The sequence below is a fragment of the Fusibacter tunisiensis genome (genome assembly GCF_016908355.1).
Taxonomy (GTDB): domain Bacteria; phylum Bacillota; class Clostridia; order Peptostreptococcales; family Acidaminobacteraceae; genus Fusibacter_D; species Fusibacter_D tunisiensis.
Genome location: NZ_JAFBDT010000018.1, coordinates 1 through 46808 on the forward strand (window position 1 = coordinate 1; position 46808 = coordinate 46808).

Below are 46808 nucleotides of genomic sequence, written 5' to 3' on the forward strand. Positions count from 1 at the left end.
AAAATTAATTTTTTTGAAGCCTTGCAATTACTAGTACACAGTGTGGTGTCATTTTTTGAAATGGCCTTTGAAATTTGACACCAATTCAGAAGTATGTTTATACTATTTATCGTAGGAGCCCTTATTGAGGGACTCCTTTTGTATTTTTAGGCTATGAGAAAATAACTTTGAGACTCTCTAAACAAAAACTGGGACAAAAATGGATATATTGAAAGAGGAGTACACAAATGAATAAAATTGAAGTAAGGGAATTGACTAAGATTTTTGGTAAGCATCCCAAACAGGGGATTAAGCTTCTTAAAGATGGACATTCCAAAGACGAAATATTGAAAAAAACGAAGATGACCGTTGGTGTCAATCGCGTATCCTTTGATGTAAAAGAAGGAGAAGTGTTTGTAATCATGGGCTTGTCTGGTAGTGGTAAATCGACTCTGGTTCGGTTGATTAATCGATTAATTGAGCCCAGCTATGGCAGTATTTTAATTGATGGGGAAGACTTGTCAAAAATGGATATGAAAGCATTGCTCGATACCAGAAGGAAAAAACTGAGTATGGTTTTCCAAAATTTCGGTTTGTTTCCGCACAAGACAATTATTGAAAATACAGGTTTTGGACTAGAAGTGCAAGGCGTTGAAAAGACTAAAGTAAAAGATCAGTCTTTGAAAGCTTTGGAAATGGTTGGCCTAAAAGGCTATGAAGACCAGTATCCAAAACAGCTTTCTGGTGGCATGCAACAGAGAGTTGGTCTCGCACGGGCACTTGCAAATGATCCAGATATCCTTTTAATGGATGAAGCCTTCTCGGCGCTTGATCCACTTATACGTAAAGACATGCAGGATGAACTTTTGGATTTGCAACAGAAAATGAAAAAGACAATTCTTTTTATTACCCATGATTTGGATGAAGCATTGAAAATTGGGGATCGAATTGCCTTAATGAAAGATGGCGTTATTGTTCAAATTGGAACACCCGAAGAAATCATGATTAATCCTTCTAACGCGTATGTAGAGAAGTTTGTAGAAGATGTTGACCGTTCAAAAGTCTTTACGGCAGCACATGTGATGTTAAGACCAGAAACCATACAAATTGAAAAACACGGTCCAAGGGTTGCCCTTCAAAAGATGAAACAAGCGGGTATTTCAAGTGTTTATGTTACAAAAAACACGCATGAACTCTATGGGATTGTCACTGCAGAGGCCGCAGCTCAAGCGGTTGAAAATGGAATCGGGAAATTGGAAGAGATTATTGAAAAGGAAGTGCCTAGAGTTACACTTGATACAACGTTACATGATTTATTCCCAGTGATTTATGACAGCCCAATACCCATAGCTGTAACTGAAGGCGATGTTTTAAAGGGAATAATTGTTAGGGGCGCTGTGCTGGCTGCTTTAGCAGGAAATGAGGTGAACTTAAATGAATAATATACCACAATTACCATTGGTAGAATGGGTCGATGCGGCAGTAAGTTATTTAAGAAGCAATGCACGTTGGGTTTTTGATCCTATTAGTGATTTTCTAGATGCCTTTGTAAATACAATCAGTGATGTGTTGATGTTTTTTCCACCACTTGTATTTATTGTTTTAATGGTGCTTTTAACGGTATTTCTAACGAAAAAAGTATGGGGATTGCCCGTGTTTGTTTTGTTGGGACTTGGCTTTATATGGAATTTGGATTTTTGGGATGGCACGATGCTGACACTTTCTTTGATCTTATCCTCTAGTTTGATTGCTATTGTGATTGGCATTCCAGTTGGCATATGGATGGCCAAAAATAAAACAGTTGAGAGCTTCGTTAAACCAATATTAGATTTTATGCAAACCATGCCGGCATTTGTTTATCTTATTCCTGCAGTGTCATTCTTTGGAATCGGTATGGTTCCTGGTATTATTGCATCTGTTATTTTTGCAATGCCGCCAGTTGTAAGATTGACCAACCTCGGGATACGTGAAGTCTCTAATGAACTAATTGAAGCATCGGATGCTTTTGGTGCAACAGGTTGGCAGAAACTTTTCAAAGTTCAATTGCCTCTTGCAAAAAACACAATTATGCAAGGGATCAACCAGACCATTATGCTTGCGCTGTCAATGGTTGTTATTGCATCCATGATTGGTGCAGAAGGGCTGGGAACTGAAGTCTATAGAGCAATAGGAAGGAATCAAGCGGGCCAAGGTTTTGCTTCAGGAATTGCAATTGTAATCCTTGCTATTATACTCGACCGACTGATTCAAGTCATGAATAAACAGAAGTATTCTGTTTAGAATAAATTACACTATTTTAAGGAGGCAACAAGTTATGTTTAAGAAAAATCATATGAAGTTTGCATTTGTTGTTATAACGGCTTTTGCATTGGTATTAGCAGGATGTAGCACGACAAGCGATGACAATGGGACTCAATCTGTAGGAGAACAGCTTGATTACACAATTACAGGAATCGATGCTGGGGCAGGTGTTGTCCGTTCAGCAGAACAAGCTGTAGAAGATTATGGCCTTAATTATACTGTTCAAACAAGTTCAGGCGCTGCAATGACACAAGCGCTTTCAGATGCAATTGCCAATGAAGAAGCAATTGTCGTAACAGGCTGGAATCCACACTGGAAGTTCGCAGCATTTGACCTTAAATATCTTGATGACCCTAAGGGCTCATTCGGTGAATCTGAAAACATCAATTCAATTGCCAGATTGGGACTAAGTGAAGATATGCCGGAAGCGTATCAAATATTGGATAACTTCTATTGGGAAGGTTCTGATATGGAAAACGTAATGGTTAAAATCAATGATGGAGAATCCCCTAAAGATGTTGCAAGACAATGGGTTGATGAAAACACAGATAAGGTTTCAGTATGGACTGACGGTGTAGATCCTGTTGATGGTGTTGAAATTAACTTGGCTTATGTTGCATGGGACTCTGAAATTGCATCTACAAATGTGATTGGAACAGTTCTTTCAGACATGGGTTACAACGTTACACTGACACAGGTTGAAAATGGCCCTATGTGGGAAGCTGTTGCTTCTGGACAAACAGATGCAATTGTAGCCGCTTGGTTACCGGGAACACATGGAGACCACTACGCGAAATATGAAGGTGAATTTGATGATCTTGGCGCTAATCTTGAAGGTGCTAGAATAGGGCTAGTAGTTCCAGCCTATATGGAGATTGACTCGATAGAAGATTTAATCGACTAGGGACGGAGGAAAAATGGACCCCTGACCTGTCCCTAGATGACATCAATTAAGGACCAGCAAGGTTGGCGTAACGAAATGCCAACTTTGCTGGTCTTTTTAGAGTGTTAGAAATGTTAAAAGTCGTTTAAAGGGGGTAAACTATTACTGGAGGTGGCTTATGAAGGTTAAAAAATGTTTAATAGGGACGCTTTTAGGGTTAATAATTTTAGCGGTTACTGGCTGTTCAACGCGTGACACAAATGAAATTGAGACTTTTGAAGAAGAGACAAGTGTCGGTATGGCAACATCTGCTTCAGAAGAAACGCAACCGGATGAAATCGTAATAATTAAAGATCCACACCTTGAAGAGATGATTCGCGACCAAATTGGGAAGCCAGAGGGGGAGCTTACGACGCTTGATATGGAAATGGTATACTCTCTGAATATTGACTATCGGGAATATCCGGTATATGAAATTGATGGCTTGGAATATGCAATTTATTTGGGCGATTTTTCCTATCGATATGGTGCTCTAAAATCACTTAGTCCAATAGCTGAGTTGGAAAATCTTACATACTTAAATATCAGCTACTCAACAATCGAGGAAATCCCCAAAACTTTTAAAACCATTTTATTAAGTCGACTTAGTTTTATAGAAACCAATGTTAATGCTTTAGATTTCTTGTCTGAATTAACCAACATTACAAATGCTCATTTAACTCGATCGGGTATTACGTCAATTGGGTTTTTGGAGAATTGGGACAAGGTTGAAGAACTCAATCTCAGTGAAAATGAGATAGAGGATATAAGCCCGCTGGAGGAGAAAAAATCGCTTACAAGACTTACACTTCATAAAAATAAAGTGGAAGACATAAGCGTGTTAGAGACTCTGGAGGCACTTGAGATTTTGAACATATCTTATAATGAGGTTGCAAATATTTCGCCAATAATGCAGCTTGAATTTTTACAAGAATTTACAGCTTATGAAGATTTGGATCAGAAGATTATTGACCGGGGGCTTTTACAAGCTTTGGAAGATAAAGGCGTGCGGGTTCAATACCACGAGTAATGAACGTCCATAAAGTAAGCGGTGCTTGTCAGATTGACGAACACCGCTTTTGAGTTTTACTGAACTTCCTGCCATTCAAAGACGTAATAGGTTTCTGCACTAATACTTCCATTAGACGCGCTGACACGTATTGCCATCCGGCTCTTTGGTGTACTGGATGCGCCCATGGTGGCACTTACAGTTTCATCAAAAGATTCCCAGTTGTTTCCCGGACCTGTTGTAAAACTTGAGACACCTTCCCTATTTGAAAGATATTCAGCGCTGCCAACTTGCTCGCCCTTTTCATTAATTGAAAAGAGTTGGGCTAAGATGAGCCAAGAATCGTTTAAAGGATGCTTATCTGCCCGAGCTGTATTTTTGACAGATAATTTCATTGAAATTGTCTCCCCGGGATCAAAAGTAGACCTATTGGGGGGTGACCATGATGCTTCACCGGTTGCTGAATTTCCCGGGAAAAGGTGATAAGCAACAGTCTTACTTTGATCCGGACCAACATATGTGTTTTGAAAAACAGCACTGGTTTGAGAAGCAGATATAGTGACCTGCCAATTTTCATTTTTATTGATTTCGTCTAGTTTTGCCTCTGCACTTTCGCCTGGATTTAAAACGGGCATTTCGCCATCAAAATGGTCTAAGATTATATTTCTTGCGGCAAATAAGCTGCGAAGACGTGTTTCTATAGGCATATCAATGTCAAAACCAAAAGCATTTCTCAAATTCATTTCTGTTTGGCTTACAATTCTGGCACTAAGTTCTTTGTCGTTGTCCAATGTGGCTCTGGAGATTCCATTGACTTTACAGTATCTGTCTTTAGCTTCTTGTTGCAATCGAATCAAGTAGCCACGCAACTGAGTAGTAGACATGGTAGCCCAGTCATCATCCGTCAAGGTTGAGTCACTGCCAGCAGAGCTGATATAGTTTTTATACGCTTCATCGAGCTCATAATCTTTCCAGCTTCCTATGCTTGCGTTAATCAGTTCAATCGTTGCTTGATAGGCTTTTCCTGCTGGAAAATAGCCAATAAAGGCATTTGAGAGTTCCTTGGCTGCATCTGTATAATTGCCATCTTTCATTTGTAAGGCGCCTTTTACAAGCCCTGAAGCCACTGCGGCCCCTTTGCCGGTGATATTTTCCATTAAAGAGGCTTCGGTTTGTAAATGTTTAATGAGTGCATTGGCAGCCATTTCACCGCATTTTACCGAGAAATCTGTAATTTCGCCACGCTCTGTGGCAACTAATAGAGCGCCAAAATCATACTCTTTTGCGACGGACCGTAAGAGTTTCCCTTTGGCAGATTGATCTGTAATCCCCATTTGGGTAAAAGCGTCATTGAATGTATCCATGACTGTGTCTGAAAAGGCATTTTCCTGTTCTTCAGTTTCCCAGGTTTGTGTTGCCATTGTAGTAGGCTGCAACAAAGTCATCCAGCGTATCAGTTGAGATGCGTGTATCATCAGGCAATTTCAAACCCATTGTAACAGGCTGACTTAAATATTCAACTGGGGACGGAGGCAAAACGGAAATTTTTTTTTATTGGAGTTGACAAGGTCTTGAAAAGGATGTACACTGTTATAGACCCCCGGGGTAGGGGGTGTGAAAACTTTTGAGAATCTAAACTTGAGGTGATTGAATTGGAGAAAATACTTATTATTGGAGGCGTTGCTGCCGGTGCTACGGCTGCCGCTAAAGCCAGACGACTGTCGGCAGATGCAGAAATTACAATACTCGAAGCGGGGGCAGATATATCATTTGCAAATTGTGGCCTGCCTTATTACATTGGTGGTGACATAAAAAGCAGATCAAAATTGATATTACAAAGTCCTGAAAGTTTTAAAGAACAATATCAAACAACAGTGCACATTCATACAGCAGCAACTCAAATAGATAGAGCGCAAAAGAAAGTATATGCTGAAGATACAAGAACAGGTGAAAAAAAGGTATTTGAATACACCAAGCTTATATTGGCACAAGGTGGAAAACCAATAGCACCTCCTTTGCCAGGCGCAGATTTGGATCATGTATTCCAGTTATGGACACTTGAAGATATGGACCGAATTACGGCATTTATTGAAGATAAAAAGCCTAAAACTGCAGTTGTCGTAGGTGGTGGTTTTATTGGACTTGAAATGACAGAGGCACTTGCGAAGCGTGGGCTTAAAGTATCAGTTGTTGAAATGATGCCACATGTAATGGGGATTATGGAAGCTGAAATTGCAGGCTTTATTCAAGAAGAACTTGTTTCTTATGGCGTTTCACTTTATACAGATAAGGCACTTGCTGAGATTGAGTCAAAACAAGTTAAATTAAAGGATGGGACCCGCGTTGAGGCGGATATGGTACTTATGTCAATTGGTGTAAGACCAACCCTAAAACTCGCACAGGAATCTGGTCTTGAACTTGGTAATGCTGGTGGACTTCTTGTGGATGAAACCCTTAAAACAAGTGATGAGTCGATTTATGCTGCAGGGGATATGATTGAACTTGAGCATAGAATTTTAGGCAAGAAAGTCCGCATTCCACTTGCTGGTCCAGCCAACAGACAGGGCCGAATTGCTGCTGAAAATGCACTTGGGAAAACCCATGCTTACAAGGGGTCAATTGGAACGTCTATTGTTAGAGTTTTTGAAGCGGTTGCAGGAACTACAGGCATTTCCTTGAAAGCTGCCCGAGCAGAAGGCATAAATGCAGATGCAATTGTGGTGCATAAAGAACACCATACATCTTATTACCCAGGCGCTGAAATGGTCAGTGTAATGGTTGTTTATGATAAAGATACAGGGACCATTTTAGGGGGTCAAACAGCAGGCTATGAAGGTGCAGACAGACGGTTGGATGTATTGGCAACAGCGGTTGCATCAAAACTTACTGTATCCGATTTGTCAGATATTGATTTTGCATACTCGCCACCACTTGGCAATGCTAATGATGCCATTAACATGGCCGCCTATACAGCTGAAAATAGAATAACAGGTTTTTCGCCTGCTTTAACTGCAAGCGAGTTAGACTATTATTTAGTAGACAAAAAGCCACTTTGGATTGATGTAAGAGATGTCTTTTCCTTTGAAAGGGCACATGTTGAAGGTGCAATTAATATACCGCTTGAAATTTTATTTACGGAGATGAACCAACTTCCTAAAGATAAGCTTATTTTAGTATACGATCAAACTGGAAAGAAAGGCCATCAAGCATTAAGGCTCTTAAAAGGTGCAGGCTTTGATCAAGTTATCAATGTGAGTGGTGGATTTATTAGTCTTTCCAATTATGTTAGAGCAATGACACCAAAAGGATTTGGCCTAGATTTACCTGCTCCAGAAGTAAAAACACTTGGTCAAACAGAAACTGAAAATTCAGAACCTGTTGTACAAGAAGAAGTAACGCCTGAGCCTCCAGCAGGACCACTTGTAATTGATGTCCGAACAGGCGAAGAATACGCTTATGGGGCAGTTCCGGGCGCTATAAATATATCTTTGGATGCCTTGGAATATGAGATTGAATCCCTGAATGACAAGGACAGAAAAATAATTCTATACTGTGCCACAGGTGCACGAAGTGCCTATGGTGTACAACTTTTGCAAGCCTATGGGTTTACGAATGTTGAAAATGGCGGCGGCCTTTCTAGAATGATGGCACGTGTTAGAAGCGGAAAATTATAATAAATATAGAGAGAAAGAGTTTTTGAATCACCTGAAGTCCCTTATATAAAGGGACTTTTTTTTCTGAATTATTTGTAAAATGTAAACAATCTATTACGAAATCATTAAAAAGTTTTGACGTTTCTGTTGAAAAATTTTTTTATATTGCTTATAATAAAGTTAGTTTTGTTCGAACAATTTTAGCAGGACAATTCAATTAGGAGGAGTAAAGAATGAAGAAGAATTTTACAACTAGGTATCTCGTTCTCATGTTGATTTTAGCAATGCTTTTGACATTAACAGCATGTGGCGACGATACAGCGGGAAATGACACGCCGGAAGCAACAACAGAAGCTGCTGGTGAACAAGAACAAGAAGTTTCATCGGCTACATTTGAAGGTGTAGATGCAGCAACAATCGATGAGTTGGCTGAATTTGATCCTCTTGCAGGCGTAACAGCAAAAGGTGATAATGGCGATGATTTAACAGCAGATATTGAAGTGTCTGGTGAAGTTAACACAATGCAAGCTGGCGATTATACGTTGACTTATTCAGTTAAGGGTCTTGACTCAAGCGCTGAAAGAGTGATCACAGTAGCGCCGATTGAAGCAACACCTGCAAATGGTGTGTTCAATTATAAATTTGCAGATTCAGATGTGCGTCATACATTTATGGCTGCTGCTGAAAACTATTTGCTTCACAATCAATATGCTGGTGTTCCTATGTTCTCCAATGCAGGATTTAATCTTTACTCAAGCAGAATGCAGCTTATGAGCGATACTTATTTACCAGTTATGGCATTTGGTACAGAGTATTCATCACTTTCTGCAGATGACAGCAATGTTATTATGGAAGATGGTAACCCAGGTAATGAAGGGGAATACACTTACAGAATCGCTATTTCTGGAAACCCAACACAATGGAATCACTGGTTATATGATGACAGTGTAACATCAGATGTTATGGTTCACTATATTGGTGCACTTTACACATATGAATTCAATGCGGACAAAACAGGTTATGTTTTGACACCATCTATGGCTGCTGAAGATCCAATTCCAGTGGACAGTGAAATTTTACCAAGTGGTAAAGAAGTTTCAAAAGTATGGCAAATTAAAATCAAAGATGGTCTTGAGTGGAAATTCAACAGCAATACAGACACATCTATGATTACAAAAACAAATATTGACGCAGTAGATTTCTATGAAACTTATAAGATTGCATTGACTGAAAAATGGTTTAGAGCAATCAGTGGTGGTGGCGACTTTGTTGGTGGCCCACAAAAAGTTATCAATGCTCAAGAATACACAGACGGTACTGTGGCTTGGGAAGAAGTTGGTATTAAATTAATTGACGATTACACACTCGAGTTCCACTTCGTTGAAAGTCAATCACAATGGAATGTTAAATATGGTTTTGGTAGTTTCGTAATGTCTCCAATCAACCTTGAGCTTTATGAAGCACTTGGTGATCAATACGGAATAGACGAAAAGTCAATTGGATACACTGGTCCTTACTACGTAGATTACTATGAAAGTGATAAAATCATTAGATTTAAGAAAAATGAATTGCATCATGACGCTGATAAGTATTTCTATACTGGTAGAACAATGACCATCATAGCAGATGCTGAAATGAGATTCCAAGAGTTCGTAGCTGGCAAATTGGATGCAGGTGGCCTTCCAACAGCTCACTACGAAGATTATAAGAGTCACCCAGGTTTAAAACGTGTTCCAGGAACAACAACATTTAGATTAATGATTAATGGTTTAGGTACAAAAGACGATCAATTGGTTCAATTCCCAGAAAGCAAGTGGGAGCCAGAACCAATCTTAGCAAATCAAGATTTCAAAATGGCAATGTTCCATGCTATTGACAGACAAAAACTTGCAGAAGAGGTTCTTAAAACATCTGAAAAACAAATGTATCTTTTCTCAGATGCATATGTTGTAGAAGCAGAACTTGGTATTCCTTATAGAAGTACACCACAAGGAATGTCTGTAGGTGCTGATTTATCACCATCTACTTATGGCTATAACTTTGACGCAGCAAAAGCTTATTATGAAAAAGCAATTACAGAATTGGTAGAAGCAGGCACATATAAAGATGGCGATACAATCGAAGTAGAATTCTACTTCTTCTCAGGTAGTGATGCTCAAGAATTGATGGCATCTTATCTTAAGGACGCTTTCGAGTCTGCATTTGTAACAGATAAATATGATATTACATTTACACTGAACACATCTCCAAAAGAATTCCCAGGTATCTATTATGACCACATGATGATTGGTGAATTTGATACTTCTGTTGGTGGTATTTCTGGATCGACTCTAGATGCCGCTTCATTCCTTGACACTTATTGTTCAGATAACCGTGGATTCTTTACACTTAACTGGGGTATCGATACTTCAGTAGCTGAGATTCCAGTTATTTATCAAAACAACGATGGCGACTTTGTAAAAGAACTTTGGTCATTTGATGCCATTACACAAGCCTTAAATGGTGAAGTGGAAGTTGCTGACGGTGCGGAAGTCGTATCTGAAGAGTAAGCTATTTTAGGTTCTAAAATTTTGGGAAGGGCAGTGAACTTCTGCTCTTCTCATTTTTATGAAAATGATTTTGACAATTTGATCCTTAATTACTCAAAAGAGAGGCTAGTGGAACATGATAAGATATGTCATCACGAGAATTATTTGGATTTTTATTATAATGTTCACCATATTATCGTTGAACTTTACATTGCTTAAACTGGCACCAGATTATGCGCCAACAACAGAGGAAGAGCGAACGATTTATTATGAAAAACAAGTTCGAGATGGGTATATGTCGTTTAGGCTGATTACAGATGAAGCAGAAATGGAAGATATTCGGACTAAAAATGCCCAAGGCACACGACTTAAAAATGCGTATTATGAAGATAAAGGGGATATGATTCGTGCTTATGAGCCAATTGCCATCAGCAAGCAGTACTTTTCATGGTTGAAGAACCTTCTGAAATGGGACTGGGGCTTGTCTACACGTATAGAAGTCGGTAAGCCGGCATTTACTGTGTTGAGTTCACGTATGGAAACAACACTTGTATTAAACTTAATTGCACTTGTATTTTACATTCCAATAGGGTTGGCACTTGGCATTATTGCGGCCCTAAATAAGGACAAACCTATTGACAACTTTATATCTATTGCGGTTATGGTTATGATATCCGTACCGTCCTTTGTGGTCATGATTTTATTGGTAATGATTTTTGGCTATCGATTGGAATGGGTTCCGACCATTTTCCCAGCCAAAGACGCAGAAACACTTATAAGATTACGCGGCCTAATTTTACCAGTATTGGCCCTATCGTTTGGAGCAATAGCCTCATTGTCTAGGTTAACGCGAGCCGAACTGACTGAGGTTATGACATCTGAGTTCTTATTGCTTGCGCGCACAAAGGGATTGACGCGTCGACAAGCTGTTATTAGACATGCTATGCGAAATTCCATGGTACCACTTGTGCCAAGTATTATCTTTTCATTTGTAGGTTTGCTTTCGGGTTCTGTTATCATTGAAATGATTTATTCCATTCCTGGAACGGGTCAAGTATACCTTAGAGCACTCACTCGAAATGCTTATGACTATAACGTCTTGCTCAGTGCCACTGCATTTTATACAGTGCTGACTTTGTTTGCTATTTTACTAGTGGACCTGACATACGGCATTATTGATCCAAGAATCAGAATGGGAGGTAGATAGGCATGCAGAAGAATGATGACTTAAAACAAAAAAATATCTCCGCAGACCAATTTGAATTTGTTCAAAAAGATGAAAAACTATACGATCAAGAATTAGAAGGCCGCCCGATAGGGTATTTTGAAGACGTTTGGATTCGGTTTAGAAAAAATAGAACGAACTTGACAGCGTCAATTATATTATTGATTTTAATCGTTTCATCCATTATTATGCCGTTTATTTCTGGCAAGGAATACAATAGGATTGACGAAAAAATTGCATTTTTACCACCCCGTGTGCCAGTGCTTGAGAAATTTGGAATTTTTGACGGGATTGTATCTCATGAAGAAATGCCGGTTGATCTAAACACCTATGATGAAGCAACAGGACTTTATTATCCAATGGGCTATAATCAAAAGGCAATTATTGAAGGGACATTAACAAATTCTACAATACCAAGCAACGAAAAATCACCATCAGTTTTGAATGGCCAAGCCTTGATGGTATTGGATTACGATTCAAATACGATGACCATTCAATCTACAGAGTTTTTTACCCTTTCAAAAGCCAATAATGGTATTTTAGAGCTTGATGTTTATGAAATGGACACCGCTTCAAACGGAAAACTTGAAGTAATGCTTCAGACAGACTTCGGTGGCGAGTACAAAGTGTTGGCAACAATTGAAGAACCTGGGAAGCATGCCATTAATGTATTTGACTTAAACCCAGACTTGTATGCGGATGTGGTTTCAACACTTAGGTTGAGATATACAGCTGATGCAGGACGATCTTCAGTTGCCATTTCAAGCATTTCAGTTTTAGAAAGTGGCAGTGAAACGCCAGTCTTTGAAAATCAAGGTTTTAGTCTTTCGGAGTATAAAATTGTTGATGGCAAAGGCTCATACCAGCGCCAAAATGCTGAAATGATTGTTGCAACTTTTGAATACAACAAGTATCTTGCAGCTTTTGACTTAACGCGAGAAATTGCCTTTTCTTCTGCTGAATACGATCAATTAATTGAAGAAGCCGGTGGGAATGTGAAAAAAATCCCAAATCCGGATAATCCAGAAGGTTGGTTTTTTGAAGAAGGATTTCCAATTCGAGAAGTAATTCGTAAAAACGATACCGTTAAGGTAGATGGAAAAGAATATTCTTCTTATGAAGTCATGTTAGATTACAAAACATATCTTGGATATGAAAATCTTCCATACTTTCTTTTTGGGACCACATCAGCAGGCCGTGATTTGTTTTCACTTGTTTGGGTTGGACTTAGAACTTCCTTGTTAATTGGTCTAATTGTAACGGCCATTAACGTTTCTGTTGGTGTTGTCTATGGTGCGATTTCAGGTTTCTATGGCGGCGTTGTAGACATTTTGATGGAGCGATTCTCAGAGATTATGGGCCGTATACCATGGCTTGTAGTGCTTTCCATTATGGTTGTTTTATTTGACCCAGGCATTAAGACATTGATACTGACTTTAATTATTAATGGTTGGATTGGAACTGCCGGTGTAACCCGTATGCAGTTTTATAGGTATAAAGGCAGGGAATATGTACTTGCTTCAAAAACCATGGGTGCCAAGGATGGACGTTTGATTTTTAGACATATCCTGCCCAATGGTATTGGTACAATTATCACTGCAAGTATTCTTTCGATTCCAGGTGTCATTTTTACTGAATCTGCCCTATCTTTTCTTGGATATGGTATTGGACACGGACAGTCGTTTAACTTCTTTGGATTGACTTTTTCAGGTGTATCAATAGGGGTCTTATTATCAGATGGGCGTAACTTCCTTCTGAACTATCCGCATTTGGTTATCTTCCCAGCCCTTATTGTATCAATCCTTATGATTACATTTAATATGTTTGGTAATGCATTGCGGGATGCATTTAACCCATCATTGAGAGGGGTTGAATAAAATGAATAAAAAATTGACAGTAGAAAACTTAAGCATTTCATTTAGAACCGTTTCCGGCAACGTACAGGCAGTTAGAGACATAAGCTTTGATCTTTACGAAGGTGAAACGCTTGCAATCGTAGGTGAATCCGGGTCTGGAAAATCTGTAATGAACCGAACCATAATGGGAATTTTGGCTGGAAATGGTATTGTTGACTCTGGCAAAATTGTCTATGAAGGGGAGGACCTTCTTAAAATCACAGAAGAGCAATACCATGAAATTAGAGGCAGTAAAATCGGCATGATTTATCAAGACCCATTGTCGAGTTTGAATCCAATCATGCGTATTGGTAAACAAATTACGGAAGGGTTATTGCTCAATGGACACCATTTAAAAAATAAAATTGCAAAATTATACAATAAAGAACGCATTGCTTATTATGAAATTGAAAGAGATATCCGGATCTTAAAAGAAAAGAAAGCTAAAGATCCTGAGTCTAAGCAAAAATTGAAAGACCTTAAAAAGCGGCTTCCTGAAGCTAAAAAGATCATGGTGGCTGCCAAGAAAAAAGCAACAAAAATTGTAATGGCTGAATATGAAAAGCAAAAAGCAGCCCATAAAATTGAGATGGATGCCCTTAAAAAGAATCCACATAATCTGGACAAAGAGGCTCTTAAGGCTGAAATTGAAGCTAAAAAGGAGGCCTTTAGACGGGTAAAACGCGTTACAAAGATGGAGGCTAAAGAAAAGGCCCTTAAAGTAATGGAAGAGGTTGGTATACCGGATCCTGAAAGAAGATTTAAGCAATATCCGTTTCAGTTTTCCGGTGGTATGAGACAGAGAATTGTAATTGCAATTGTGCTCACCTCCAATCCAGATATTTTGATTTGTGATGAGCCAACCACAGCACTAGACGTTACCATTCAGTCTCAGATTCTTGAATTGATTAAGAAAATTAAAGAAGAGCGTAGTTTGACTGTAATCTTCATTACACATGACTTAGGTGTTGTGGCGAATATTGCAGATCGAATTGCAGTTATGTATGCTGGTAAAATTCAGGAGATTGGCACAAATGATGAAATTTTCTATAATCCACAGCATCCATATACTTGGGCGCTCCTCGGATCAATGCCGGACCTTTCATCACATGAGGCACTGATTAATATTCCTGGAACACCTCCTGATATGCGATTTCCACCTAAAGGAGATGCGTTTGCACTTCGCAGTCAGTACGCTATGAAAATTGACATGGAAGAACAGCCGCCACTCTTTAAAATTTCTGATACCCACTATGCTGCCGCTTGGCATTTGCATAAGGATGCACCACCAATTGAAAAACCGGTGGAACTTCAGGAGCGGATTGAGCGTATGAAGGTGTTGACAGAAGAATTAATAAGAAATGAGGTGGCGCTTGACTATGAATAATCCGACACTTAACGAGGCAGCTTCAGCTGAACCGATTCTACGTGTAAAGAACGTAAAAACCCACTTCAAATCTGGTGTTGGGGCCAATAAATTGGTGGTCAAGGCCGTGGATGGTGTAAGCTTTGATGTGTTTAGAGGTGAAATATTTGGACTTGTTGGCGAGTCTGGGTGTGGAAAAACCACACTAGGTCGAACCATTATTCGCTTATATGAACCAACGGATGGGTCTGTTGAATTTTTAGGCCAAGAGGTTTCTGCTGGCTATGAGTCAGACCATGAAGCCATTCGAGAGGCCAAAAAAATCCTCAAAACAGAAAGCGATCCTGAAAAGAAACGTCAGGCCTCAGAGCTGATTAGAAAATCCAGAAAAGAGATTGCAAGAAAAAAGCAGTTAAATAAGAAGCGAAATACTGAAGTCATGAATAAAATGCAAATGATTTTTCAAGACCCAATTGCATCACTAGATCCACGGATGACTGTAAAGGAAATCATTGCAGAAGGCCTTCGGATTGCAGGCGTCAAAAAAGAAGAGGAAATCATTCGTAAAGTTAATGATGTTCTTGAGACCGTTGGGCTTGTGCCTGAACACTCAAACCGGTATCCACATGAATTTAGTGGTGGCCAAAGACAGAGAATTGGTATTGCAAGAGCTTTGATCATTAATCCGGAGTTTCTCATAGCCGATGAACCGATTAGTGCACTTGATGTTTCAATACAGGCACAGGTTATCAATCTGCTTAACGAGTTAAGGCACAAACTGGGCATTTCAATACTCTTTGTAGCCCATGATTTATCGGTTATCAAGTACATCAGTGATCGAGTTGGCGTTATGTATTTTGGAAATATGGTTGAACTCGCACCTGCGGACAAGTTGTTTGCAAACCCACTTCACCCGTATACACGTTCACTCCTTTCCGCAGTACCTCTCCCTGATCCAAACTATGAAAGACGTAGAAAAAGGGTAAGGTACAAGCCAGATACAACTGTGGATTATGTTGCAGACCCTCAAAAGTTCCAGGAAATTGAGCCGGGCCACTTTGTGCTTGCCAATGAAGCGGAAATGAAAAAATACAGAAAGATATTGGGACAGAATGTATAGAAAAGGCACGCTGACAGCAATAGGCATATCAATCTTAATGATGATTTTTCTCCTATTTGTAATCTATGACTTTGAAATGAATTTGCTTTATGTTTCAAACGTTGTATTCCTAGTGGGATTCGGAGTCTTCATACCTGGGTTGATTATAATCACAGGGGCAGACGGACTGTTTAACAGTTCGGCCTACTTGTTTAAAAAAATTTTCACGAAGCCATCAAAAGCTGGCAAGGAATTAAGTTCTTATAATGACTTTTTATTGCATAGGAAGGCACAAAATAGGCAATTTGATCTGAAGTCAGTGGGTTTTTTTATGATAATCATGGGGATTGTATATATAATTATATCCCTTATACTGGGTAGTCTTTAAGAAAAAAATTAAAATCCTTTGGTTTGACCCACCCAAGGTTTAGGGGTCCCTGCTCGAAATTCATCGATGCTGGGACCTTTTAATTTTTTGAGTCGCCATATCCCGTACACATAGCTAATCATTAAAACGGCAACGGTTAAGGGGGTTCCTAGAAGGGTGTTTATGATAAACAGGCCTGTGAGGTCTTCTCTGATCAGCAATACATATTGTAAAGAACCACGTAGAGTGAAAAGGAGGAACCAAATAAAAGTAACTTCACTATAGGCTGGTTGGATGTCATTTCTAAAATACCAGTTAAATTCCCACCCTCTTGAAAGGTGACTTAACCAGGCAGCCATTGGTTTTTTCACAATTAAACTCACAAGTGCGGTTATAGAAAGACCTATACTGGTTAAGAGTTTTGGCAAGTAAAAATTTGAAGCATTTTTAGAGAGCAGAGCAAGACTGGCAGCAAAAATAACGCCTAAGAGACCTAAAAAGGCGTATTTTAAAGTTGTTTTATTTTTAAACCTGTAGATGCCAATTAGGGTTGCTGTCAGTATGGCCCCAGCAAATCCAATTTGTATGGAAAAAAAACCATTCAAAATCACATAAATAAAAGGGGGGATAAGCGCATCAATTGTCTTTCCTTTTGATAGTGTTCGGAGTTCATCCCAAACATCTTTTTGATTCATATGTGCCTCCTAGGCTAAGACTTTTTTATTTACAGTAAAGCATAGCAGACTATTATGGTCTTAGTAATTTTTGAAGAGCCTTTATCGCCGCATCAACGTCCTTAATTGTATTAAAATGTGAAAAGCTGAAACGAACTGTTCCTTGCGGAAAAGTACCTAACGTTTCATGGGCAGAAGGGGCGCAATGCATGCCGCATCGAGTTGCAATACCATATTCTTTATACAGCCTGTATGAGATTTCTGCGTTGTCGTGTTTTGGTAAATCTATGGAAACAACCCCTGTTCGGTTTACGAGATCCTGCTTTCCGATAATTTTCACGGTAGGCAGAGTACTTAAGCCTTCCAAAAATCGGCCCGTTAATGCCAATTCATGAGACCGTATAGACTCTATAGAAGTTTCTTCTATATATTTCAAAGCCGCGTTGAGGCCGAAAATACCGGGCAGATTAGGGGTTCCTGCTTCAAACTTATCAGGCATGTATTCAGGCTGAATCTCTTGGTCGGATAAACTTCCTGTACCGCCCTCAATAAAAGTTCTCATCTGACTTGCCAAAGCTTTATCTATAAGAAAACCACCGATTCCTTGTGGTCCCAGTAGACTTTTATGACCTGTAAAAGCAATTGCATGTGCATTTAAGGCTTGAAAATCAACAGAGGTAAATCCAGCTGTTTGAGCAGCATCCACAATAAATATGAGCTTGTTTTCTTTGCAAAATTCACCGACTTGTTTCAAATCTTGTATGGAGCCACAAACATTTGAAGCGTGAGTCATAATCACGGCTTTTGTTTCAGGTTTTAGATGGGTTTTTAAAGACTCAAAATCCAATGTGCCTTCATTGGAACATGATGCCTTTGAGAAACTTATATTGGAGGCGGCAAGGGCATTTAAGGGACGCATCACAGCATTATGTTCCATAGAAGAGACAATAACATGGTCTCCTTGAGTTAAGAGGCCCTTAATTAAAACATTTAAGCTCTCTGTGATATTTTTTGTGAAGATCACATGATTTGGATGTGGAAAATTGAAAAGGGTTGAAAGGCGTTCTCTTGTATCGAAAACAATGTGTTCAGCCGAGAACGCTTTTTCAGATAGGCCTCTCCCAACGCTGGCGCCATTATTGAGTAAGTAATCGCTTATCGCATCCACAACGCCCGGTGCTTTAGGAAAGGCAGTTGCGGCATGATCCAGATAAATAGACTTCATAAAAACCTCCTTTTTTTAGTAACTTTCATTTATATAGTATGTTGTAATAGGTTTTGTTTCAATGCCTATAAATTTATCTTATGGAATGTCGATAGTCATAAGCAGATTTGATTTAATTTCTAGGACCACACTTGTTATAATTGTAACGAATTATATATTAATGACACAAGTGGAGGGGTATATGAAAGAGAAAAGAGGTATTATTTTAGCAGGTGCAATTGTTGGTATATTGTCTGTTGCACTTGTTTACTTTGGAAATCCTGCCAATATGGGTTTTTGTATTGCGTGTTTCCTGCGGGATATCGCAGGTGGTGTTGGCATGCACAGAGCAGGCGTTGTTCAGTATATACGCCCTGAGATTATTGGACTCATATTAGGCGCTTTTTTGCTGGCATTTAAGAACAAAGAATTTAAACCTACAGGAGGGTCTTCTGCATTTACCAGATTTGTGCTTGGCATTCTTGTGATGATTGGCGCACTGATGTTTTTAGGCTGCCCACTGAGAATGGTTCTTCGTTTGGCAGGTGGAGACTTAAATGCACTTTTAGGAATTGCAGGTTATGTAGGCGGTATAGGCTTGGGTGTGGTCTTTTTAAATAAAGGCTTTACGTTACAAAGAAATTATAAGATGCCCAAAATTGAGGGGTATTTGCTGCCTGTTGTTTCAGTGCTTCTTTTTATCGCGCTTGTTGTAAATGCAGGATTCTTATTTTTCAGCGCAGAAGGCCCAGGTTCTATGCATGCACCTATTTGGATTGCACTTGCAGCGGGACTTATAGTGGGTGTTTTGGCTCAAAAAACCAGACTGTGTATGGTGGGTGGCATTAGAGATATGATTCTCTTTAAAGATTCACACTTATTATCAGGATTTTTGTCAATCTTTGTATTTGCTTTAATTGGAAATCTTGTAATGGGATATTTTAATATTGGTTTTGAGGCCCAGCCTGTGGCACATACAGATGGTCTGTGGAATTTCTTGGGAATGGCTTTAGCTGGATGGGGTTCTGTTTTACTCGGAGGCTGTCCAATGCGTCAATTGATTCTTTCTGGAGAAGGCAATACGGACTCAGCCGTTACCGTAATGGGGATGGTTGTTGGTGCAGCAATGGCACACAACTTTGGCCTTGCAGCAAGTCCTGCAGGTGCAACAACAAATGGTCAAATTGCTGTGATAATTGGTTTTGTATTTTTACTTGCAATATCTGTTTCTAACTCTGGTTTATTAAGGAGGACAAGATGATAAAAGTGGATGCTAGAGGACTTTCATGTCCTCAACCGGTTCTTGTAACGAAGAAAGCCATTTCAAGTGGGGGCTCAGGTGTAGAGGTTATAGTGGATAACGAGACAGCCAAAGAAAATGTAAAGCGGTTTTTATCCCACTCAGGCTATTCGGTGTCTGTAGACCAAGAAGGCGAATTGTTAATATTAAAAGGAAACAAGTAATGAGTGCCTATTATGTTCTTTTCTTTACCCATTCAGGTGCAATTCAATTTCAGAGAAAAATGGAAAAACGCGGTATTTTATGCGATCTTATGCCGGTTCCAAGGCGATTAAGTTCAAACTGTGGTGTTTGCGCTAAAATCGAGTATGACACGGATGTACTTGAACTTGTGGATGATGAAATTGAACAGATTTATGAAATTAAAGGCAGCGAAATGATTCGGAAATACGATAATGAATAAAGAAAAGGCTTGCAACGTTTTTGTTGCAAGCCTTTTTTTAGGTTATAAGTCCGTTACAAGGTTTTCAATCAAATGCTGGGCTATTTTACTGAGCTTACGATGTTTATGGGTTATTATATAAAGGGAACGTTTGATAGCGTATTTTGTATCCATTTCCCTTATCTTGCTTAGTTGCAAGGCATCCTGTATGGCATATTCTGAAAGCCAACCAAGACCCATACCAGATTCAATTGCACTTAAACAAGCCCTGCTACTCCCAAATTCTATAACTTCCTTAAAGTCTGACACTGAATACCCAATTGTCTTTAGAAAATCTTCAGTTGTATTTCGAGTCCCAGATCCAATTTCTCTGATGATTAAAGTTTCTTGTTTTGGATCAAATATCTTTCGGGAATGTTTTTCAGATACAACCAATTTTAGGTGTTCGTTTTTCCAAGGAATAGCGTCAAGCAAAGGATGGTCTGCTATGTAACCGGAGATTCCAAAGCAGGATTTTCCAGTTAGAACATGTTCAGTTACTTGGTGGGAATCCACAATTATGAGTTTTGCAACGACATCTGGATGGTCTAATTTAAACTCATTCAATATATAAGGGAGGATAAACTCACCCGGTATAGAACTGGCTGCTAAAATCAAACTCGTATTATGATGACACTTGAATTGTTCAATTTCAGTGTTGAGGTTAGAAAATTGCTGAATAATAATATCCGCATGCCGCATGACAATTTCACCTACTGCAGTGAGTTTTAGGCCACTTTCGTAGCGCTCAATCAGTGGGAGACCTATGGCTTCTTCCATGGATTTAATTTGCCAACTGACAGCTGGCTGGGTTAAATAGAGTTCAGAAGCCGCTTTGGAGAATCCGCCTGCTTCCACAATTTTATGAAGAATTTTAAGTTGTTTGTATGTGTACATAAATTACCTGCCTAAAAATTAATGAACTACCCGAAAAAATAAGCAATGCCTTTAAAAATTTCATTTGTATCCCATATGAATTCTACTTGATCTTTACCGACATTGAAAGTGAAAATAATTAGACCGGACTCTGTATCTTTAGAAAAGGTACCCTCAAAAGCTGCCATTTCTTCAATAGAATAAGTCGTCTTATAAGTGCCAATTCTACCTTTAAAGAAATCGTTATCCTCTGTGCAATTAATTGAAAACCCCTTTATGGCCTTATCTTTTACAACCAATAAAAATTGGCGTTGTGGATAGAGCAGTAGACGGTTATCTGTTTCAAAATCAAAACCTTCATGGTGAATTGGGCCGTATACGTTTTCCACGTCATCAACTGTGTAATTTCGAAGTCTTAATAGGTCTCCAAATATCATCTTGTTAATATCTTCAGAAAGTACAAGGACTTGTTCCAAATGCTTTCCGAGGAAGGCTTTTTCATTTTTGGCAATCTCCTCATAAAGTTCATCTTGATGATTTTTTAAAAAACGATAGCCAAGTATGAGGGCTTCTTCCTTTGTGAGAACATCTTGAGGCGCAAACAAATTTGCACCGATGCCATCCATCAAACGATTGTTTACGGCGAGAACAACATAGCCTTTAGCCCACTGAGATATTTCAGATGTGTCATTGAAAGTATGATTGCGGTAAGAAAGTGTCAGTTCATCGATGGCGTTAAGTGCTTTGACAGAAATCACAGCTATTTGCTCTCTAGTGAGACTTGAATACGGCTCAAATTGCGTTGGTGAAACGCCTGTGATAATTCCGAGTCCATATGCCTTATGCACATTAATCTGTGCCCCTGCAGGCAAATCATCAAAAATACGCCCATCTTCATAGGACAATTGTAACCCCTTGGAATCTTCCACAATTGGAATGAAAAAGTCAACAAACTCTAAACGGGTAATTGGCTGAGTAAAATCAATTAATTGCCAATCCTTTGAAATCAGGTTTTCATCAAAAAGAATTTGAAGGGTGTCATAAGCCCATGGCGAACATTTTAAATCAGATTCGGGATTTTTTGTCAGTGCAAAGGAATTCCCTGAGAGCACGTAAACAGTTATGAGTAAAAGTAAAACACGTTTTAGTTGCATGTGATACCCCCCTTATTTAATAAAAAAAGAATTAATTTTAAAAATACTTCTGTACGAATTGATGATATTGGATACATCAGACCTTAAGGCTTGATCGTATCTTGGTGGGCCTTCATAGATTAAAATTTCGCCCCCTATCTGGGTTGCAATGGCTTTTGCATAATCCAAATCAACAAAGTCTCTGACATACACGCCATCTTTATACAGTTTGTAATCAAAGTAACCAATCTGATGGGCTTTTTCAATGAATGCAATGGGAAGTTCATTGAGTTTGAAACGGTTGTACTCTGATTTATAGTATTTCGAAGGGGTAGGGAATTCTACTGTTGGTGTTGTTTCTATAGTAATTAAGGGTTTGTTGGTGTTGTAAAGAACAAAACCACTTTCATACCCCCAAGCGGATTGGTTTGTTTCAAAAGGAATTTTATAGTGGGTAATTTCACATGCTAAATCTCTATAGTCTAAGGTTAATTTAGCAATACTCTGGCTATAGTGGGTGGACCCACGATAAATAACACGCCCCATGCTGTGATAACTCAAATAAACTCTAAAATCATAAGACAAATAGTAGTCTTGTAGAATTTGAGTTTCAATTTCAGACCCAGGATAAGGGCCTCCGTAAAAATCAAGTGCAGGATTTTTCCTTACAATAGCATATCTGTCTTTGATGCCTTCATCAGTTTTAAAAGTCATGGTGTCTCGGTTAAGGGTGTAATTTTCAAAATTCCGATTGAGGTCTACCCCGTTCACATTTGCTTTTAAACGCGTGTAGTCGCCGCGGACTTCTTTTTCGAAAAAGCTTTTTAGTGACTTGTCTTTAATTGCATCTGGTCCAAATTTAACGATGTCAAACCCATCGGGATTTGAAAGTGGGATAACGTGTATCACTGTTTTGGATAAGATGTCTTTCATGTTTACAAAATTTAGCGTGTCTTCAGCATAATAATCCTTGGCATAATCTTCAATAAGTCTTAAGGTGACAAACGGATTATAGGTTTCTCTGGCGTGAAGGCCTGCAGAAATCATAATGTGCATCTTGTCAGTATAGGCATACCTGTTATGTGAATTGATGTTCTCGGAGACTCTAAGAACGTAAATTGGCCTTTGATCAGTGGACATGCCTAAAGGCTCAAAGGCGATTAGGTTTGGATATCTTTCAGCCAATTGAAGCGAGCGCTCATATAGGTCTAGAGCACTTTGGTCAAAACCCTCATCAAATTGGAATAAATCGTCAGCATATGTTGGGGAAGCAAAGAGTATGCCTAGAATTAAAAGAATTAAGAACGTTTGAAATTTGGTCATAAATGATTTTGCTCCTTTTTCTAAGGTTGATTTTTAGAGAGTGATAGTAAATTCTATAGTTTATAACTACCCAATTTTAGCACGATTATTGATAAATGTTAAGTAATGGAATTTTTCCTTGCATTCTGTATGGGTTTGTGGTAGATTTTTTATAATAACTGTGATTGAGGGATGAAGTATCAGGAGAACTTTTTTAGAGAGCATATGGATGGTGGGAATATGCAGGTTCAGATATGGATAAAGACTCATGAGTTGCTTTAGAGCCGGCTAACGACCGTTAACCCGTATTGAGTTATAAATTAGGATGGTACCGCGTCTATACGCTCCTTGCAGGAATGCAAGGGGCTTTTTTATTGTAATAAAGTCTAACCAAATCATATGGAAAAGGAGGCAGCATGCAAGGCATGCGACAAAAATAATGACTGAGCAGGAACGTATAAGAATTGGAAAATTGGATGAGCTGAAGGCACTTGGTGTTGATCCCTTTGGTGGAAAATTTGATGTAACACATTATTCACAGAGTATTTTAGACACATATGAGAGTTACACGAAGGAAGAATTGGCAGAAATGGCTGTAGAGGTAGCGGTTGCAGGACGAATTATGACGCGCCGAACAAAAGGGAAGGCTGGGTTTATGCATATCCAAGACAGAGACAGCCAAATCCAAATTTACCTTAGACAAGACAGCATGAGTGAAAAAGATTATAAAGTTTTTGACCTGTGTGATATTGGTGATATCGTTGGAATCATCGGGACTGTATTTAAAACCAATACAGGTGAAATCAGTGTAAAAGCAAGCCAGTACATTCATCTTACAAAAGCACTTAAGCCTTTGCCAGAGAAGTTTCACGGCATTTCTGATGAAGAAATGAAACTCAGAAAAAGATATTTAGACATCATTATGGACCGAGACGTCAAAGAAATTTTTCTTAAAAAGCAAAAATTCTGGGCAAGCATTCGAAACTTTTTAATTGAACATGATTTTCTCGAAGTTGAGACACCTGTGCTTGAAACATCATCAGGTGGCGCGGCGGCAACGCCTTTTAAGACCCATCACAATGCACTTGATATCGATGTGTTCTTGAGAATTTCAATGGGTGAATTGTGGCAGAAAAAATTGCTTGTTGCAGGATATGATAAAACATTTGAAATTGGCAGACAGTTTAGGAATGAAGGCATGAGCAATGAACACCTTCAGGACTATACACAAATGGAATTTTACTGGGCATACGCTGACTTTGAAATGGGTATGGAATTTTGTAAAGACATGTACCGTCGCGTGACAAAAGCAGTTATGGGCTCATCAAAATTCTCCACACGTGGGTTTGATATTGACATGGACCGTGACTGGGAAATTTATGATTTTGAGACCATTGTTGCTGAAAAGACAGGCATTAATGTGTTTGACACAAGCAAAGAGGCTATTATGGCTTATCTGGATGAAAAAGGAATCGAGCATGATCCAAATGTTGGTTTTTGGAGACTGGTGGATGTGCTTTGGAAAACAGTTCGAAAAGATTTAGCAGGTCCTGGATTCCTTGTTGGACAACCGGTTCAATTAAATCCACTTCCTAAGCGATTGCCATCTGACGATCGTAAAGTCGCCCAAATGCAAATTGTACTTGCGGGTTCTGAAATGGGTAATGGGTATACGGAGCTTAACAACCCGCTTGATCTTGAAGAGCGATTTAAAGAACAACGCAGCATGAGTGAAGCTGGGGATACAGAAGCCCATGAACACGATGAATCTTTTATTGAAGCCTTACGTTATGGAATGCCACCGGCCTTTGGGTTTGGTGTTTCTGAAAGGTTGTTCTCCGTTATGATGGACCGACCAATTCGTGAGTGTGTCTTTTTCCCACTTATGAAGCCAAGAAGTTAATTTGAGTTTGCTAAAACGCCTGAATAAAGACAGGCGTTTTTTGTGTTCACAAATCGTTTACGAAATCATGACGTGTTTAGACTTGTGACTGACCGTTCGGTCAGTTATAATTATGTTTGTTCATCTAAAAGAGAAAGGGGGGCTTATGGCAAGGCCTAAAAATAAACGGCATATTATATTGAAGGCAGCATCTACCCTGTTTAATCAAAAGGGCTTTCATCTGGCCAGTATCAGTGAAATTGCCGAAGAAGCTGGCGTTGGCAAGGGGACGGTTTACGAGTATTTCAGGAGTAAAGATGATTTGTTTTTAGAAGTTGTGACGTACAACATTCAGACCTATCTTGAAAGAATTGAAAAAGTAACCTTAAGTAAAGACGCGTTTTTGGACCAAATGGATGCTTTTATGGCGGTTCATTCAGAGATTATTTCAGAAAACTTTAAAGCGACAGGTCATATGCTGCATACAGCTGCTTCTATGGAAGGGAAAAGCAAAGCTGTGATTCAATTGATCCTGAAAAATCGGCATAAGGTTGTGGATTTGCTCAAAGGAATTCTTTTAAACGGCAAGGTGCGCGGGGAACTATCGATTGATGATTTGGACTTTGCAGCAGATTTAATTTACGATATGATTCATCGATTGAGCATACGCAGGTGTCAGTACCAATTATCTATAGACGCTTGTGAACTGGAACGAAAAAAATTGATGGCCCTGACTATAAAAGGCATCGAACATATTTAATAGAAAGTTTAACTAGAAGGAGAATGACATGTTATCGAATTATAGTGTTAGAAAACCATATACCGTATTTGTGGCGGTGATTTTGATTATGATACTGGGTGTGGTTTCATTTATCAATATCAAAACGGATCTTTTGCCAAGCATTAACCTACCCTATTCTGTCATTGTGACCCAATATCCAGGTGCAAGTCCTGAAGAAGTGGAACTGATGGTTACAAAGCCTGTTGAACAGAGTATGGCTTCCATTAGCAATATTAAAAACATACAGTCTATCTCGCAGGAGCACATGTCCCTTGTAATTCTTGAATTTACAGAAAGCACAAACATGGACTCTGCTGTAATTGAGATGCGGGAAAGTCTGGACATGATTTCAGGGTATATGCCAGATTCAGTTGGCAATTCTATGATTATGAAAATAAATCCAGATATGATGCCGGTAAGAGTAGCTTCAATAGCTGTTAAAGGCGAAGACATATCGGATTCTTCTGAGTTCCTAGCATCTACAATTATACCTGAATTTGAAAGTGTAGAAGGTGTGGCTTCAGTTTCTGCATCTGGTCTTACAGACAATCAGATTCATGTTATTTTAAGCGACTCAAAAATAGAATCTCTTAATGAGATGCTAAACACTGAACTTGAACGTCAGATGCAAGAACAGATGGCCAACATGACGCCTGAACAGGTGGCCGCGTATCAAGCACAAAGCATGGATCAGACTTCAGATAATGCAGCGCCTGAAATCAAGTTGACACGCGACATGGTCGCTGGGATTTTAAAAGGTCAAAACTTCAGCATGCCAACAGGCTATGTCACGGAAGCGGATACGGCGTATTTGGTCCGTACAGGGGAAAAGCTAGAAGACTTGAATGCACTTAAAAACTTGACCGTTATGGTTTTGCCCGTTGAAGGGATGGCGCCGGTTACCCTAGAAGATGTTGCGGATGTGGTGTATATCAACAATGCAGAGGAGATTTATTCCAAAGTTAATGGAACGGATTCCGTTACGCTGACGTTTCAAAAGCAGACAGAATATGTGACTTCTGAAGTGTCTAAAGGCATTTCAGAAAAAATGACTGCCCTAACTGAGAGGTACCCTGAACTTGAAGTGGTTTCACTTATGGACCAAGGGGAATATATTGACATTGTTGTGGATTCACTCCTTATGAATTTAATTTACGGGGGCGGTCTTGCAATTTTAATCCTTTTGATTTTTTTAAGGGATTTAAAGCCAACCTTAATTGTTGGTGTTGCGATTCCAATCAGCCTTGTGGCAGCGTTTGTACTGATGTATTTTAGTGACGTAACTTTAAATATTATTTCTATGGGTGGTTTGGCACTTGGTGTCGGCATGCTGGTAGACAACTCTATTGTGGTTATTGAGAACATTTACCGCATGCGGCACGAAGGAAAACCTGCAAAAGAAGCTGCTGTTGATGGTGCCAGACAAGTTTCAGGTGCTATCATGGCGTCAACACTTACAACCATAGCCGTCTTTTTACCAATTGTTTTCGTAGAAGGCTTTACACGGGAAATTTTCACAGACATGGGTCTTACCATTGCTTACTCATTAATAGCAAGCTTAATTATTGCATTGACCCTTGTTCCGACAATAGCGGCACGTGTTTTGGATCGAGATGTAAAGAAGGACCATCCGTTTTTCGAGCGGATGAAAAGGGGCTATACACATGTGCTTAAATTTTCTTTAGCCCATAAGGCGCTTGTGATACTATTGGTAATTGTTTTGTTTGCAGGGAGTCTCTATGGGGCATTAAATATGGGGACAGAATTGTTTCCAGCTACAGATGCCGGTCAAATCAATGCAAGTGTAACATTGCCTGCTGGAAGTCAAACAGAAGCACTTATTGAAATTACAGATGCCTTAACTGAAAAATTTTTAGAAGTAGAATCCGTTGAAAGTGTCGGCGCTTCCATTGGTGGTGGTATGTTTGCAATGGGCGCAATGTCAGGTGAAAGTGGCGTTTCTGCAGATTTTTACATTACACTTTCTGAGTCTCGAGACAAAACCACAGACGAAGTTGCTTTGGAATTAAAAGCGATTGGTGAAAGTGATGCTTATGACCTTACAGTTGCCGGGTCAGATATGAACATGGCTGCACTGACCGGCGAAGGCATATCAATAGAGGTTTCAGGACGAGAATTTGAAACACTTGAAAGGATTGCCACAGACTTGGCAGAGAAAATTAAAGCCGTCGAGGGAACAGTTGAGGTGTCTAGTGGTATTGAAGAGACAGCACCAGAATATAGACTGATTGTCGATGGAGAGAAAAGCATTGCAAATGGGCTTACCACAGCTCAGGTATTTATGACAGTTAGCGACTTGCTTTCCGATGAAGAGGCTGCAACGACTCTTACAGGGACAACAGGTGAAATAGGTGTTTATGTCAAAGATACAAACTCAGAGTCCACAGTATCCCGTGACGATCTTTTGGAAGTGGCAATAGAAACACCACAAGGCAATCTTGTGAAACTAAGCGACATTGCTTCATTTGAAGAAGCGCAAGGCTTTAAAAGTATAAATCGAACCAACCAAGAACGTTACGTTACAGTGACCGCTCAGGTTGAGGAAGGGTATAATATTGGTCTTGTAAGTGATGATGTGGAAGCTATTGTTGAAGCTTATAATGCGCCTTCTGGGTACTCACTTAAAGTGGCAGGAGAAAATGAAATGATTCAAGATTCCTTTGAAGATTTATTTCTAATGTTGGCGCTTGCAGTGGTTTTCATTTATTTAATTATGGTGGCACAGTTCCAGTCTCTTTTGTCGCCGTTTATTGTAATGTTTACCATTCCACTCGCCTTTACAGGTGGCTTTTTCGGATTGATGGCAGTTGGTATGCCACTTAGCATTGTTGCTTTTGTTGGTCTGATCGTTTTATCCGGAATTGTTGTAAACAATGGGATTGTCTTTGTGGATTATGCCAATAAAATGCGTGAATCGGGATTGTCACTTAATGAGGCCCTGATTCGCACAGGAACCGACCGATTAAGGCCGATTTTAATGACAGCATTAACAACCATTTTTGCCTTATCCACAACGTCACTTGGGACTGGTACAGGAACTGAAATGATGCAACCAATGGCAGTGACTGCAATTGGAGGCCTTTTGTATGCAACTCTCTTAACCTTGATTCTGGTTCCGGTTATGTATGCCATTACCCATCCTGAAAAGCAAACTTTACAGTAGTCTAAAAATTACGTATACTTTTAGAAGATAGAGAGAACAGTGGCTTATGATAAGCCACTGTTTTTAGTTTAGGGGGGGTTGGGTATGTTTGAGTTATCAATGAATCACATTATGAAATATATGGGCACACATTTACTGTTCAAAGAATTGAATGTGCAGATTTTTTCAGGTGAAAGCGTTGGCATCGTGGGGCCAAATGGGTGTGGTAAAAGCACACTTTTGAAATTGATTGCAGGTATTGAGCCTCTTAACGTTTATATAGGGTCGTGGAGTGAAGGCTACGATTATGGATGGATTCAAAAACCAAAAGAAGCCACCATTGCTTATTTGGATCAAGCGCCTACTTACCCTGAAAATTATGATGTTGAAGCTGTTTTAAGAGATGCTTTTTCAGAGGTTCTTGAAATTGAACAAACGATGCGACAGTTGGAAAAACAAATGGCAAGTTTAGAGGGTGAAACTTTGGAGAGTGCCCTCAAAAAATATGCTGAGAAAAGTGCTGTTTACGAAGCAAAGGAAGGGTATGCCATCCAGGAAAAAATGCGTAAAATCTGCGTTGGACTTGGATTTGATGATGCTTTTTTAAAGCGGGAGTTTAAGTCTCTTAGCGGGGGGGAACAGACGCGAGTTGTCTTGGGAAAAATTTTGCTCGATAAACCAGATGTTTTGTTGCTTGATGAGCCCACAAATCACTTGGATACAGAGGCAATTGAGTGGCTAGAGGCCTATTTAAAGACATATCCTGGAATACTAATTGTGGTTTCCCATGACCGTTATTTCTTGGACCAAGTGGTTACAAAGGTCATTGAAATTGAAAATTTACAGGCGCAAGCGTTTAAAGGCAATTATTCCGCTTATGTGACTCAAAAAGAAGAACAAGTTCGAATTCAGTATGCAGATTTTCTAGAACAAAAAAAGAAGATCAAGCAAATGGAAAATCAGGTAAAGAAACTAAGAGATTGGGCAATCCGGGCAGACAATAATAAGTTTTTTAGGCGGGCTGCCAGCATTCAAAAAAAGTTAGAAAAAATGGACCGTGTTCAAAAGCCAAAGCTTGAAAGAGAAGCGATGGGCCTTGACTTGTCCACAAATTCCAGAACGGGTCGTGAAACGATTCGACTTGAAGACTTAACCAAGTCGTTTGATGAGAAAATGATATTTAAGGGCGCTGAACTTTTGGTTGCCTATGGTCAGCGTATGGCTTTGATTGGGCCAAATGGCAGTGGCAAGACCACGCTTTTAAAATTGATTCTAGGTGAAATTTTGCCAGATGGGGGCCGGGTAAAACTCGCTGAAACGAGTAAAGTCGCTTATCTTCCCCAGCAGATTGAGTTTGACACCCCTTCGCAGACCGTTTTAGACTATTTTAGGGAAGATCTTACAATCAGTGAAGGTGAAGCTAGAAAAGCTCTGGCTCAGTATTTGTTTTTTGGAGAACGTGTATTTACAACAGTTTCGGATTTGTCAGGTGGCGAGAAAGTGCGGCTAAAACTCGCAAGGCTTTTGTATGATGAAGTCAACGTGTTGATTTTAGATGAACCCACCAATCATTTGGATATTGATTCCATTGAAGCGATGGAGGAGGCGCTTGAGACGTTTAAAGGAACCCTGTTCTTTGTATCTCATGACCGCTATTTTATCAATGCGGTTAAGGCACAAATTGTTGCAGTTGAGTCACAGCAGTTGAAAGTGTATTTAGGGGATTACGATGCCTATAAAGCCACAAAAAAGGTAATTTCAGTCGAGGCTGAAACTCAAAAAAAGGATGTTAAAGAAACTGATTCGCAAAAATCTGCCCCAAATCAGACCAGAAAAGCGTCAAATAAAGTCAATTGGGTAAAAATTGAACTCATAGAGTCCGATATTGCAGTTTGTGAGGCAAACCTTCAGCGTATTGGTGAAGAGATGATGAAACAGGCCAGTGATTATGAGGCCCTAAATAAACTCAATGCTGAGAAAGAGACCTACCAAAACGAGTTGGATTTGCTTCTGTCAAAGTGGCTTGAATTACAGCCCAAATAAGATATAATAGATTTGTAGAGAATTCACAATGTAATTTTTAGGAAAATTAAGTAAAGTAATATCATATGGAATTAATAAGGAGGGTAATTATGATACCAACACCACATATAGGTGCAACAGACAAAAGTATGATTGCGAAGACAGTATTGATGCCGGGAGATCCCCTACGCGCTAAGTTTATTGCAGATACATTTTTAGAGGATGTTGTTCAGTTTAACAGTGTTAGAAATGTACTTGGCTTTACTGGGACTTATAAAGGCAGAAAAATATCTGTTATGGCAAGCGGCATGGGTATGCCAAGTATTGGAATTTATTCGTATGAATTGTATAAATTTTACGATGTTGAGAACATTATTAGAATCGGATCTTGTGGCGGTTATACTGCTGATATGAAACTCTATGATGTGATTCTTGCAAAGGATGCTTGGAGCGAATCTTCCTATGCGAAAGTTCAAAGCGGTTATGACAGTGCGGTTGTTGAAGGGACAAAAGCCTTGAACGATCAGTTGCTTCAAATTGCTTCAGACCTCAAGATTCCAATGCACGTTGAACGCATTCATTCTTCAGATGTTTTTTACCGTGAAAACTTTGAAGAATACAAAGACATCTATAACCAACATGGATGTGTTGCAGTTGAGATGGAGTCTTTTGCGCTTTTCCACAATGCCAATGTTCTTGGGAAGAAAGCAGCTTGTCTCTTAACCGTTTCGGACAACCTTGTAACACATGAATTAACAACAGCAGAGGAAAGACAAAACGCATTTACCAATATGATGAAAATCGCTTTGGAAATGGCTGAATAAACTTGATTTTGAGACCTGGGTATAAATTTTTGCCTAGGTCTTTTTTGTGTTTGTAAAGGCAATCATTTGGTAATAATATAGTAGCATATATATGACAAATGAACGAGATGGAGAGATAAAATGAAGCATTCTCATTATGAAATTCAATTTGAAGCGCTATTTGAGCGCACCCAAGACGCTGTTTTTTTATTGGATCTTGATGGCAGACACATTAAAGTGAACCAACGCGCCTGTGATATGTTTGGGTATACCCGAGATGAAATGCTAGACTTAACGTATGAAGATTTATCCGTTGACCAGGGAAAAAGTAGAGAAGTACTAGAAAATATTAAAAATGGCGTGGAAGTCGGGAGATATAGGCGGCAATTTAGACACCATGAGGGGTATGAAATACCTGTGGAAATTGCAGTTGATCTGGTGTGTAATACCAGTGGAACGCCTTTATATATCCAAAGTATAGTGCAAGATATTAGTGAACGCGTTGCCTACGAACAGCAAATGGCTTACTATCATTCTTTTAGAGAATTGATGCTTCAGATGGCGATTGAGTTTATCACTGTATCGATGGAAAATATGGACCACGAACTCTATGAGCTTTTGTCCCGGGTTGGGGCGTTTTCAAAAGTAGACCGTGCGTATTTGTTTGAGTATAATTATGAAACACAAACAACTTCAAATACTTTGGAGTGGTGTGCCGATGGCATTGCCTCTGAAATTCAAAACTTGCAAGATATTCCTTTTTCTGAAATTTCCCATTGGTTAGAGGCCCATCAAAATGGTAGGCGCATTTATATCCCCAATGTTTTGGAAATGCCACGAGAAGACAAGGTTCGAAAAGTTCTTGAAGCGCAAGGCATTCAAACGCTTTTAACCGTGCCATTCGGTTCAGACGAAACCTGTTTTGGTTTTGTGGGTTTTGATATGGTTCGGGAAATTAAAGTATGGTCTGATGAAGAACAAGCCATGCTTGCCATGTTATCTGCCTTAGTGGGCAATGCTTATATGCGGAAACACCATGAACAGGCGCTTCATTCTGCCTATAATGAAGCAGAAATTGCAAATATGGCAAAATCAAATTTTTTAGCAAATATGAGCCATGAAATCAGAACCCCACTTAATGGGATCATTGGTATGCTTTCTTTACTCTTAAAAACGGAATTGACACAGATACAGCGGGAATATGTTGTGGCTGTTGAAAAATTTTCCAGAGCCTTATTAACCACACTGAATGATATTTTGGATTATGCCAAAATTGAACACGGCACTTTTTTTATAGATCAAACTGAAGTAAAACTCAGGGATGTTTTTTCAGAAGTAGAGGTCCTTATGTCGCCGCTGATTTACAACCGCCCAGTGACTTTAAAAGTAGTTGTTGAAGATAAATTGCCGGGGCGTGTTTATACAGATGGGGGTCGAATTAAACAAATTTTACTAAATTTAGTCCACAACGCGATTAAATTTACCGATGCAGGTACAATCCAACTTCATGTAGATTTTGAACCCATAAATGGCCTCTTGAAGATGGAAATTACGGACGATGGCATTGGCATGGATGCAGATCAAATTAAGCGTGTATTTGAGCCATTTATCCAAGGCGATGCGGGCACTGCTCGAAAATTTGGGGGAACTGGCCTGGGCCTTACGATTGTAAAGGAAATTATCGACCGTATGGGAGGCACCATAGAGATTCAATCGACGCCAGGTGCAGGGGCTTGTTTTAAAGTTCAAATTCCAATTGATACAATTTCGAGTACAAAGGACGTGTCTGACGATGATTTGCTTGAGTTTGAAGCTGCTGAAAAATTAGACGCATGCCTTATGAGTCGATTTGAAGAATTATCTGAAGCGGTTGCTTCCCAAAGGCCAAAACATTGCAAAGAAGTGCTCGCTGAAATTGAACAAAAATGCCCTGATGTTAAGGATCAAATGGCTTACCAAATGTTGGTGGCTTATATTCGAAAGTTTGATTTTGAAAAAGCCGGCCATTTAATTCATCTGTTCATAAAGCGACTGAGGTGAAACCATGAAACCCCTTGAAAACTGTAGCATATTAATTGTAGATGACACGCGGGTTAATCTTGAAATCCTGGTTGAAATTTTAGGAGACCATTATGAAGTTGCAGTTGCCACTGAAGGACGCTCTGCACTGCGAATGCTTGAAACATATGTGTTTGATCTGATTCTCTTGGATGTTATGATGCCCGAGATAGATGGTTTTGAGGTGATGCGCCAGATTAAGGCAAACCCCAAAACAGCTTCAATATCCGTTATATTTATTACGGCGCTTTCAGAAATTGACCATAAGACGCGAGCTTTTAATTTGGGCGCTGTGGACTACATTGTTAAGCCTTTTAATATGGATGAAGTTTTATCTCGAGTTAAAACGCATTTATCCCTTAGACTGGCGCAGATGGCCCTTGAAAATCAGAATGCAAAACTCGAGCGGAAAGTAAGGGAAAGAACCGAAGAAATTAATCTGATTCAACAAGCCACAATGATGAGCTTTGCAACACTTGCAGAATACAGAGACAATGAAACGGGTGCCCATATCAGGCGGATTAAGGAGTACTCTAAAACCATTGCAAGAGCCCTCCAAAGACACCCAAAGTACAGAGACTACATTACGGAAACTTATATTGACTTGTTGGGGGATTCATCGCCCTTACACGACATCGGAAAAGTCGGTATTCCAGATGCAATTTTGCTTAAAAATGGAAAACTCACAGAGGCTGAATACGCGATCATGAAAAACCATACAACCTATGGAAAAGCCGCAATAGAATCTGTTGAAAATGACTTGATTCAGCTCCCCTTTTTAAACATGGCAAAAGAAATTGCTCAATCTCATCATGAAAAGTTTGATGGAACAGGTTACCCACAAGGACTTTCAGGTGAAAAAATTCCAATATCTGCCAGAATTGTTGCTGTAGCAGATGTTTTTGACGGTTTATCCAGCCGTCGGGTTTATAAACCGCCATTTCCTTTAAATGAAACAGTGGGCATAATCATTGAAGGGAAGGGGACACACTTTGATCCAGATGTTGTAGATGCATTTCTGGCTTGCATTGAAGAGATTCGTCAAGTGGGGATAGCACAGGCAGATTCTGACGAAGAACGCGATGCGTTAAATATGTCTTTATTTTAATAAAAAAATCAAGTATAATGGAAACTAGGAAACCGAGATTGGTTTTCTGGTTTCCATTTTTTTGAGGAGGGATGTTTGTGGATGATAGTGTTTTAGAATTAAAAGAAAGGATTGTGGATGCAGCAATTGTCGCATTCAACGAAAGTGGTGCAAGGTTCACGCTTCAAGAAGTGAGTCGTCTCCTAAATATTAGTAAGAAAACAATTTATACCTGTTTTGAAAGTAAGGAAGCCCTAATCGAAGCCATGATTACAACCGGTTTTGAAAGTGTTAAAGAAAGTGAACGCCTTATAATTGAAGAGCCGAATTTAAGTACGCTTGAAAAGATTAGGAAAGTGGTGGTCATTATTCCTGAGAAATACGCAGATCTTGATTTTAAGAAGTTTGAGAGTATCAAAGCGCGTTATCCCAAACTATACAAGCAGATTTTAGACCATATTGAAACGGAATGGGAGCCGACCATTGCACTGATTGAGCAGGGAATGCGAGAAGGCGTTATTCGGCAGCTTCCGATACCGGTGCTTAAAACCATTATTGAAGCATCTATGGAGCGATTTTTAGAAGGTGAACTGGACAGAACATCTGGAATGGATTACATAAAAGCACTGGACTGGATGATGACAATACTTCTAGAAGGGATTACAAGTGAGGTAGTGTAAAGTAACCTATGAAAAAACAACATAAAAAAAATAAGATCTTTTATGTTGAAAAAGTGAAAGTTAGAGCAAAGTCCGTCGCCCTTGACCCTCCATCTGAGCGCTACATGGGCATTCCAAACACTGGCGATAACTCAAGAACAGTCTGCTGACCTAGATAAAGGAGAATCTGCCACTTTCCAGGCATGTTTTGAGCATTATCTATCATCTCATGAGCATTTAGGGGTTTGTAGCCAAAGCTAGAATGCCTTCGAAGGAAGTTATAATAAGCAACCCAAAGTGCAACAGAGTAGTTGGCACCGTCAAAGTTGTCATAGCCACATGTGCATCGGTAAGATTCTTTGAAAGTGCGATTAAGTCGCTCCACAACTTGTTTGTGAGGCCTAAATTCCTTTGAAATGGCATCGTCGTTGGCTAAACCGATGACCTGTGTGATATCAAAAACAAGGGGTTCATCCATTAAGGCAAATTGCTGAGCAGCAAGCGGATAAGCACTGTAGCCATCAGCAATAAAGGTACTGGCTTTTTCGTACTGATAATGTTCAACAAAGGGTTTGATTAAGACCGCAGCGGTTTTGCAGTAGTTAGCTACCATGGTGTGAGAAATATTGATACCATAAAGGTCTTCAAGTGCCTGTGCTGTTTTCCTCAAAGAAAGTCCAAGATTGACATGAAGTGTCAAACACAAGGACATAACGTAGGCATTTTGCTTTCGAAATTTGAGAGATGAAGCATATTTAGGCAATGAATCGAGAGGCATGGTAAAAAAATCTACAGTGAACTTACGGTAAAGATAATGGAGTTTATGTTTGTATTTCTCACCACTTTCAATGGTTTGAGGATGAACTTTTTTAAGGTTTTTCAAGTAATAAGCACATGATTTGTTGACACACTTATGAAGTTTGAAAAATTTTCTGTTTTTAATCGGTGAGAGTGTGTGAGAACAATATGGACACTTTAACTTAAGAGGTTTTGTGACTTTTTCACCGGTAAGGAAAGTTTGTCCGCAGACTTTACACTGATACTGGCCTTTACCACCGTTGTTATCATACATGTAATGATGTGGTGCGCCACAACGAGGACACTGAACATCTTGAGAAATCTGTTGACCGTTTCTTCGCTGTACTGGTTTAAGAGATTTTTTATAACGCCACTGGTAGTACTCAAGTAAGAAAAGCCAGTCGTGTTTGATAAAGGTTTGAATGATAGGCAATTTATCGGTTTTAAATTTCTGGTACTTTGGCGAGTGTGTATCATCATGAGCCCACTGGCCAAGAGGAATATATTTTGAAATAAAGAGCGTTAAAAACCTAATAATTTGATTTTGGTGTGGGAACTTAAATTATAACCGAAAATAGGGGGTCATTGTTTTTTTATTTAAAAAATAGTGAAATCCTTTGAAAAAACAGTGTTGTTAAATAAATCAGGGGTGTAATACTTTACACTACCATATGACTTATGGGGGTCTTTATAGGGAAGCCTATCTTGAGGTTTTGCCTAAGCAGCATATTGACACGGTTTTTGTGCACACCGCACTTGGAAATGACACTTCGGCCACATTGAATTTGGAGATTGCCTTAAATGCGTTTTTTAAGCCCATGACAGTTCACGTGGAATTGGCATCTGTTCAAGACGATAAAACGGTGGCTTTAGGGCCTATTGCCATAAACAGTCAAGAGACAACGCACATCTTTCAAGTGGCATCAGTACAGCTATGGTCACTTGATACGCCCAATCTTTACTACCTAAGGCTTAAAGAAGAGTCAGGTGAGCTGTTGAAAGAGATCCGTTTTGGATTTAGAAGGATTGAAGTTGTCAGAGATGGGATTTTTTTAAATGGGGAACGCATAAAAATAAGAGGTTTAAATCGCCATCAAAGCTACCCTTATGCTGGGTACGCTATGCCCAAATCTGCTCAAGTGCTGGATGAAGATATTTTAAAGTGGGAATTGGGGGTAAATTCAGTAAGAACATCCCATTATCCACAATCTCATCATTTTGTGGATCGGTGTGATGAGTTGGGCCTTTTGGTCTTTATGGAAATTCCAGGCTGGCAGCACATCGGGGATTCAGAGTGGCAATCCATAGCAGTGAATCAAGTGTCTGAAATGGTGGTTCAATATCGAAATCATCCTTCAATTTTTTTGTGGGGTGTTCGTATTAACGAGTCTCAAGACAATACAGAATTTTACACGGCAACCAATAAAAAAGTCCATGAACTGGATCCAACCCGAGTAACTGGTGGCGTGCGTTATACTCGGAAAAGTGAACTTTTAGAGGATGTTTATACCTTTAATGACTTTTATCACAGTGGTGACAATGCCGGTATTCAGCCTAAAAAAAAGGTGACATCTAATAGGAATGCCCCTTATCTAGTAACCGAGTTTAACGGCCATATGTACCCGACTAAATCTTTTGATGATGAGGGTCATAGACTGGAACATGCCTTAAGACATGCCCGTGTACTGGATGCCTTGTATGAATCAAACGAAGTCTTGGGCGGCCTCTGTATATGCGTCTCAGCAAAAAGAAAAGCCTGTCCTTGAAATTAGTTCAACGATGAATGTCGGTGAATACCCTGGAAGTTTTAGAGGAGATGTTTATGCTTTTACAAATGCAGATCAGTTAAATGTTTATAAAAACGATGTTTTAATCCAGTCCTTTAATGGTAAAAACACACCATTTGGTCACTTGCCACAAGGCCCTATTTTAATAAATGACTTTTGATGACATTGCAGGTTTGTATACGCGGTACATTGGAGATTGGGGGCAAGAAGCCACCACATATCGATTTGAAGCCCTTCAAAATGGTGGGGTCTTTGCTCAGGTTATTAAAGGGGCGTCCAGCAACGTTTATTTGAAAGTCACAGTGGACCGAAACGACCTCATTGACGCGGTGACATATGATGTTGCCACACTTAGAATTCGGGCTGAAGATGAACATGGAAATCTATTGTCTTATTATCAAGAGCCAATAAAAATGACACTTTCTGGACCTATAACACGTATTGGACCTGACCTTTTGGTTTTGAGGGGTGGTCAAACTGGGACATACATTAAGACAACTGGCCAGTCAGGTAAGGCCGAGGTCATATTGCGTTCGCCTACAGGTCAGGAAGTGCGGATTCCGTTTTCAGTGACCCATGTGCCTCAAGTTGATCCAACAAGTCCTGAATAAGCGCGTCGTAGGCTTGTAGCGTCGAGCAGGTTTTTATGGCCCTATCATAGGAGAGACCATTTGGAATGAGGGGGAGAAGGGGTGTCCAAAACCCTTTCATAACATTAAGAACTTTGGTTTCAGTTCGGGCAGCATCTTTTGTCCCTTGATACATTTCAGTGTGAAATCGTGAGATTTTAGTAAAATCATAGGAGAGCCCCTTTTTAATTTCGCCGATTAAAAAGGGGTTTTTTATAATGCCCCGACCTAGCATAACGCGATCTACGGTAGGAAACCTTTTCTTTAGTGTTTCAAAATCCGACCTGGTGAAAATATCGCCATTTAAGCATACTGGAAACGGAAACTGAGGGAGAACTTCTTCTACCATATCCCAATTTGGTGTGTTGTTATAATAATCTTTCTGGACTCTAGGATGAATTATTAATTCCACCATGGGATATTTTTTAAAGAGTTCAGTTAGGTGGTAGAATTCATTGGGATCGTATTTGCCCAGTCTGGTTTTGACAGAGATTTTGGGGCGTGTATGGGTGAAAATACCATCTAAAAATCGATCAAGGGCTTCTGTGTGAAAAAGAAAAGACGACCCTCTGTTTCGAGAAGCTACAGCCTTTGAAGGACAGCCTAAATTTAAGTTAATTTCTGGATAACCCATTTTGTGAATGGCATTTGCTGTTTTTATGAATTCACCGGCATCATTGGCTAAAATTTGAGGCACTAAGGTTTGATCCAGTTGATTTTCTGGCAATAATTCTTCAATCTCGTTTCGGTTGAGGTCTACATTGGGATCTGTAGATACAAAGGGTGTAAAATACTTATCAAATGGCTCGAATAAACGGTGATAGGTATTTCGGTATAAGCGATTGGTGATGCCATCTAGAGGTGCGAGATAATAACGCATAAGAACTCCTATAAGTTAATTAAAACCAGTGCAACCAAAGTTAGGGCAATGGCGATTTTATTTTTGTTTTGAATGTGTTCTTTGTAGATGAGTAAACTTCCAAGATTAATTAAGACGATACTGCCTGCACTATAAATTGGAAATGCAACAGATGTTGTGATGGTATCCAGAGCCAATATGAGAAAATAGGAACTAAAGAGGTTTGGGATGCCCACGGCTAGCCCCAATATTAAATCGCGTCTTGTAACAGGACTCTTTTTTAAACGTGTATATATGAGACTGATTAAAAATGCCACAAAGAATACGGCAAATAAGAACACATCTTTATAGGCGTTTAGGGCGTATTTTTGGAAAATTTTATTTGAAAATTCTGCAATACCACCAAAACTAAATAGCATGAGCAGTGTGAGGTTGATTTCAAACATTTGCCTTGTTTTTTTGGACAAATTTACAATTACAATGGAGATTAGTGCTAGAAGAATTCCAATCCATTGTAAGGCTGTGGGCAATTCACGCCACAAAAGAATTGAAAAAATCATGGGAATAAGAATCCCTAATTTTGCAAAAGTTCCAGATAAGCCTGCCCCATTTTCCCGCACACTTTTCTGATAGTATATAAAAGATAGAAAAAAGAATGCGCCAGCAATGCTGCCTATAATTAAGGCCCAAAGGGTACTGTCAGCTTTCGATAGGACACCTGCATCTGATGAAAGTGTCTTAAGCAGTCGGCTCCAAAATCCTGGATCAAATGAAAGCGTGTCCAGTAGGCCTTTAAAGATAATCATCAAAAGACTTGTGGAAAAGGCTACAAAATAGTTGGTAGTTGTAACGGCATAGCGGTTGGTGCCACTGCCTTCAGTATACTTAAAAATCAAGGCGATGGACGCACTGCAAAGTGTGGCGAGAAATAAATAAATCATGAAGACCTCCCGTAGTTTGTCAATTTAATATACCAAAAGTCCCCATAGATTGTCTATATAATTCATATTGACTTGGCAATTCCCTTGGTATCGGATATAATAATTGCGGCGATAGTTATAGAGGATGGAGGCGAAGTATAAAAATGTATGATTTAGATGTTATTGTTATAGATGAGATGTGTGTACAAGGGTGTCATTGCCCTTCGCTTACAGTTTGTCCAGTCAATGCAATTACACGGGAGGGACAAAATCCACCGGAAATTGATTTGGATCTTTGTATCCGTTGTGGCAAATGTATTAAGTTTTGTGCACAGTGTGCCATTCAGTTTGATGAAGTAGAAAGTGCATAAGTAAAGAAGCGGTTGCAATACCAAGTGTTGGTGTGCAACCGCTTTTTTTATGAAAAGTGTAAAAGCTACTCTAAGGCGGTTAGCCCTGATTTCATAACCCATTTTCGAATCGGAACTGAATACATTCCTGGTGATTTTAAATGTTTGAAGGCAATATTGCGCCTAATGCTTCCACAAGATTTATGGTATCTGAGTTCCGCACCTTCAAGGCCTTCTTGGAGTGCTAGAGCTAGCTTCTGAGCGGTGTCCATGGCATAGCTATAGCCCTCTGCCGATGTAGGACTTGTGGCGCCTGAAGCCTCACCAATTAAGGCAAGGTTTAATCCTTTGAGTTTGAAATTCAGGTGTTTTAGAGATTTAGAACGTTCAATAAATGCCCCTTCTACTTTTAATGGTTGTGTTAAGTCGAGGCCTAAATAGGTACTGAGCTTTTGGGCGAGTAGGTTGTATTTAGCATGTGCATCTTCTGTAATCGGAATGGCAGCGCCCACTATAAGGGCATCACTTTTTTGTATGGTCCACCCGTAATAATCAGTGATGTCTCTGTCAAATATACCGGTGTAATACGGTTGGTTGTCTTTTGATGAATACCATTTTTGGATGCTGATGTATTGCTTAGGTGTTTTTAAATTAGGGGGTTGTAAAGAACGTCTGACTAGAGAATTGGCACCATCAGCACCGACGATAAATTTTCCGAGAAGTTGTGTTGCATTTTCATCGCCTAAAGTTATACACCAGTGGTCTTCTTGGCGATTAATGGTTTTAACAAGCTGAGACATATAGAACTGAACAGAATTTGGTATTAATGAAAACAGATATCTGTCAAATTTTTCTCGGTCTAAATTATAGTAAAATCTCTGGTAGGTGCGTTCTAACTGATTGTCAAAGTCCAATGTTCTCACTTTAAAAAATTGTGGTGATTCCATAATGTTGAGTGGAACGGTGAGATTGAGTTTGCCAAGCATGGCTTGTGCAGCAGGTGACAGTAAACCGCCACAAGCTTTGTTTGGTCCCTTAATGGTCTGTAAATTTAAAGAGCGTCGATCAATAAGTGCAATTTTGTAAAGGTTGTTTTTATCTTGTGCCAGTAGTCTGGCAAGTGTACTGCCTGCTGGTCCAGCACCAATAATGATGATATCGTACATAAAGAATCTCCTTAGAATGAACTTGTTTTTTTTAGCCTACCATATTATTTGTTGAATAACAATAAATAAATGCTGTAAAAAGGCAAATCACCACCCTGTGGGGGGATGTAAGCTGGTGACTATTTTCAAAAAATAAACAATTTTATAAAATTAGATTGTGCAAAATTTAATTTGTGATATACTAAACCTAACAGATACAAAATATCAAATGTGGAGGTTTACTATGGCCAGTGTTGAAGTGAACAAGGTGGCACCAGATTTTGAGCTTATTGACTTTCAAGGAAATGGGTTTAAGGTGTCATCCTTAAAGGGCAAGAAAAATGTTCTTTTGGTTCTAAACAGAGGATTTGTTTGACCTTTCTGCCAAAAGCACATGATGCAGTTGCATCAAGATTATGCAGCATTTCAAGCGCGTGATACGGAAGTTGTTATTATTGGGCCGGAAAATGCAGAAAAATTCAAAAAATACTGGGATGAACATGAGCTTTCTTTTATTGGATTGCCTGATCCAGAAGGGTCAGTCCTTAAACTCTATGGACAGCAAGTTAAAATTTTTAAGTTGGGACGGATGCCAGCTCAAATGATTATTGACAAAGAAGGGATTCTAAAATACGTTCACTATGGACACAGTATGAGCGATATCCCGGACAATCAAGAACTTTTGACACTTTTATAAAACATAAAAAAAAAGAGATACATGCCAAAATTTTATACGGTATGTATCTCTTTTATTTTATGAGCCAAAGTCTTTCAAAATCAGACTTGTTGGTTAATTACTCGGGGATTATATTTTCAACGTCACTTGGTGACAGTTCATAGCCAAAGAATAAATCCATAAATTCTACCAATCTTGCGTTAACATCCCAAGTTACGAAATCGGGGTACATAACATCAGCTAACCATTGAGCGCCCATAAGTCGCATAACCGATGGGGGTCTGTTGAGCCAGTCAAATGGTAGATTTGGGACTGTATAGAGATTGCCAGTTTTTACAGCATCAACATTTTGCCATACAGAATCCTGTGCTGTAACCGTCTTTTTGACTTCTTGATCAATGCCTGAAAAATCACTTAAAAAGATTAGTTCTGGATTCCAAACAATGACTTGCTCGATGGTTGTATCAAAGCGTCCGGCAGAGCCGCCATCGGCTACAATTTCGCCACCAAGAAGTTCAATCAACTCAACGTTCAACGACCCTTTTCCCGATGTTTCAAGGGCATCTTGGCCTGAACCAAGATAAACTTTTAGTTTTTCTTCTGATGCAATAGCATCTTTAAACGTATTAATTTCTGCCTGAATGCCTTCTGCATACTCCGCTAGAGCGTTACCCCGATTGACTGCCCCTAAAAAGTCGCCGCCTTTTTTATAAGCGTCAGACAATGCGTTAAATGACCCATCAATCATAATAACAGGTATGCCCAATTCTTCTTGGATGGCATCGCTGATTCCAATCCATTCTTCGTTAATGTCTCCAAGATTGATGAGAACGTCTGGATCCAGTTTTAAAATTTCTTCAATATTGCCTGTGAAGCTTGTGCCGGCCCAGCGTCCAAGGACAGGTAAATCAATGTATTCCTGTGGTAAATAAACAAAAGCACTTTCGTTTAAGTCGTTGTTCCAGCCTATCATTTTTTCTGGAACTAAGGTATACAAATAGATGGAACTCATTAAGCCGGTAGAGAAAACACTTTCAATCTCTGTTGGTATTTCATGCGTTCTACCCGCATCATCTACAATCGTTCGCATGTCAGGTGTTGTGGCATTGGAATTTGGTGCATCAGATTGACATCCTGTCATCACCATAATTACTGCAAGAATGAGTATGAGTGGTATTGAAATTTTTCGGTACATATTAAGCCTCCATTTCATGAATTTTTGGGATGCATATTTTAAAAGGATATGCTTGTGAATTTATTTCTATGATGTTTGCATCAACTTTATAGAGCTTCTGAATCGCCGATTGGGTGATAATTCGATCGGGTATATCCATTTGTCCAATTTCGCCTTCTTGCATGAGCATAACTTGTGTTGCATATTGAAAAGCATCGTTTGGCACATGTGAAGATAAGATAATAATATAACCCAGTTTGCTTAAACTTCTAAGGTGGTTGAATACTTTTGCCTGGTTTCCAAAATCGAGATTTGCAGTGGGTTCATCTAGGATTAAGACTTCAGCCCCTTGGCAAAGTGCTCTGGCAATTAAAACCAGTTGACGCTCGCCACCACTAATCTCTGTATAATTTTTGTCTTCAAGATACTCTATTCCAAGCGTTTTTATGGCTTCATGTGCTATTTTTCTATCTTTTGGTGTAGGGGATGCAAACCTATTAAGGTGGGCTGTTCGCCCCATGAGTACCACATCAAAAACTTTGAATGGAAAGGGTGGGGTATGACTTTGGGGGACATAAGCAAATTTTTTGGCCCGTTCAGCTTGGGGTAAATGGCTTAAATCCATTCCATTAAAAAAAACACCGCCATCATTGGGGGTTAGAATGCCAGTTAACAGCTTAAAAAGCGTGGTTTTTCCAACGCCATTTGGGCCAAGCACAAATAACAAATCCCCTGAATCCGCTTTAAAAGAAACTGAACGCACAACCGTATTGGTATCTGATGTATAAGCAAATGTTAAGTTTTCAACAACAAGTGATTTTTTGTTCATTGCCATCCCCTCCTTGAGTGAAGCAACATATAGATGAAGAAAGGTGCACCAATTAATGAGGTTAAGATACCAAGTGGAATCTCGACTGGAAAAACGGTACGCGCAAGTGTATCCACAATTAACAGATATATGCCACCAATCAAAAGTGAACCAGGCAATAGTTTTTCGTAATTTGGTCCAACGATTGATCTTGTAAAGTGCGGAACAATGAGGCCTACCCATCCAATAATACCAGCTATAGATACAGCAGATGCTGTCATAAGTGTTGTTGCAATTACCACTGCGAACCGTATCCGGCGTGTTTGTATTCCAAGTGACCTGGCTTCTTCTTCACCAAAAGCCATGGCGTTTAGTGGCCACCGAATCGCGTAAAGAATCACTGCCCCAATTAAGATTGGGAAAATGACTTTTGACAAATCATCAAGTCCAATTGAAGCTAAACTCCCCATAAGCCAGTAGGTTATGGAAGGCAACTTGTCATAAGGGTCTGCAATATACTTCAGGGTAGAGGTCAAGGCTGAAAAGGTTGTTCCAACCAGTAATCCCGTTAAAATCATAGTCAATATGGCATCGCTTATTTTAATGCGGGAACTGATGACATACACTAAAACAACTGCGAGTAAGCTGAAGACAAATGCCATCAATTGAATCCAAACTGGATCTAAGGAAAGCATAATTGCAAGTGAAGCGCCAAATCCTGCACCTGCAGTGGCACCAAGGATATCAGGTGATACCATTGGATTTTTAAACAGTCCTTGATAGGCGGCCCCTGACATGGAAAGAGAGGCACCAACTAAAATAGCTGCCAATGCACGCGGAAATCGAACGGTTTTTATGATGTCTGAAGCGACGCTCTTTTCAGCGAAACCAGACCCAGTCAACTGTTTGAAGACCACATCCATTACTTCGGTTATGTGTATGGGATACCGCCCAAACATCAAAGACAGTAAAAGGGTTATGCTAAGTGCTATGAAAATGAGTGCAAATCGGCTATAGTGTTTCATGTTATCACCACGCCGCCTACATCTGTATAGCTTGTTTCTGCAAGCAGGATGTCCTTATGAAACCACAAGACTTCTGTTTTTTCAGTTGAATATTTAAAAGTTAACCGAGAAGGTGCAACAAATTTCGCTCTTGTGATGCCCTGAAGACTTTCCAGCAGACAATAATTACCAGTAATTTCAAGTCTAAGGTCTCTTGCTTGTAGGTTCGGCACATGATTGGAAACTTTCATGGCCATATCCACAGCGGTTTGAAGCATGTCACATTTTTCGCCATGATAATTTTCTGCCAGTGTTTCCATTCGCTTGCGCCTTATGACGTCATTTTTTGAATTGATAAAGAGGGTTTCAGGTGCAAAAACACTGTCTTTGTCAAAATAGGGTTTTATATCCACAATTGGTGTTCCGTGAATAACGTCTAAATCTGAAACTGTAAGACGGTTGCCTTCAATTTTAAGAAGTTTCACTAAGGTTAGGGCAACTGGGTTAGGTCTGTTGGGACTTCTCAGTGCAAAAACCCCAAATGATTCCGTCATACTGCTTATTTTTCTTGGCACGGATTGAAGATGTGTCCGGTCTGATTCATGAAGCCATGAAAGAACCCATAAGTGTGAGTTTTTTTCAATGTGCTTTAGGGCCGGTTCAAATTCAGGTTTGATGCAGATGGTTGAGGTAACGCCCAAGACTGGAATATCTTTTGTAATTTTATAGTCGGATTCTACATACCCTATTGGATCGATTTCATATTTCAAGTAATTACCTCCTAATGTCTTTGTTATCATTTAAGCACAAAAAAAGAAAAAAATATGTTGTTTGAACAACATCAAACATCATATTTTAACTAAAATAGCCGAGAAGTCCCCCGCCTCTAAGCCACCTTGCTCACGGAGTGAGAGTGCAGGTGGGGGATGAATCGACTTGTTTTTGACCC

At 39.5% G+C, this 46808-nt stretch carries 41 protein-coding genes and 1 pseudogene; 28 read left to right on the plus strand and 14 right to left on the minus strand.

Annotated elements, in window-relative coordinates; translation table 11 throughout:
• Window positions 1-227 precede the first annotated feature (227 nt).
• The 4 genes from JOC49_RS09755 (at window position 228) to JOC49_RS09770 (ending at window position 4232) form a co-directional block, all read left to right on the plus strand.
• Window positions 228-1421, plus strand: coding sequence for a quaternary amine ABC transporter ATP-binding protein (locus JOC49_RS09755; protein WP_204664816.1), 1194 nt, complete (start codon window positions 228-230; stop codon window positions 1419-1421).
• Window positions 1414-2259 (plus strand): ABC transporter permease, encoded by an 846-nt coding sequence (locus JOC49_RS09760; protein ID WP_204664818.1) that lies wholly within the window; start codon window positions 1414-1416, stop codon window positions 2257-2259. Before JOC49_RS09755 ends, JOC49_RS09760 begins: the two co-directional genes overlap by 8 nt.
• A gap of 34 nt (window positions 2260-2293) precedes the next feature.
• Window positions 2294-3184: a glycine betaine ABC transporter substrate-binding protein gene (locus JOC49_RS09765; protein ID WP_243423683.1), complete on the plus strand. Its 891-nt coding sequence runs from the start codon at window positions 2294-2296 to the stop codon at window positions 3182-3184.
• Window positions 3185-3341: 157 nt separating this feature from the next.
• Window positions 3342-4232 carry a leucine-rich repeat domain-containing protein gene (locus tag JOC49_RS09770; protein WP_204664820.1) on the plus strand — a complete coding sequence of 297 codons (891 nt, stop codon included), beginning with the start codon at window positions 3342-3344 and terminating at the stop codon, window positions 4230-4232.
• Window positions 4233-4288: 56 nt separating this feature from the next.
• Here JOC49_RS09770 and JOC49_RS09775 read toward each other — a convergent pair whose 3' ends face one another.
• Window positions 4289-5632, minus strand: coding sequence for a hypothetical protein (locus JOC49_RS09775; protein WP_204664822.1), 1344 nt, complete (start codon window positions 5630-5632; stop codon window positions 4289-4291).
• 231 nt (window positions 5633-5863) lie between these two features.
• On the opposite strand from JOC49_RS09775, the gene JOC49_RS09780 reads away from it, so the two are divergent.
• From JOC49_RS09780 to JOC49_RS09810, 7 genes are all read left to right on the plus strand, one after another.
• Complete coding sequence (locus JOC49_RS09780) at window positions 5864-7885, plus strand: FAD-dependent oxidoreductase (protein ID WP_204664824.1); 2022 nt, start codon at window positions 5864-5866, stop codon at window positions 7883-7885.
• A gap of 212 nt (window positions 7886-8097) precedes the next feature.
• A complete protein-coding gene (locus tag JOC49_RS09785) occupies window positions 8098-10413 on the plus strand; it encodes an ABC transporter substrate-binding protein (RefSeq protein WP_204664826.1) in 2316 nt (771 codons plus the stop codon).
• Window positions 10414-10528: 115 nt separating this feature from the next.
• A complete protein-coding gene (locus tag JOC49_RS09790) occupies window positions 10529-11599 on the plus strand; it encodes an ABC transporter permease (RefSeq protein ID WP_204664828.1) in 1071 nt (356 codons plus the stop codon).
• A 2-nt stretch (window positions 11600-11601) separates the two neighbouring features.
• On the plus strand, window positions 11602-13494 hold the full coding sequence (locus tag JOC49_RS09795) for an ABC transporter permease (RefSeq protein ID WP_204664829.1): 1893 nt from the start codon (window positions 11602-11604) through the stop codon (window positions 13492-13494).
• 1 nt (window position 13495) lies between these two features.
• Complete coding sequence (locus JOC49_RS09800) at window positions 13496-14899, plus strand: ABC transporter ATP-binding protein (protein ID WP_204664831.1); 1404 nt, start codon at window positions 13496-13498, stop codon at window positions 14897-14899.
• The gene (locus JOC49_RS09805; RefSeq protein WP_204664833.1) at window positions 14892-15998 is read left to right on the plus strand and encodes an ABC transporter ATP-binding protein; all 1107 of its coding nucleotides are present in this window, start codon (window positions 14892-14894) and stop codon (window positions 15996-15998) included. Before JOC49_RS09800 ends, JOC49_RS09805 begins: the two co-directional genes overlap by 8 nt.
• Entirely contained in the window at window positions 15991-16365 is a 375-nt protein-coding gene (locus JOC49_RS09810; RefSeq protein WP_204664835.1) for a DUF3899 domain-containing protein, read from the plus strand. The genes JOC49_RS09805 and JOC49_RS09810 overlap by 8 nt, the downstream gene beginning before the upstream one ends.
• An 8-nt stretch (window positions 16366-16373) precedes the next feature.
• Here JOC49_RS09810 and JOC49_RS09815 read toward each other — a convergent pair whose 3' ends face one another.
• Both JOC49_RS09815 and JOC49_RS09820 read right to left on the minus strand, forming a co-directional pair.
• Window positions 16374-17039 carry a DUF3159 domain-containing protein gene (locus JOC49_RS09815; protein ID WP_204664837.1) on the minus strand — a complete coding sequence of 222 codons (666 nt, stop codon included), beginning with the start codon at window positions 17037-17039 and terminating at the stop codon, window positions 16374-16376.
• 52 nt (window positions 17040-17091) lie between these two features.
• Window positions 17092-18243: an aminotransferase class V-fold PLP-dependent enzyme gene (locus tag JOC49_RS09820; RefSeq protein WP_204664838.1), complete on the minus strand. Its 1152-nt coding sequence runs from the start codon at window positions 18241-18243 to the stop codon at window positions 17092-17094.
• A gap of 181 nt (window positions 18244-18424) precedes the next feature.
• Between JOC49_RS09820 and yedE the strand changes: the two genes are divergently transcribed.
• Genes yedE through JOC49_RS09835 form a run of 3 tightly spaced genes read left to right on the plus strand, consistent with a single transcriptional unit; the run spans window position 18425 to window position 19925 of the window.
• Window positions 18425-19483, plus strand: coding sequence for a YedE family putative selenium transporter (yedE, locus tag JOC49_RS09825; protein ID WP_204664841.1), 1059 nt, complete (start codon window positions 18425-18427; stop codon window positions 19481-19483).
• Window positions 19480-19686: a sulfurtransferase TusA family protein gene (locus JOC49_RS09830; RefSeq protein ID WP_204664843.1), complete on the plus strand. Its 207-nt coding sequence runs from the start codon at window positions 19480-19482 to the stop codon at window positions 19684-19686. Before yedE ends, JOC49_RS09830 begins: the two co-directional genes overlap by 4 nt.
• Complete coding sequence (locus tag JOC49_RS09835; RefSeq protein WP_204664845.1) at window positions 19686-19925, plus strand: DUF3343 domain-containing protein; 240 nt, start codon at window positions 19686-19688, stop codon at window positions 19923-19925. Before JOC49_RS09830 ends, JOC49_RS09835 begins: the two co-directional genes overlap by 1 nt.
• A gap of 42 nt (window positions 19926-19967) precedes the next feature.
• Here the strand turns inward: JOC49_RS09835 and JOC49_RS09840 are convergent, their stop codons facing one another.
• Genes JOC49_RS09840 through JOC49_RS09850 form a run of 3 tightly spaced genes read right to left on the minus strand, consistent with a single transcriptional unit; the run spans window position 19968 to window position 23275 of the window.
• Window positions 19968-20840, minus strand: coding sequence for a LysR family transcriptional regulator (locus tag JOC49_RS09840; RefSeq protein ID WP_204664847.1), 873 nt, complete (start codon window positions 20838-20840; stop codon window positions 19968-19970).
• Window positions 20841-20866: 26 nt separating this feature from the next.
• Window positions 20867-21973 carry an S-layer homology domain-containing protein gene (locus JOC49_RS09845; protein ID WP_204664849.1) on the minus strand — a complete coding sequence of 369 codons (1107 nt, stop codon included), beginning with the start codon at window positions 21971-21973 and terminating at the stop codon, window positions 20867-20869.
• A gap of 12 nt (window positions 21974-21985) precedes the next feature.
• Window positions 21986-23275 carry a M14 family zinc carboxypeptidase gene (locus JOC49_RS09850; protein ID WP_204664852.1) on the minus strand — a complete coding sequence of 430 codons (1290 nt, stop codon included), beginning with the start codon at window positions 23273-23275 and terminating at the stop codon, window positions 21986-21988.
• A gap of 418 nt (window positions 23276-23693) precedes the next feature.
• Here JOC49_RS09850 and lysS point away from each other — a divergent pair, with 418 nt between their 5' ends.
• The 8 genes from lysS (at window position 23694) to JOC49_RS09890 (ending at window position 35730) form a co-directional block, all read left to right on the plus strand.
• Window positions 23694-25157: a lysine--tRNA ligase gene (gene lysS, locus JOC49_RS09855; protein WP_204664854.1), complete on the plus strand. Its 1464-nt coding sequence runs from the start codon at window positions 23694-23696 to the stop codon at window positions 25155-25157.
• A 145-nt stretch (window positions 25158-25302) separates the two neighbouring features.
• Window positions 25303-25896 (plus strand): TetR/AcrR family transcriptional regulator, encoded by a 594-nt coding sequence (locus JOC49_RS09860; protein ID WP_204664857.1) that lies wholly within the window; start codon window positions 25303-25305, stop codon window positions 25894-25896.
• Between the two features lie 28 nt (window positions 25897-25924).
• A complete protein-coding gene (locus JOC49_RS09865) occupies window positions 25925-29101 on the plus strand; it encodes an efflux RND transporter permease subunit (protein ID WP_204664859.1) in 3177 nt (1058 codons plus the stop codon).
• Between the two features lie 84 nt (window positions 29102-29185).
• A complete protein-coding gene (gene abc-f / locus JOC49_RS09870; RefSeq protein ID WP_204664861.1) occupies window positions 29186-31123 on the plus strand; it encodes a ribosomal protection-like ABC-F family protein in 1938 nt (645 codons plus the stop codon).
• A gap of 89 nt (window positions 31124-31212) precedes the next feature.
• Window positions 31213-31926, plus strand: coding sequence for a purine-nucleoside phosphorylase (deoD, locus tag JOC49_RS09875; protein ID WP_204664863.1), 714 nt, complete (start codon window positions 31213-31215; stop codon window positions 31924-31926).
• A gap of 120 nt (window positions 31927-32046) precedes the next feature.
• Window positions 32047-33945: a PAS domain-containing sensor histidine kinase gene (locus JOC49_RS09880; protein WP_204664865.1), complete on the plus strand. Its 1899-nt coding sequence runs from the start codon at window positions 32047-32049 to the stop codon at window positions 33943-33945.
• Between the two features lie 4 nt (window positions 33946-33949).
• Window positions 33950-35071, plus strand: a complete 1122-nt coding sequence (locus JOC49_RS09885) for an HD domain-containing phosphohydrolase (protein ID WP_204664867.1) — start codon at window positions 33950-33952, stop codon at window positions 35069-35071.
• Between the two features lie 77 nt (window positions 35072-35148).
• Window positions 35149-35730, plus strand: coding sequence for a TetR family transcriptional regulator (locus tag JOC49_RS09890; RefSeq protein WP_204664868.1), 582 nt, complete (start codon window positions 35149-35151; stop codon window positions 35728-35730).
• 100 nt (window positions 35731-35830) lie between these two features.
• Here the strand turns inward: JOC49_RS09890 and JOC49_RS13560 are convergent, their stop codons facing one another.
• Window positions 35831-36592 carry an integrase core domain-containing protein gene (locus JOC49_RS13560; RefSeq protein WP_207754717.1) on the minus strand — a complete coding sequence of 254 codons (762 nt, stop codon included), beginning with the start codon at window positions 36590-36592 and terminating at the stop codon, window positions 35831-35833.
• A 586-nt stretch (window positions 36593-37178) separates the two neighbouring features.
• Between JOC49_RS13560 and JOC49_RS09900 the strand changes: the two genes are divergently transcribed.
• The 3 genes from JOC49_RS09900 to JOC49_RS09910 are packed head-to-tail and all read left to right on the plus strand — an operon-like array spanning window position 37179 to window position 38905.
• Window positions 37179-38273 carry a glycoside hydrolase family 2 protein gene (locus JOC49_RS09900; RefSeq protein ID WP_204664869.1) on the plus strand — a complete coding sequence of 365 codons (1095 nt, stop codon included), beginning with the start codon at window positions 37179-37181 and terminating at the stop codon, window positions 38271-38273.
• Entirely contained in the window at window positions 38206-38454 is a 249-nt protein-coding gene (locus tag JOC49_RS09905; RefSeq protein ID WP_204664870.1) for a hypothetical protein, read from the plus strand. The genes JOC49_RS09900 and JOC49_RS09905 overlap by 68 nt, the downstream gene beginning before the upstream one ends.
• The gene (locus tag JOC49_RS09910) at window positions 38444-38905 is read left to right on the plus strand and encodes a hypothetical protein (protein WP_204664871.1); all 462 of its coding nucleotides are present in this window, start codon (window positions 38444-38446) and stop codon (window positions 38903-38905) included. The genes JOC49_RS09905 and JOC49_RS09910 overlap by 11 nt, the downstream gene beginning before the upstream one ends.
• Here JOC49_RS09910 and JOC49_RS09915 read toward each other — a convergent pair.
• Window positions 38832-39803 carry a tRNA dihydrouridine synthase gene (locus JOC49_RS09915; RefSeq protein ID WP_204664872.1) on the minus strand — a complete coding sequence of 324 codons (972 nt, stop codon included), beginning with the start codon at window positions 39801-39803 and terminating at the stop codon, window positions 38832-38834. The genes JOC49_RS09910 and JOC49_RS09915 overlap by 74 nt on opposite strands.
• An 8-nt stretch (window positions 39804-39811) precedes the next feature.
• Complete coding sequence (locus tag JOC49_RS09920; protein WP_204664873.1) at window positions 39812-40723, minus strand: SMR family transporter; 912 nt, start codon at window positions 40721-40723, stop codon at window positions 39812-39814.
• Window positions 40724-40866: 143 nt separating this feature from the next.
• Between JOC49_RS09920 and JOC49_RS09925 the strand changes: the two genes are divergently transcribed.
• Window positions 40867-41073 (plus strand): 4Fe-4S ferredoxin, encoded by a 207-nt coding sequence (locus JOC49_RS09925; RefSeq protein ID WP_243423686.1) that lies wholly within the window; start codon window positions 40867-40869, stop codon window positions 41071-41073.
• Between the two features lie 65 nt (window positions 41074-41138).
• Here JOC49_RS09925 and JOC49_RS09930 read toward each other — a convergent pair whose 3' ends face one another.
• Window positions 41139-42218, minus strand: coding sequence for an FAD-binding protein (locus tag JOC49_RS09930; protein WP_204664874.1), 1080 nt, complete (start codon window positions 42216-42218; stop codon window positions 41139-41141).
• A 223-nt stretch (window positions 42219-42441) separates the two neighbouring features.
• Here JOC49_RS09930 and JOC49_RS13385 point away from each other — a divergent pair, with 223 nt between their 5' ends.
• Entirely contained in the window at window positions 42442-42573 is a 132-nt protein-coding gene (locus JOC49_RS13385; RefSeq protein ID WP_279381211.1) for a thioredoxin domain-containing protein, read from the plus strand.
• 12 nt (window positions 42574-42585) lie between these two features.
• Window positions 42586-42894: pseudogene (locus tag JOC49_RS09935) on the plus strand (peroxiredoxin family protein); the annotation flags it as partial.
• A 97-nt stretch (window positions 42895-42991) separates the two neighbouring features.
• On the opposite strand, the gene JOC49_RS09940 reads toward JOC49_RS09935, so the two are convergent.
• From JOC49_RS09940 to tsaA, 4 genes are read right to left on the minus strand one after another with little or no spacing between them, the layout of a single operon-like run.
• Window positions 42992-44068: an ABC transporter substrate-binding protein gene (locus tag JOC49_RS09940; RefSeq protein WP_204664876.1), complete on the minus strand. Its 1077-nt coding sequence runs from the start codon at window positions 44066-44068 to the stop codon at window positions 42992-42994.
• Window position 44069: 1 nt separating this feature from the next.
• Window positions 44070-44876: an ABC transporter ATP-binding protein gene (locus JOC49_RS09945; RefSeq protein WP_204664877.1), complete on the minus strand. Its 807-nt coding sequence runs from the start codon at window positions 44874-44876 to the stop codon at window positions 44070-44072.
• Window positions 44873-45880 carry a FecCD family ABC transporter permease gene (locus tag JOC49_RS09950; RefSeq protein WP_204664878.1) on the minus strand — a complete coding sequence of 336 codons (1008 nt, stop codon included), beginning with the start codon at window positions 45878-45880 and terminating at the stop codon, window positions 44873-44875. The genes JOC49_RS09945 and JOC49_RS09950 overlap by 4 nt, the downstream gene beginning before the upstream one ends.
• Window positions 45877-46629 (minus strand): tRNA (N6-threonylcarbamoyladenosine(37)-N6)-methyltransferase TrmO, encoded by a 753-nt coding sequence (gene tsaA, locus JOC49_RS09955; RefSeq protein ID WP_204664879.1) that lies wholly within the window; start codon window positions 46627-46629, stop codon window positions 45877-45879. The genes JOC49_RS09950 and tsaA overlap by 4 nt, the downstream gene beginning before the upstream one ends.
• Window positions 46630-46808: the final 179 nt, after the last annotated feature.

Excerpts from the sequence above, each read along its gene's own strand:
- JOC49_RS09840 (WP_204664847.1), bottom strand. The coding sequence starts at position 20,840 with ATGTACACATACAAACAACTTAAAATTCTTCATAAAATTGTGGAAGCA.
- JOC49_RS09815 (WP_204664837.1), bottom strand. The coding sequence starts at position 17,039 with ATGAATCAAAAAGATGTTTGGGATGAACTCCGAACACTATCAAAAGGA.
- JOC49_RS09880 (WP_204664865.1), top strand. The coding sequence starts at position 32,047 with ATGAAGCATTCTCATTATGAAATTCAATTTGAAGCGCTATTTGAGCGC.
- JOC49_RS09770 (WP_204664820.1), top strand. The coding sequence starts at position 3,342 with ATGAAGGTTAAAAAATGTTTAATAGGGACGCTTTTAGGGTTAATAATT.
- JOC49_RS13385 (WP_279381211.1), top strand. The coding sequence starts at position 42,442 with ATGGCCAGTGTTGAAGTGAACAAGGTGGCACCAGATTTTGAGCTTATT.
- lysS (WP_204664854.1), top strand. The coding sequence starts at position 23,694 with ATGACTGAGCAGGAACGTATAAGAATTGGAAAATTGGATGAGCTGAAG.
- JOC49_RS09910 (WP_204664871.1), top strand. The coding sequence starts at position 38,444 with ATGACTTTTGATGACATTGCAGGTTTGTATACGCGGTACATTGGAGAT.
- JOC49_RS09755 (WP_204664816.1), top strand. The coding sequence starts at position 228 with ATGAATAAAATTGAAGTAAGGGAATTGACTAAGATTTTTGGTAAGCAT.
- deoD (WP_204664863.1), top strand. The coding sequence starts at position 31,213 with ATGATACCAACACCACATATAGGTGCAACAGACAAAAGTATGATTGCG.
- JOC49_RS09950 (WP_204664878.1), bottom strand. The coding sequence starts at position 45,880 with ATGAAACACTATAGCCGATTTGCACTCATTTTCATAGCACTTAGCATA.
- JOC49_RS09795 (WP_204664829.1), top strand. The coding sequence starts at position 11,602 with ATGCAGAAGAATGATGACTTAAAACAAAAAAATATCTCCGCAGACCAA.
- JOC49_RS09905 (WP_204664870.1), top strand. The coding sequence starts at position 38,206 with ATGAATCAAACGAAGTCTTGGGCGGCCTCTGTATATGCGTCTCAGCAA.
- JOC49_RS09760 (WP_204664818.1), top strand. The coding sequence starts at position 1,414 with ATGAATAATATACCACAATTACCATTGGTAGAATGGGTCGATGCGGCA.
- JOC49_RS09860 (WP_204664857.1), top strand. The coding sequence starts at position 25,303 with ATGGCAAGGCCTAAAAATAAACGGCATATTATATTGAAGGCAGCATCT.
- JOC49_RS09940 (WP_204664876.1), bottom strand. The coding sequence starts at position 44,068 with ATGTACCGAAAAATTTCAATACCACTCATACTCATTCTTGCAGTAATT.
- JOC49_RS09925 (WP_243423686.1), top strand. The coding sequence starts at position 40,867 with ATGTATGATTTAGATGTTATTGTTATAGATGAGATGTGTGTACAAGGG.
- JOC49_RS09885 (WP_204664867.1), top strand. The coding sequence starts at position 33,950 with ATGAAACCCCTTGAAAACTGTAGCATATTAATTGTAGATGACACGCGG.
- JOC49_RS09945 (WP_204664877.1), bottom strand. The coding sequence starts at position 44,876 with ATGAACAAAAAATCACTTGTTGTTGAAAACTTAACATTTGCTTATACA.
- abc-f (WP_204664861.1), top strand. The coding sequence starts at position 29,186 with ATGTTTGAGTTATCAATGAATCACATTATGAAATATATGGGCACACAT.
- JOC49_RS09915 (WP_204664872.1), bottom strand. The coding sequence starts at position 39,803 with ATGCGTTATTATCTCGCACCTCTAGATGGCATCACCAATCGCTTATAC.
- JOC49_RS09830 (WP_204664843.1), top strand. The coding sequence starts at position 19,480 with ATGATAAAAGTGGATGCTAGAGGACTTTCATGTCCTCAACCGGTTCTT.
- JOC49_RS09845 (WP_204664849.1), bottom strand. The coding sequence starts at position 21,973 with ATGCAACTAAAACGTGTTTTACTTTTACTCATAACTGTTTACGTGCTC.
- JOC49_RS09810 (WP_204664835.1), top strand. The coding sequence starts at position 15,991 with ATGTATAGAAAAGGCACGCTGACAGCAATAGGCATATCAATCTTAATG.
- JOC49_RS09835 (WP_204664845.1), top strand. The coding sequence starts at position 19,686 with ATGAGTGCCTATTATGTTCTTTTCTTTACCCATTCAGGTGCAATTCAA.
- JOC49_RS09820 (WP_204664838.1), bottom strand. The coding sequence starts at position 18,243 with ATGAAGTCTATTTATCTGGATCATGCCGCAACTGCCTTTCCTAAAGCA.
- JOC49_RS09800 (WP_204664831.1), top strand. The coding sequence starts at position 13,496 with ATGAATAAAAAATTGACAGTAGAAAACTTAAGCATTTCATTTAGAACC.
- JOC49_RS09775 (WP_204664822.1), bottom strand. The coding sequence starts at position 5,632 with ATGGCAACACAAACCTGGGAAACTGAAGAACAGGAAAATGCCTTTTCA.
- JOC49_RS09805 (WP_204664833.1), top strand. The coding sequence starts at position 14,892 with ATGAATAATCCGACACTTAACGAGGCAGCTTCAGCTGAACCGATTCTA.
- yedE (WP_204664841.1), top strand. The coding sequence starts at position 18,425 with ATGAAAGAGAAAAGAGGTATTATTTTAGCAGGTGCAATTGTTGGTATA.
- JOC49_RS09920 (WP_204664873.1), bottom strand. The coding sequence starts at position 40,723 with ATGATTTATTTATTTCTCGCCACACTTTGCAGTGCGTCCATCGCCTTG.
- JOC49_RS09865 (WP_204664859.1), top strand. The coding sequence starts at position 25,925 with ATGTTATCGAATTATAGTGTTAGAAAACCATATACCGTATTTGTGGCG.
- JOC49_RS09790 (WP_204664828.1), top strand. The coding sequence starts at position 10,529 with ATGATAAGATATGTCATCACGAGAATTATTTGGATTTTTATTATAATG.
- JOC49_RS09930 (WP_204664874.1), bottom strand. The coding sequence starts at position 42,218 with ATGTACGATATCATCATTATTGGTGCTGGACCAGCAGGCAGTACACTT.
- JOC49_RS09850 (WP_204664852.1), bottom strand. The coding sequence starts at position 23,275 with ATGACCAAATTTCAAACGTTCTTAATTCTTTTAATTCTAGGCATACTC.
- JOC49_RS09900 (WP_204664869.1), top strand. The coding sequence starts at position 37,179 with ATGACTTATGGGGGTCTTTATAGGGAAGCCTATCTTGAGGTTTTGCCT.
- JOC49_RS09785 (WP_204664826.1), top strand. The coding sequence starts at position 8,098 with ATGAAGAAGAATTTTACAACTAGGTATCTCGTTCTCATGTTGATTTTA.
- JOC49_RS09765 (WP_243423683.1), top strand. The coding sequence starts at position 2,294 with ATGTTTAAGAAAAATCATATGAAGTTTGCATTTGTTGTTATAACGGCT.